Genomic DNA, 55,404 nt, shown 5'->3' on the forward strand with positions numbered 1-55,404 from the left:
CGTCCCGAGCCGTATAAAGGCAAGGGCATCCGCTACAAGGGCGAGTATGTCTTCCGCAAGGAAGGCAAGAAGAAGTAAGGGGCGCATGATATGGCACTGAAAAAGCAAGAGCTGTTCCAGAAGCGCCGCCTGCGCGTTCGGAACAAACTGCGGAAAACGGCCGATGGCCGCCCGCGTCTGTCGGTTCACCGTTCGTCCAAGAACATCTCGGTGCAGGTCATCGACGATGCCAAGGGCGTGACGCTGGCTTCGGCCAGCTCGCTGGAAAAGGATCTGGGCGTTGTTGGCAAGAACAACGTCGAAGCTGCCGCCAAAATAGGCGCAGCCATCGCCGAGCGCGCCAAGCAGGCGGGCGTCGAGAACGTTGTGTTCGACCGCGGTGGTTTCCTGTTCCACGGGAAAATCAAGGCTTTGGCCGACGCAGCGCGTGAAGGCGGGCTGAAGTTCTGATTTCTGCGGGTGGCGTTCGCGCCCCCCCGATGATCCGGGGGATGTCTGCTTTGTCGGGCATTCCACCATGGATCGGCTAAAACGGCGCCGCGCGCGCCACTTTTGAAAAGGATGCCTTATGGCAGAACGTGAAAACCGCCGGGATCGCCGCGACGACCGTCGCGAGCGCGAGGAAACCCCGGAATTCGCCGATCGTCTGGTCGCGATCAACCGTGTGTCGAAAACCGTCAAGGGTGGTAAGCGCTTTGGCTTTGCTGCCTTGGTTGTGGTTGGCGATCAGCGCGGCCGCGTCGGCTTTGGTAAAGGTAAAGCCAAAGAAGTGCCGGAAGCAATCCGCAAGGCCACCGAACAGGCGAAACGCAGCCTGGTTCGCGTGCCGCTGCGCGATGGCCGCACCCTGCACCACGACATGGAAGGCCGTCATGGCGCTGGTAAGGTCGTGATGCGCACCGCCGTTCCGGGGACCGGGATCATTGCCGGTGGTCCGATGCGCGCCGTGTTCGAAATGCTGGGTGTTCAGGACGTTGTGGCGAAATCGCTGGGGTCGCAGAACCCCTACAACATGATCCGCGCCACCATCGACGGTCTGACCAAGGAAGCCAGCCCCCGTTCGGTCGCGCAGCGTCGCGGCAAGAAGGTGGCCGACATCCTGCCCTCGGACAAGCCCGCCGAAGCGGTCGAAGCGTAAGGAGAGGCAAGAATGGCTAAAACCATCGTCGTCAAGCAGATCGGCTCGCCGATCCGCCGCCCCGCCATCCAGCGCGCTACGCTGAAAGGTCTGGGCCTGAACAAGATGCACCGCACGCGCGAGCTGGAAGATACCCCTGCGATCCGCGGCATGGTGAACTCGATCCCGCATCTGGCGGTCATCATCGAAGAAAAAGAATAAGAAACCGGCCGGGTAAACCCGGCCTTTTCTATAACGACGAAAGGCTGCCCACAGATCGTGGGTGGCCTTTTTTCTGTTCTGCGTTGGATGCCGACCGGGGGCAGTGCAGTGGGCGGCGCGGAATGTCCCTGCTGGGCGGTGGCCCGCGCCTTTAGCGCCCCCTGATCCGTGGGTCCATCGCATCGCGCAGACCGTCACCGATATAGTTCACGCACAGTACGGTCATGGAGATCAGAATACCCGGCAGGATCACGCGTGCGGGATACATCTGCATCTGATCCACTGCGTCGTTCAGCAGCCGTCCCCATGTCGGGAAATCCGGCGGAAACCCGAGGCCAAGGAAGGACAGCGCCGATTCCGTGATGATCGCCGTGGCGATTCCCAGCGTCGCGGCGACCATGATCGGCGACAGCACGTTGGGCAGGATATGGCGGCGGATCATCGCGACGGGCGAGGTGCCGATGGATCGGGCGGCCAGAATGAACTCGCGCTCTTTCAGGGCCAGCACCTCACCGCGCACGATGCGGGCTGATTGCATCCAGCTTGTCGCGCCGATGGCCGCAACGATCAGCAGGAAAATCCCCATGGCGGAACCGAAACTCTTGGACAGCGGTTCGCGGAACAGCGTCACCATCAGCAGCAGCAAGGGCAGCAGCGGCAGGGCAAGGAACAGTTCGGTCGTCCGCATCAGCGGCGCGTCAAGGCGGCGGAAATAGCCCGACAGCACCCCGATCAGCGACCCCAGCGTGATCGCCAGAACCATCGCCGTCAGCCCGACGGCGATGGACACCCGCCCGCCGAACATCAGCCGCGCCAGCATGTCGCGGCCCAGCTGGTCTGTCCCCAGCGGATGCGCCGCCGAAAAGCCGGAATTGCGGGCGCGGATGTCCACATAGGTGGGGTCGATGGTCCAGATATACGGCCCGATCGACACGAACAGCAGAATGCCGATGAACAGCGCCAGCGCGATCATCGCGCCCCGGCTGCGACGGAACTGCCGCCAGACGTCGCGCCACTGGCTGCGGGTTTCCGACGCGGCGGCCACCGGCGCATCCGGCGGCAGGGCGCTGGTCGCGGCGGCATTGGTGGCGCTGGCCAGCGCGGTTTCCTGCGCCTCGGTCGGCGCGCTGCGAGGGGCGTCAGTCATAGCGGATCCGCGGGTCAAGCACGCCATACAGAATATCGGCGATCAGGGTAAAGGTCACGATCAGGATCGCAAAGATGAAGGTCAGCGTCATTACCATCGGAATGTCGTTGGCGTGAATCGACATAATCAGCAACTGGCCCAGCCCGTTCACCTTGAACACCTGCTCGGTGATGATGGCGCCGCCGAACACGGCGGGCAGGCCAAGCGCGATCACCGTCACCACCGGGATCAGGCTGTTGCGCAGCACATGTTTCAGCACCACCCGCCATTCCGACAGACCCTTGGCGCGGGCGGTGCGGACGTAATCCTGGCTGAGATTGTTCAGCATCGAGGCGCGCATATAGCGGCTGATCTGCGCCGCGTTATACAGCGCCAGCACCGTCACCGGCATCACCATCTGCCGCACCTGCACGACGAAACTGTTCCAGTCGGTGACGCGATGGGTGGTGTCATAGATCATCGGGAACCATTGCAGGTTCACCGCGAACACCACGATCAGCACCACCCCGGTGAAAAAGGTCGGCATCGAAAAGCCGACCATCGACACGAATGTGCCGATCTGGTCGAACCACGAATATTGCCGATAGGCCGAGATGATCCCGATGGGAATCGCGATCAGCACCCCGATCAGATAGGACATGCCCACCACGGTCAGCGTTTGCGGCAGGCGTTGCGCGATTACGTCGAACACCGGGCTGCGCGATTGAAAGCTGATGATCCGCTGTTCACCCGCTGCAAATGCGGTGCCGGTCAGCTGGTCGATCCAGTGCAGCGGCTCGACCCAGAAAAACTGCCGCAGCCACAGCAGGTAACGCACATACCACGGATCGTTCAGCCCCAGTGCCGCGATCATCCGGGCGCGCACCTCGGGCGGGACGGTCAGGGGGATGTCGCCCAGGGGGCTGCCCGGCGACGCCTCCAGCAGCAGAAAGATCACCAGCGAGATGAACAGCAAGGTCGGAATCGCCAGCAAGGCGCGACGGATAGCAAAGTTTAGCATGTCACGTGCCCCGCATCATTCGCTGCGGTTCCAGTCCTGAATATTCCACAGATCGCTTTCCCATGCGTTTGGCTGCACCCCGGTCAGGCTGTTGACATGACCCGAGACCATGCCGCGATAGACCAGCGGGATCAGGATGTTGCTGTCTTTCGTCGGCATATCGTTCAGCATTTTCACCAGCGCCGCGCGTTCGCCCGCATTGGCGGTCTGACGCAGCTTGGCCACGCCCTCGTCATAGGCGGCTTCGCAAAAGCGGGCGAAATTGTTGCCCTGCCACTGATTGTCCGGGCTGGGGATGCGGGCGCAGGTCAGGTTGCCCATGAACGCCTCGGGGTCGGGGTTGTCAAAGCTGTTGGTATACATCTGCACATCGGCGAACAGTTTCTGGATCGTGTCCGGGCTGGCCGGATCGCCGCCAAAGAACACGCTGCCATCGACCACCTTCAGATCGGTTTCCACGCCGATCTCGCGCCACCATTGCTTGACCAGCGCCTGAATATCCTGCCGCACCTGACTGGCCGAGGATTGGAACAGCAGATGCAGCCGAACGCCGTCCTTTTGCCGGATACCATCGGCGCCCGGCGTCCACCCGGCCTGATCCAGCAACGCATTGGCGCCCGCGATGTCCTGCGCCAGACAGGCCGTGTTATCAGACACATAGGCCGCAGGGGCCGGCACGATATTGCAGGTTGCCCGGCCCGCCAGGCCATAGCCGATTTCCACCAGCAATTCCCGGTCAATCGCCATCGACAGTGCGGCGCGCACCGCCGGATCGGTCAGGAATGGATGCGGATGCGCCAAGGTCGAGCGTTCCGCCCCCAGATCAGCCGAAGGGTCGGTCTGGTTCAGTTCAATCCGTTCAACCATGGTGCCAAAGCTGGCAAAGGTCTGGCCGCGCCCGGCCTGTTCCATCTGCGCCAGCACTTCGGGGGCCAGCATCAGGTTCCAGCCGAAATCATATTCGCCGGTTTCCAGCACGGCGCGCGCCGCGCCTGCCGGATCGCCGCCGCCCTTGACGATGACGCGGCCAAAGCGGGGCAGGGCGGTGTCGCGGTAATGCGGGTTCACCTCGAAGGTGGCCACGTCATTGGGGCGGAAATCCGTCACCACAAAGGGACCAGTGCCGATGGGGGCAAAGTTCTGCGCCGTGCAGGCCGCGCCCGCCGGGCCAAGGCAACTGGCGAACTGCGCCGCCTGCAACACCGGCACGCGCGATCCGACAAAGGCCTGATAGGGCGCGAATTTCGGGCTGTCGAAATGGATGGTCACGGTCAGATCATCCACCACCTCAACGCGGTTAATGCCCTGAAACCGCGCGGCGACGGCACAGCCGAACCCTTCGGCCATGCAATAATCGGCAGTGAATTTCACATCCTGGGCCGTGACCGGGCTGCCGTCGGACCAGACCAGCCCCGGCTTCAGCCGCCAGGTGATCGCGCTGTGATCGGGCGCGATACCGCCATTGTCCAGTGTCGGCACTTCGGCGGCAAGGCGGGGGAACAGATTGCCCTCGCCGTCGATACCGGCCAGCGGCTCCAGCGCAAGCGAGGCCGGGTCCACATCCTTGCCCGAGGTGGACAGGTAAGGGTTCAGTGTCGATGCGGCCTGCCAATAGATGATCCGCAGATCCCCGGCATCGCCACGATCCGCAAGGGCAGGGACGGCGGGGATCAGGCACAGCGTGGACAAAAGGACGGACAGGCGACGCATGTGGAAACCTTTCTGAAATCGGGGTGAACCGGCCCCGCAGGGCCGGTTCGCTGTCAGCAGGGGCGGATCATTCCTTGATCCGATACCAGTCGGCGATGTTCCACAGCTCGGTATCCCAGGCGTTCAGCTCCACGCCGCCCAAGGTGTTCAGATAGGCCGAGGCCGTGCCGCGATAGACCAGCGGGATAACGGTAAAGCTGTCTTTCGTCAGCATGTCGTTCATCTGCCGGCCCAGGGCGGCGCGTTCGTCTGCGTCGGTGATCTGGGTCATCTGCGCGACCATTGCATCATAGGCCGGATCGCAGAAGCGGTTGATGTTTTCGCCCTGCCACTGGTTCGCGGGGCTGGGGGCCTGATCGCAGGTGTATTTCGCCAGATAGGGTTCCGGGTTGCCGCCCTCGAAGTTGTTGGCATACATCTGCACGTCGGCGTAGAATTTCTGGAACGTGTCCGGGCTGCCCGGATCGCTGCCAAAGAAGACCGAGGCATCGACGACCTTCAGTTCGGTATCAACACCGATTTCCGACCACCACTGTTTAATCAGCGCCTGAAAATCCTGCCGCACGGCGTTGACCGAGGTCTGGAACAGCAGGTGCAGCTTGACCCCATCCTTTTCGCGGATGCCGTCGCTGCCGACCGTCCAGCCCGCTTCGTCCAGCAGCGCCTTGGCGCCCTCGATGTCCTGCGCGACGCAGCCGGTGTTGTCGGATGCCCATGCCTCGGGGGCGGGGACCAGGTTGCAGGTGATCTGACCAGCGGGACCATAGCCGATTTCCACCAGCATTTCCCGGTCGATCGCCTTGGACAGCGCCTCGCGCACGCGCTGATCCGACAGGATCGGGTGCGGATGCGCGCGGGTCGAGCGTTCGCCCTCGGGCAGCGAGGATGACGGGTCGGTCAGGTTGATTTCCAGCCGCTCCAGCAGGCTGCCAAAGGCCGCATCGACCTTGCCCCGGCCCGCGCCCTCCATGCTGGCCAGCACATCGGGGGCCAGCATCGTGTTCCACGCATAGTCAAACTCGCCCGATTCCAGAACCGCGCGCGCCGCCGAAGCCGCATCATTGCCGCCTTTCATTACCAGCGTGGCAAAGGCAGGCTTGGCTGGGTCGCGGTATTCGGGGTTCGCCTCGAACGAGATCACGTCATTGGTACGGAAATCGGTGACGCGAAACGGGCCGGTGCCGGTGGGCTTGAAGTTCTGGTCGGTGCAGGTGGGGGCCGCCGCGCCGATGCAGTTTTCGAACTGCGCCTTCTGGATGATCGGCGACTGACCGGCGACAAAGGCGGAAAACGGATCGGGGCGCGGCGCGGTGAATGTGACCTTGACGGTCAGCGGGTCCACCGCCTCGACGTTGGCGATGCCTTCGAATTTCGACAGCTGCGCGCAGCCGCCCGCCGGGTCCATGCAATATTGCGCGGTAAAGACCACATCATCGGCGGTAAAGTCGGAGCCGTCCGACCATTTGATCCCCTCTTTCAGCTTCCATGTGACGGTGGTCAGGTCTTCCGAGATGCCGCCGTTGTCCAGCGTCGGAATTTCGGCGGCCAGACGCGGCACCAGTTCGCCCGCAGGGGTAAAGCTGGCCAGCGGTTCCAGCGTCATGCTGGCGGCGATGATTTCCTTGGTGCCGCCCGACAGATAGGGGTTCATCGTCGAGGGCGCCTGCCACATGATGATGTTCACCTGACCATCGCTGCCGCGTTCGGCCATGGCCGCAGGTGCCAGCACCAGCGTGGCCGCCGCGCCCATCAGGGCTGTTTTCAGTGTCATGAGAGCCTTACCTCCTGTTGGATGACCGGAAACGGGCAGGGAACAGGCGCGGGGGCCGAAGGCACTGTCGCAGCATGATCTTGGTGGTTCCCCGTCCGTTTGTTCGCGCCGCCTCTTTGATCGGGCGGAATGGGGACAGTTTCCGGTCCATCGCCCCCCTTGGCAAGAGGATTATTGCGTCCCGCGAATGCCGGGGGCGCTTCGCCCCCCGGACCCCCAGAGGATATTTAAGGACAGAAGATGCGGGTTTGAGGCTATGGCCGGTGCGGGCGGCAGAGAAAATTCAGCCCTTCGAAACCGCAATCCTGCTGAAAGCCAGAGCGGAAATAATCAGCACCTGCCCAGTTTTGCCACAGTGTCGGGGCGACCTGCATGGCTGTGCCGGGCTGCCAGTCGGCGGGCGTGTCGGCGGTGCCGCCATCTTGTAGCGTGGCGGTGGCGGGGAAGGGGAACAGGGTGCGGCCTTTGCCCTGCTGCGCCGCCGCATCATCGGCGGATGCGATCAGGCTGTCTGGGGCGGTGCCGTTTTCCACCCAATCCATCAGCGGCGACATCACGTCGATGCTGGTCAGGTCTTGCCCGCCGCTGCAATGGCCCATGCCGGGGATCAGGAACAGGCGCAGCGTCCCGTCGGCCTTGTCGCCCAGCACGGCTTGTGCCGCCTGCACCCAGGCGACCGAATTGGCGGCCGAGATATGTGGATCGGCCAGCCCGTGCCAGACGATCAGCTTGCCGCCCCGGTCGGCAAAGGCGGAAATATCGGGATTCGTCGCGTCATAGATGCCATGCATCGGGCGCATTTTTTCCAGCTGATCGGTGGTGAAGGTGAAATCCGCCAGCGTCCAGTCGGGGTCAAACGGCGTCACATAGGCCATGCCGGGGATCATGTCTGATGCGGCCTGCGGCGACATGGCAAAGCGCCCGGACGTGGGGGCCGAGGTCACGATCTGGTCCATTGCCGGGGCGTCACCCTGCGCCTGTTGCAGCCCGCCCGGCGGCGGGCCGGCCACGGCCACCCCGGCCCAGTTCAGTTCCGACCCCGGTAGCAATGCGCCCACGACCAGCCGCTGATCGCCATCATAGGGGCCGCGATACAGATCTGCCGCCGCCCGTGCGGCCGTTTCCGACAGCCCGTTCCCGGCCAGTGTCAGCGGGTCGAAATCGCAGCCGAACGGGTCAGAGATCAGCCCGTCCGCCGTGCCGTCACGCGCATCGCAGGCATCCAGCGCGGCCTGATGCAGCACCGGCAGATCATCCGTCGTCAGCCGCGCGTCATCGGACAAAGGCTGCACCACATGCGCGTTCCAGCCATGCGCCATGCTGTTCTGCACCAGAAAGTTCAGGGCCGCCGCCCCTGCCGCGATTCCGTCGAAATCGTCGGGATAGCGTTGCGCCTCCATCAGCGCCTCGCGCCCGCCGTCGGAACAGCCGCTGAAATAGGAAAACTGCGGCGCCTGCCCATAATAGGCGGTGATGATCCGCTTGGCGATCACGCTGGTCACATGCACGCCGCGATAGCCGAAATCGACGCGCAGCTGCATATCGCTGGCCGCCCACAGCCCGCCCGAGGTATCATGCCCCATATCGGTCGAGGCCATCGCGAATTCGCCATTCACAATCGCCGGACAGTCGCGCTGTGGCGATTCGATACCAAGCCGCCCACACAGCCCCCCGCAGCCGGTTTGCAAATAACGCTGCGTCCAGCCGCTGACCGGCATCTGCACCCGAAAGGTGACACGCGGCGAGATCACGCCCTCGACCACGCACATCGTATGACCATCGACCTGCGTTTCAGTGGCGCTGGTGATGGTCGTCGGCGCTTTGAGCGTGCTGAAATTCTGCTGCGCCAGTGCCGCGCAATCCATCGCTGGCGCGATGACGGGCAGGTCTGCCCCCGCCGCCAGCAGCGGCCCCGGCAGTGCCAGCATCGCAATCATCGCAAGAATCCGCATCATCCGCCCCATCAAGCCGCTTTGACATCCGCGCCAACCTCATTACCCTGCCGCATAACACGGCTTCGGTAAATAAAAAGGAAACCGCAGATGCTGGACGGTAAACCCCTCGTTTCCATCAACAATCTGCGGGTCGAGTTTCAGACCAACGATGGTGTCGTTGTCGGCGTCAACGACATTTCCTTCGACATCAAGCCGGGCGAATGCGTCTGTGTCGTGGGCGAATCGGGGTCGGGCAAGTCGGTGTCCTCGCTGGCGCTGATGCGGCTGGTCGAGTTCGGCGGGGGCGAGATTGCGGGCGGCAAGCTGATGTTCGACCGGGGCGACGGTGCGCCCATCGACATCGCCAAACAGGGCAGCGCCACCATGCGCGACATTCGCGGCAACCAGATCGGCATGATCTTTCAGGAACCGATGACCGCGCTGAACCCCGTTTTCACCGTCGGCGACCAACTGGCCGAGGGGTTGATCGTCCATCGCGGCCTGTCGCGCGCACAGGCCCGCGCCCGCGCGCTGGACATTCTGCGCGAGGTCCGTATCCCCGAACCCGAGCGTCGCCTTGACCAATACCCGCATGAGCTGTCGGGCGGGATGCGGCAGCGTGTTGTCATCGCCATGGCCATGGCCTGCGAGCCGCGTCTCTTGATCTGCGACGAGCCGACCACTGCGCTGGATGTGACGATTCAGGCCGAAATCCTTGCCCTGATCGACCGCCTGAAACGCGACAACAACATGGCGGTGCTGTTCATCACCCATGACATGGCGGTGGTGGCGCAGATGGCCGACCGCGTGGTGGTGATGTTCCGCGGCAACAAGGTCGAGGAAGGCCCCGTCGCGCAAATCTTTGAAAATCCACGCCAGGATTACACGAAAATGCTGCTGGCCGCTGTCCCCCGTCTGGGCGAGATGACCGGCAAACCCGCGCCCGAGCGGATGCGACTGATGCGCGACGGCACGGCGGCCACGCCCGCGCCGATCATCGTCGCCGACCCCAGACCCTTGCTGACGGTCGAAAACCTGACCACCCGTTTCGCGGTCAAGGGCGGTATTTTGCGCCGCACCGTCGCCTATGTTCACGCGGTCGAGGACGTGTCCTTTACCATCAACGGCGGCGAAACCCTGTCTCTGGTCGGTGAATCGGGGTCGGGCAAATCGACGGCGGGGCGGTCGATCCTGCGGCTGGTCGAGCCGGAATCGGGCCGCATCGACCTGAACGGCACCGACGTCCGCGCCCTTGGCAGCGGGGCGTTGCGCCGCGCCCGCCGCGACATGCAGATGATCTTTCAAGACCCCTTCGCCAGCCTCGATCCGCATATGAAGCTGTTCGATCAAGTCGCTGAACCCATGCGCAATTTCGGCATCGGCACGCGCAGCGAACGCGAGGATCGCATCGCCGCCCTGTTCGACCGCGTGGAACTGCCCCGCCACTTCATGCGCCGCTATCCGCACGAGATGTCCGGCGGCCAGCGCCAACGCATCGCCATCGCCCGCGCCCTCGCCCTGAACCCGAAACTCATTATCGCCGACGAGGCCGTGTCGGCGCTGGACGTGTCGGTGCAGGCCCAAGTGCTGAACCTGCTGATGGAACTGCAACAAGACCTCGGCATCTCGATGCTGTTCATTAGCCACGACATGGCCGTAGTCGAACGCGTCAGCCATCACGTCGCCGTGATGTATCTGGGCCGCATCGTCGAAATCGGCACCCGCCAGCAGGTCTTTGAAAACCCGCAGCACAGCTACACCCGCCAATTGATGAGCGCCGTCCCCGTCGCCGACCCGCGCCAGAAAAAGATCAGCGAAGACCTGAATTTCCGCCCGATCCCGTCTCCGATTCACCCGGTGGATTATGTCGCGCCAAAGTCGGTGTATCGCGAGGCGGCACCGGGCCATAAGGTGCTGGTGGAGCCGGTGACGCATGGGTGATCGCGCTACGGGTTCAGAGTATCGGGATTGTCGAGAGTTTCTTCTTGCTCTGAGGTTTCCTCGTGTGTCGCGCCTGTTTCCTGACTAGCTGCTCGCGCTTTCTCGCCTTCGAAATGGGCTAAAATTTTTTCTTTATGGTTCAGATAACTTTCAGGCGGCTCAGGTTTTTCGCAATTGTCATCAAGGGGTAGTGCGATGTCATCTGTGCCAACTAGACTACAATAGTCGTTCAGGTAGTCTAAGAGCGACTGATGGTCGGTGTTGTTCGCATTGCCATTCAGTAGCTGACGTTCCCGCCGTCTGACCTCTTTAGCGGGTAAATGATCCATCGTGTCAATAAACAGCTTTGGATACGGTTCGCCATGATTGACACCTTTTAGCTCTTCTGGCTTTTCGAATCTTATATCATGAGCAAAGCCAAGTCGTCCCCTGTTATTCAAAATCAGCCGTGCCGCTTGCACGCTAAGTAAAAATTTTTCAGGCGTCGCTTTGGATGCGACTCGAAACCCGGTGTCAATAGCTTTGCCAAGAAAGTCGTAATTGAAAGGTTCCATGTCTGCCGCGCATTCTAGTTCCTCTGTTGCAGAGGTGAATGCTTCCTGATTACCACGCCTTAGATGAACGGCCCTGTTTGGTTCCGGGAAGGCTGCAAGCCAAGCTGCCCCTTTGAGATTCAGGCTTAGCCCCTGATCGGAGAGTTCCTTTCGATATGCGTGCAAAGTCTCTATAAAAGATGAAAGCGCCGTCGCAGCCGATTTCTGACTGGTTACTCGGCCACAAAACACGAGTTCATCTCCGACAGCTTTCCAAAGCTCTGGGCAAGAATCATTTTCTGTTGCGGCTGTTCTGCATTGCAGGTAGCAGCTATTGAACCTTTCGGGAAAGCTGTCGTAAAACTTTTGAAACACCCTAACCCACTTTGGGGTTGGGTCGTCCTTTGTGTCTTGGCCAGTATCGGAATTTTTGAAAGCAGTTGAACCGCTCAGGTCAACGGATAGAAATATCCGAACTCTATATTCCGCCGGTGTGCCTCGTAATTCTTCTTTTTCGATTTTAGAGACCAAGGCTCTCTGCTCGTATCTTTGCCGCGGCTTCCGTTACGCCAAAAAATTGCCCTACTGTGCTGCGGTCGCTTTTGTAGAATTCGCTGAATTCTTTTTTTGGCATAAGAAGTGCTGCGGCGAACCAATTTGCTTCCCATTCGCAGCGGACCAAATCTTTATTATCTTTGTCAACCCATCTGGTTGCTCTCATGCCTTTGCCCGGATTTGCTTTTTTAACTTTCGGCCAATGCAGCAGCCTGTGCCCCAGTTCATGGGCTATGGTGAAATTATCACGCAGCGCGCCGGTATACGACGATAGCCTTATCTTAAAAGAACCATCAGGCTCAACGATAATGGCATCAGTCTGGTCATCGTCTAAAAAGTCGATGTACTCGATTGTCCCTCGGTTTTTTCTGACGACATCGGCCAGTTGGAAGCCATTTTTCAGTCCTACTCTCTGGCGCTGCTCTTCTGCAAACTGCCAAATTGCAGACTTACTGGCCCGTGACGGGATTGGAAGACTGTAATCTGGACGATTGGACATGATTGTAACTCTGGCATCCTGCGTGGCGAACGAAATCGAGATGCTTGAACATTATTGCACGAGACTCCGGTGCGGTATTTTACTGTCGCCCGATTGGTGGTTGCCGTCAAGTCAGATCGCTAAATGTAGTTACCAGCCCAAAAATCACCCCCGCTCCACCCTCCCCCTCGCCATCCGCACCCGCCCCTCAGCCTTGAACCGCCCCATCTCACTGCTCTCATCCCCCAGCGGGACGCCCGCACCGCTGCCGCTCCACGCCATATCCTCGCGCATACCGGCCTCGACCATCTCGCGCGGCCCATCGGCCCACCATGGGCGCTGGCCGTCGTAATCCATCGGGTCGTCCTCGGTCCGGCGCAGATAGTCCATCGTCTCGGCGCCGTCGATCAGCCCGGCCAGCCGCGCGTGCATCCAGACCGACAGCACCCGGTTGACCCGAGGTTGCCAGTTCGTGCCCATTGACTGAAAGAATTTCACGATGTCCTCGTCCAGCCGGATGGTCACGCGGCGGGTTTTGCCGGTGCCCTTGTCGCGCGCGATCTCGTGCCATCCGGCGGGGATGCGCATCTGCGACAGCAGGGTGTTGTGCAGATCCCATTCCAGCATCCGCATCGCATCGGCCATATAGTGATAGTTCTGCCGCCGCGCGGCCTCGGCCCTGGTGATCGCCATGATCTGCCCCCTTGATCTGATGGCGGCATCCTGACCGGGCGCGGTTAACGCCCTGTTAACCACGCGGGCGATACGGGCGGTGCACAGCCTGTGTACAGGTTGTGCACAACTGGTGCACCGGCTGTGCAGCGAAAAACCCGGCAATTGCTGGTCTTTACAGCACCTCCGTTGCGCTGCCCGGCCAAAGCAACGCGCGCCCCGTTGCGCAACACCCGCCCGCTGCCCTAATCTCGCCTCAAAGGAGTCCCACCATGCCACCCAAAAACCGCTTCGCCGAATTGCTGCCCGAGATCACCGCCTGGCGCCGCGACTTTCACGAACACCCGGAACTGCTCTATGATGTCCACCGCACCGCCGCCCGCGTGGCCGAGCTGCTGCGCGAGTTCGGCTGCGACGAGGTGACCGAGGGCATCGGCCAGACCGGCGTGGTCGGGGTGATCCGGGGCCGCACCGATACCAGAGGCCGCGTGATCGGGCTGCGCGCCGATATGGACGCGCTGCCGATCATCGAACAGACCGGCCTTGACTATGCCTCGAAAACCCCCGGCAAGATGCACGCCTGCGGCCATGACGGCCACACCGCCATGCTGCTGGGCGCGGCCAAGTATCTGGCCGAGACCAGAAATTTCGACGGCACCGCCATCGTCATCTTCCAGCCGGCCGAGGAAGGCGGGGCAGGGGGCGACGCGATGATCCAGGATGGGCTGACCGATCGCTGGGGCATTCAGGAATATTACGGCATGCACAACATGCCCGGCATTCCGGTGGGCAGTTTTGCGATCCGCGAAGGTGGGATCATGGCCGCCGCCGACCAGTTCGACATCGTGGTGACGGGCAAGGGCGGCCACGCCGCCAAGCCGCAAGAGGTGATCGACACCGTTCTGGTGACCGCCCATATCATCACCGCGCTGCAATCCATCGTGTCGCGCAATATCGACCCGCTGAAAAACGGCGTGGTCTCGGCCTGCGTGGTCACGACGGATTCGACGGCGCATAACGTCATCCCGCAGGTGGTCAAGATCAAAGGCACCGCCCGCAGCCTTGACCCGGATGTGCGCGATCAGCTGGAAGAGGGCATCACCCGCGTCGCCGTCAACACCGCCGCTGCCTTTGGCGCCACCGCCGCCGTTACCTATGAGCGCGGCTATCCGGTCACGCGCAATCACCCGTCCGAAACCGGCTATGCCATTGATGTCGCACGCGCAATATCGCCCGATGTGAACACCGATGTGGCCCCGATGATGGGCGGCGAGGATTTCAGCTATATGCTGGAATCGCGCCCCGGCGCCTATATCTTCGTCGGCAATGGCGACACGGCGATGGTCCACCATCCGGCCTATAATTTCAGCGACGAGGCGATCCCCTTTGGCTCAAGCTGGTATGCCGGTATGGTCGAATCGCGGATGCCCGCCGCATGATCGGTCTGGTGCTGGCGGGGCTGGTCGCGGCGCTGCATCTTTACATCATGTGGCTGGAAATGTTCCGCTGGCAGGCCCCGCGCACCCGTGCCGCATTTGGCGGGCTGGATGCGGATTTCGCAGCCAGAACGCGGGTGATGGCGGGCAATCAGGGGCTGTATAACGGCTTTCTGGCAGCAGGGCTGATCTGGGGCCTTTGGCGCGGCGATCAGGGCGTAATACTGTTCTTTCTGGCCTGTGTTGCGGTCGCTGGCCTCTATGGCGCGGCTACCGTCAGCCGCCGTATCCTGATGGTGCAGACGGTGCCCGCCGCGCTGGCTATGGCTGCGGTTCTGGCTGGGGTCTGATGAAGCCATTCCTGATCCTGCAACTCCGCCCCGAAGACGAGGCGGCGGATGAGGAATTCGCCGCCATCCTGCGCCGGGGCCGGTTGCGCGCCGATCAGATCCGCCGTATCCGGCTGGACCGCGACAGCCTGCCCGCCGCGCTGCATCTGGCTGATTACGCAGGCATTATCGTCGGCGGCGGTCCGGGCTGTGTCTCTGACCCGCCCGATCAGAAAACCCCGACCGAGGCCCGGATCGAGGCGGCGATCCTGTCGCTGATGCCACAGGTGATCGCGGCGGACTTTCCCTTTCTGGGTTGCTGCTACGGCATCGGCATCCTTGGCCGGGCACTGAACGCGCCGGTTGGCAAATCGCGTTACGGCGAAGCTGTCGGCGCCGTCATCGTCCGCCAGACCGATCAGGCCGCCGCCGACCCGCTGCTGACCGGCCTGCCACATGAATTCCCGGCCCTCGTCGGCCATAAAGAGGCGCTGGAGCAACTGCCGGCCAACACGGCGCATCTGCTGGCGGGTGATGCCTGCCCATTCCAGATGATCCGCCATCGGCACAACATCTATGCCACGCAGTTCCACCCGGAATCCGATGGCAACAGCTTTGCGCTGCGCATCCGCATCTATCGCAACAAAGGCTATTTCCCGCCCGACGCGGCTGACGCGCTGACTGCCGCTGTTGCCGGTGTCCAGACTGAAATATCAGGGAAAATCCTTGCGAACTTTGCCGCCCGCTACGGCTGACAGCTATCTTTGGTCTGCAAATATCCCACGCGATAAGGCGGATCAGAAAAAGGTCCAGCGGAGCTTTTTCCCGACGAATTGGGTGTGCCCCCCTTATCGCGGTGCCGCCGCGCGCCGCAGCCGGTCATTGATCGCCGCGCCCAAACCATGATCCGGCACCGGCGCAACCGCGATCGGCTGGCCCAGATCATCGGCGCGGCGCAGCACATCGAACAGGCGCGCCGCAGCCTCGGTCAGATCGCCAGTGGGCGACAGGCTAAGCGGGCCGTCGCTGCCAAAGCCGATGTATTGCTCGCCCGCCCGCGGCGCGTCGGCGTTCAGCCGCACAGCCGCTTGCGGGGCGTAATGGCTGGCCAGTTGTCCCGGTGCCCGCGGGCTGTCCGGGTCAGGCCCGCGCCGCAGGGGGGCGGCCAGAACCGCCTCAATCGCCTCGGTCGCGATGCCGCCGGGGCGCATCAGCACCGGCTGTGCGCCATCCCAGCCGATGATCGTCGATTCCACGCCCACCGGGCATGGCCCGCCGTCCAGCACCGCCGCGATCCGCCCGCCCAGCCCGGCGCGGCTGTCCAGCACATGATCCGCCGTCGTCGGGCTGACCCGCCCCGAAGCATTGGCCGAAGGTGCGGCCAAAGGCCCGCCAAAGGCGCGCAGCACCGCCTGCGCCACCGGATGGGTCGGCACCCGCACCGCCGCCGTGGTCAACCCCGCTGTCACCAGGGACGCCACCCCCGCCTCGGCGCGTAGCGGTGCCACCAGCGTCAGCGCGCCGGGCCAAAAGGCCGCCGCCAACGCCTCGGCCTCATCCGGCAGATCGACCAGCGCCCGCGCCGCCGTCAGATCGGCCACATGCAGAATCAGCGGGTTGAACGCGGGTCGCCCCTTGGCCGCATAAACGGCGGCCACCGCCGCGCCATTCCGGGCATCGGCCGCCAGCCCGTAAACCGTTTCGGTCGGGATCGCCACGGGCCAGCCCGCCGCCAGCAGCCGTGCGGCGGTGGCAATGCCCTGTGGGTCGTCTGTCAGGCGCTGTGTCTGCATCGGTGACGTAGAGTTCCGGTCTGTAGGGGCTTGCGAAGTCAAGGGATATGCGAAAACGATCAGATAAGCGTGCGGGCAATCTTTGCCAAGCCGCGCCTGATATAAAGGGGGGAATCATGGCCTATCGCGCTCCGGTCGAACAAATTGCGTTTATCCTGAATCATGTGGTGCCGTTCGGGCGGCTGGCCGACACCGAGCGCTATGCCGAGGCGACGCCCGAAACTGTCAACGCCATCTTGTCCGAGGCAGGCAAGCTGACCAGCAATGTCATCGCGCCGCTGAACCGCGCGGGCGATCTGACCCCGGCACGGCTGGAAAACGGTGTGCTGCGGTCTTCGCCCGGCTATGCCGACGGGTTCCGCGCCATTGCCGAAGGCGGCTGGGTCGGGCTGTCGGCTGATCCCGAATATGGCGGCATGGGTCTGCCGCAGGCGCTGAACACGGCGGTGGCGGATATGATGTCGGGCGCCTGCCTTGCGCTGCAACTGAACCCCTTGCTGACGCAAGGCCAGATCGAGGCGCTGGAACATCATGCCAGCGACGAGATCAAGGCCCTGTATCTGCCGCGCCTGACCAGCGGCGACTGGTCGGGCAGCATGAACCTGACCGAACCACAAGCGGGCAGCGATGTCGGTGCGCTGACAACCCGCGCGGAACCGGCGGGCGACGGCACCTATCGCGTGACCGGACAAAAGATCTTTATCACCTGGGGCGACAGCGATGTGACCGCCAATGTCTGCCATCTGGTGCTGGCTCGCCTGCCCGATGCCGCGCCCGGCACTCGTGGCATCAGTCTGTTCATGGTGCCGAAATTCATCCCTGATGAAAACGGCGATCCGGGCGCCCGCAACAGCCTGCATGTCGTCTCGCTGGAACACAAGCTGGGCATCCATGGCAGCCCGACGTGCGTGATGTCCTTTGACGGCGCCAAAGGCTGGCTGGTGGGCGAGGAACACAAGGGTATGGCCGCCATGTTCACCATGATGAACGCTGCCCGTCTGGGGGTTGGCACGCAAGGCGTCGGCGTGGCCGAGGCGGCGCTGCAACAGGCCGTCGCCTATGCGCAGGACCGCAACCAGATGGGGCCGATCATCGGCCATCCCGATGTGCGCCGGATGCTGGCCACCGCGCGGGCCGAGGTGTTTGCCGCCCGCGCCCTCTGTCTGGCCTGCGCCACGGCGATTGATATGGCCCGCGCCACCGGCGACGACGATTGGGCCGCCCGCGCCGCCTTTCTGACGCCGATTGCCAAGGCTTACGGCACCGATGTCGGTTGCCGCGTGGCCGATGCCGGTGTGCAGGTCCACGGCGGCATGGGCTATATCGAGGAAACCGGCGCCGCCCAATATCTGCGCGATGTGCGGATCACGCCGATCTACGAAGGCACCAACGGCATTCAGGCGATGGACCTTGTGGGCCGCAAGCTGGCCGATGGCGGCGATGCAGCACTGCGCCTGCTGGACGAGGCGGGGGATGACGCCCGCAAGGCACATGCGATCTGCCCCGAAATGGCCGATCTGGTCTGGCAGGCGACCGAGGCGCTGCGCGAGGGCACGCAGGCCATGCTCGATTCGGGCATGTCCGACCGCTTTGCCGGGGCGGTGCCCTATCTGCACGCCTTTGCGCGGGTGCTGGGAGCGATTTACCATATCCGGGCGGCTGGAAAGGGCGGCGAGGCCGAACGCAAGCTGGCCCGCGTCTATATCACCCGCATCTTGCCCCGGATGTATGCCGATCTGGCCGAGGCGCGGGCGGGTGTCGCCGATCTGGACGCCATCCCCGACGCGGCACTGGCCGGGGCTGCCTCGGCGTGAGCCTGCCCCAAGGTCGCGAACCGGCGGGCATCAGCCATCCGTGGCCCGACCCGCCCGCGCCAGGGCAGGCAGTGCAAATTGCCGATGGCGTGCTGTGGTTGCGCCTGCCGCTGCCGATGGCGCTGGACCATGTCAACGTCTTTGCCTTTGCCGATGATGTGGCGGAAGGTGGCGGCTGGACGGTGATCGACACCGGCTTTGACACCCGCCGCAGCCGCGCCATCTGGGAAACGGCGCTGGCTGGTCCTCTGGCCGGACGGCCTGTCACGCGGATCATCGCCACGCATCATCACCCCGACCACATCGGCCTTGCCGGATGGTTCATGGCGCAGGGGTCTGATCTGTGGACCAGCCGCACGGCGTGGCTGATGGCGCGGATGCTGGTGCTGGATGAACAGGGCAGCCCGCCCCCCGAAACGCTGACCTTCTGGCGACGTGCCGGGATGCCGGCTGCGCTGTTGGCCGAACGCGCCGGGCAGCGCCCGTTCAACTTTGCCGATACCGTCCATCCTCTGCCGCTTGGCTATACCCGCCTGACCGAAGGGCAGAGGGTCCGCTTTGGCGGGCGCGACTGGCGGGTGACGATGGGCGATGGCCATGCGCCCGAACATGTCACGCTATGGTCGCTGTCGGATGATCTGGTGATCGGCGGCGATCAGTTGCTGCCCGGTATCTCGCCCAACCTTGGCGTCTATCCGACCGAGCCGCAGGCCGATCCGGTCGGCGACTGGCTGGCCGCCTGCCACCGCCTGTCAGCCTTGGCGCGGCCCGGCCATCTGGTGTTGCCGGGGCACAAGCTGCCCTTTGCCGGCCTGCCGCTGCGGCTGACGCAGATGGTGCAGAACCACGAACGCGCGCTGGATCGTCTGGCCAGCGCGCTGGCCGAACGGCCCCGCAGCGCTGCTGAATGTTTCCCGGCACTTTACCGGCGCGAGATCGGGGCGGGGGAATACGGTCTGGCCCTGGTCGAAGCCGTGGCCCATCTGAACCGGCTGGCCGTCACCGGACGGGCACAGCCCGTCGGCGAAAGGGATGGTGCCGTGCTGTGGGGCGTGACATGAGGTTGCGCATCCGCTATCCCGAAACCAGCCAACATCCGGAGGAACAGGCATGGCCCAAGATGACGTGACGACTCATACGATCGGCGAAATGGACATCCGCGAACAGCAGCGCACTTTTAACGGATTTCTCCGTTTCTGCGTCTGGACGACGGTGGTGACGGCGGTCGTGCTGATCTTTCTGGCGCTGGCGAACGCCTGATCCGGTCAGATGCAGCGTCGTTTCTTTCTGGCCGCGGGCCTGCCGTTTCTTGTTGCCGCTTGTGGTGCCGAACCGATCTGGGCGCCCGATGATCGCGTGCGGGCTGCCCGTTATACCTCGGATGAGCCGCCGTCGATTACCCTGTTCACCGTCATCGGCATTCCGCGCGGCGAAGGTGGCCATTCCGCGCTGATGATTAACGGCAGCCAGCGGGTGATCTTTGACCCGGCAGGCAGCTGGCAGCATCCGAATATCCCCGAGCGTAACGATGTGCTGTATGGGATTACGCCGAACTTCAAGAACTTCTACATAGATTACCACGCCCGCAGCACCTATTGGGTGGCCGAAGATACAGTGTTCGTCAGCCGCGAGGTGGCGGATATGGCCATTGCGCGGGCCGAACGGCAGGGCGCGGTGAACAAGGCGTTCTGTGCCGTGGCCAGCGGGCAGGTGCTGCGCGATACACCCGGCTTTGCCGCCGCGCCGACCGGCTTTGCTCCGCTCAAGCTGCGGGAATGGTTCCTGACGCTGCCGGGGGTGCAGTCGAAACGCCATTATGACGGCGATCCGGCGAATAACCATGATGTGCTGATTCAGCAGCGCGACGGCAATTTTACCGGCTATCGCGCGCGGTTTCAGACCCAGTAAACCATCAGCGCCAGCGTGGCCGCGCCCGCAAGGATCGCGGCCAGCACGTTGCGCGTCAGAATGCCAACCGCCACCGTCACGATGGCGGCGGTCAGGCGCGCCGGGTCGGTCTGGCCATCGGTTGCGGCAGGCCAGACGACCAGCGGCGCCGACAGCGCGGGCAGCACGGCAACCGGTGTGAACCGCAGCAGCCGCAGCACCATCGGCGGCATACTGCGCCGCCCCAAAGCGCCCAGAAACGAAAACCGTAACAGAAACGTGCCCATGCCGGTGACAAGGATGACGGCCCATATGGTCAGATCGCTCATCCCGCGCGCCTTTCGGTTCGAATGTCCACCCATGCGCCCGCCGCCATGCCCATCGGCGCGGCGATCAGCAGGCCAAGCCCGTTGGGCAGACCGGCGAACGCCAGCCCCGCGATCACCGCGACAGTGCAGGCGGCCAGTTGCGCAGGCGTGCGCAGCATTGGCGCGATCATCGCCAGAAAGGTGATCGGCACCGCGAAATCCAGCGGGATGCTGGCCGGGATCGCCCGCCCGATGGTGGCGCCGATCCATGTGAACACCATCCACGGCAGGCACATGACCAGCGCGGTGCCAAAGAAATAACTCAGCCTTTGCGGCAGGCTTAGCCTTGGGTGCAGTTCGTAATGCTGGATCGACAGGGCATAGGTCTGGTCAATCAGCAGATAGGCGACCGCCATACGCTCGCGCACGGTGGCCGCGCCCAGCCAGGGCACCATGGATGCGGAATACATCGCCATCCGCAGGTTCACCGCCAAAGCCGAGACGATCACCAGAATCGCCGGGACGTGATCCGATAACAGTTGCACGGCGGTAAACTGCGACGCGCCCGCCAGCACCAGCACCGAAAAGCCCATGGTTTGCGCCAGATCCATTCCCGCATCGGTGGCGACAACGCCGAACAGCAGTGCAAAGGGCAGGATCACCAGCAAAAACGGCGACGATTGCACCGCCCCGTGCCAGAACGCCTGCGCAGGGCTGCGCGCAAGGGCGCGCGCGGCGGCAGGGGGCAGGGCTGGCGCGTTAGGTTCGGGCCGGGGTTCTGGGGTGGGCATGGTTCGGATCGCGTGTTGTTTCGTGCTTGTTTCCACGGCTTTGTCGCGCGCACAAGGGGATATGCGTGTTCTGTCCCCGATCCCTGATCCGCTTTTGCCTCGGGCCGCCCGGTTGTGGTGGGGGGCCTTTGGCCGCACGGCGCGGCCTTTGGGCGATATGGGGCAGGCGGTGGCGGCGCGCGGCGTGGTGGCGATGGATAATCGCGGGCAGGTGGTCGGCGTGATGGGGCTGCGCGATGCGTCGGGCGGGTTCTTTGATCTGCCGCCCGGATGGCTTGACTGGCTGTATCGGCCAGGGCCAGCGACGGATGATCTGGTGGTTGACGGGATCGTTGTCTGCGCAGACAGCCGCCGTGCCGGGGTTGGCCGGGCTTTGGTTGCGGCGGCTCTGGCCCATGCGCAGGCGCTCGGGCGGCCCGGCCTGCGGGCCGAGGTTCTGGCCCGAAACCGGGTGGCGGTCGGGTTCTGGTCGGCGGTCGGGTTTGAACTGGTCGGGCGCGGGCGCGCGGGCTGGATCTGGAACGGCCCGGCCCTGTATCTGCGGCGTGGTGTTCAGAATGACGGTTGCGGCCAAAGGGGCGTATTGGGGCAAACGGGAAGCCGGGGCCTTGGGCCATGAAAAAACCCCCGCCGGATAGGTCGGGGGTTGATCCATATGCCGCCCGCTGCGTAGGCCGACGGTGCCGCGCCTTACAGGCCGCGGGCAACCCGGTCGATATCACCGCGGCACAGCCCGATGTCATCCAGTTCGTGGTCGGACAGACGGTTCAGGGCGTTGCGGGTAAGGCGCGCATCGTTCCAGGCCGAGAACGCCGCGACGAGACGGGTCAAGCCGAAACCAAAAGGACGCGCACCGGCCTGTGCGCGGTTCGTGTCAAACGCAGCCATTTTTTCACCTGTTCAAAAAATGCCCGGTTATCGGGCGGTTTACATGATGCCCTGCATATAGAGCGGGCGGAGTTCAAAAGATACGCCCGCGACCGCATGACAGCTATGCGATTGTGGCATAAACGGTTAATTTGACATATTTTTTCCGTCAACCCATGCGCAAGAAAATAACCTCGGACCTTGCGTTAAAGGTTATTTCCAGTCGCCAACTGCGGCTTGCCACAGTGTTATCGCTGCAACTGCCGCTGTGTCGGCACGCAGAATGCGCGGGCCAAGGCTGATCCGGTTAACGAAGGGCAGGATGCGCAGGCGCTCACGTTCGGCCGGGGAAAAGCCGCCTTCGGGACCAATCAGCACCGCCCAAGGCCCCGAGGGCAGGCCCGACAGCGATTCGGCAGGCCCGGCGGCGGCCTCATCGGCCCACAGGATACGCCGCGATGTGTCCCACCCGGCCAGCAGGCGGGACAGAGGTTGCAGATCGGCCACCTGCGGCACAAAGGTGCCGCCGCATTGCTCTGCGGCCTCGATGGCATGGGCTTGCAGCCGGTCTTGCCGGATGCGTTCGGAATTGGTGAATTCGGTTTGCACCGGCAGGATGCGCGCCGCGCCCAGTTCCGCCGCCTTTTCCACGATAAAATCCGTGCGCGCCTTTTTGATTGGCGCGAACATCAGCCACAGATCGGGCGCATCACGCTGAGGCGCGGTCTGGTGCAAGATCTCGATCATGGCGCTGCGCTTGCCTGCCTGCGTGATCCTGGCCAGCCATTCGCCATCGCGGCCATTGAACACCGCGATTTCGGCCCCCGGCCCCAGCCGCATCACGCCGCACAGATAATGGGCCTGATCCGCATTGAGATCGGCGGCTTGTCCCCCGGCTAGCGGGTGATCTATGAACAGTCTGATCTTTGCCATGACAGGCCGCAGGTTATGCAAGCCCCGCAGAAAACGCCAGATCGCGTCGTGGACGCGCCCGAAGATAACTGGGTGGACCGGCTGGCCCCGCCCGCATGGCGGCCATGGCTGCGGCTGTCGCGCGCGGATCGGCCTATCGGGACGTGGCTGCTGTTGCTGCCCTGCTGGTGGGGTGTCGGGCTGGCAATGATTGCGGATGTGCCGATGTGGCGGGATCTGTGGATTGCGCTGGCCTGTGGCATCGGCGCGGTGGTGATGCGCGGGGCGGGCTGCACCTGGAACGACATCACCGACCGCGATTTCGATGCGCAGGTCGCGCGCACCCGGTCGCGGCCGATTCCGTCGGGGCAGGTGACGGTGCGCGGCGCGGTGATCTGGATGGCGGTGCAGGCGCTGGTCGGGTTGGCGGTGCTGCTGACGCTGGGCTGGGCGGCGATCTGGCTGGGCGTGGCCTCGCTGGCGCTGGTGGCGATCTATCCTTTTGCCAAGCGGTTTACCTGGTGGCCGCAGGTGTTTCTGGGGCTGGCGTTTAACTGGGGCGTGCTGCTGGCCTGGGCGGCGCATATGGGCGGCGTCGGCTGGTCGCCGGTGCTGGCCTATGCGGGCGGGATCGCCTGGACGATCTTTTACGACACCATCTATGCCCATCAGGATACCGAGGATGACGCCCTGATCGGCGTCAAATCCACCGCCCGTCTGTTTGGGGATGACAGTCCGCGCTGGATCGCGCTGTTCGGCGGGCTGGCTGTGTTGTTGCTGGCGCTGGCGATCGCGGCGGCGGGGGGCGGGCTGCTGGCCTGGGTCGGGCTGGCCGGGTTCGCGCTGCATCTGGCGTGGCAGTGGCGGGTGTTCCGCCCCGACAGCCCGGCGGTCTGCCTGCGGCTGTTTCGTGCCAACCGCGACGCCGGGCTGATCCTTGCGCTGTTTCTTGCCGTTGACGCAATCGTTTGATTGCGTGCCCGCCGAGGGGGAATTAAGCGGGAACGATCCCTGAACAACTGCAAGGCACACTGATGGCCAACCGCATGACAACCGCCCTTGTGACCGTCCTTGCCCTGACTGGCGCGGGCGCGGCCTGCTGGGTGGGGGCCGGGGCGGCGGCTGATTTTATCGAAAACCGTTCGCGTCAGGATGTGCGGCTGGCGCTGCGAACCGGCGGGCATGACTGGGCGCAGGTGGAAACCGACGGCCTGCGCGTGCGGCTGACCGGCACCGCCCCGTCCGAGGTGCAGCGGTTCCGCGCCATGGCCGATGCCTCGACGGCGGTTGATACCAGCCGGATCATCGACGACATGACCGTGGCCAGCATCGCAACCCTGAACCCGCCCGATTTCGAGGTCGAGCTGTTGCGCAATGATGAGGGGATTTCACTGATCGGGCTGGTTCCGGCGGGCACCGACCGCGCGACGCTGGTGCGCAACCTGCGCAATGGCACCGGCGCGGCCAATGTGGCCGACCTGCTGGAAGGGGCGGATTACCCCGTGCCGGACGGCTGGCAGGTGGCGCTGGATTACGGGTTGCGGGTGGCGCAGATGGCCCCTCGGTCCAAGATTTCGATCAGCGCCGGGCATGTGGCGGTCACGGCGCTGACCGACAGTGCCGATGACAAGGCCCGGCTGGAAGCAGCGCTGAACCGGACGCGGCCCGCCTCGGTGACGCTGAGCACCGATATTTCCGCGCCCCGGCCCGTCATTGCGCCCTTTGTGCTGCGCTTTGTGCTGGATGATGACGGCGCGCGGTTCGATGCCTGTTCCGCCGACAGTCAGGCGGTGCGTGACCGTATCCTTGCCGCCGCCGTTCGGGCCGGTGTGGCGCAGGGGGCGGATTGCACCATCGGCCTTGGCGCGCCGTCCCCCGAATGGGATCGCGCGGCGGTGGCGGCCATCGGTGCGGTGGCGGCCATTGGCGGCGGCACCGTCACCATGTCCGATACCGATATGGCGCTGCTGGTGCCCGCCTCGGTCGGGGCCGCGCAATATGATGAAACGGTGGGGCGGCTGGAATCGGCCCTGCCGCGCGGCTTTTCCCTGACCGCCGAACACGAACGCCCCGAGGCCGCCCAGCTTGGCCCTGCCGAATTTTCCGCCAGCGTGGGTCATGACGGCACCGCCTCCCTGCGTGGGCGGATCACAGATGACCGGATGCGCGACGCTGTGGACAGCTTTGCCGGGGCGCGCTTTGCTCGGGTGGATTCCAGCCTGCGCGTCGATCCCGATGTGCCCGGCGGCTGGACCGTGCGCGTCATTGCCGGGCTAGAGGCAATGGCCCCGCTGAAGACCGGCTCGGTCACGGTGACGCCCGATATGATCCGTATCAGCGGCGTGTCGGGCGATCAGCAGGCATCAGACCGGGCGGCGGCGGTGCTGGCCGACCGTCTGGGCGCGGGGGCGCATTACGAAATGTCGGTGCGCTATGACCGGCGACTGGATGCGTCGCTGGGGCTGCCGGACGGGTCGGAATGTGTGGCGCAGATGAATACCATCATGGCCGAATCGGCCATCGGGTTTGAGCCGAACAAATCGGTTATCGCGGGCGATCCGGCCCCGACCCTGGCCGGGCTGTCCTCGGTGATGGAAAACTGCGCCGACTTTCGTATCGAGATTGGCGGCCACACTGATTCCCAAGGCTCGGATGCGTGGAATGCCGAACTGTCGCGCAACCGGGCGCAGGCGGTGCTGGCCGCCATGGCGGGGGCGGGGATGGACACCGACAACATGACCGTGCGCGGTTATGGCGAAAGCCAGCCGATTGCGACCAATGAAACCGACGAAGGACGCGAGGCGAATCGCCGCATCGAATTCCGTCTGCTGTCCGAACTGCCGGTGACGCAGGGCACCCTGCCTGCGCCGCATGTCACCAGCGGTGTGACCGGCGAGGCACCGCAAGTCGCCGATGCCCCGGTGGACGCGGATGCTGCCGCTGTCTTGGCCCCCGGTCTGATTGGCCCGACCTTGCCCGATGGCATGGCACCTGATGACGATGCCTCGACCCGATCGCCGCTTGCGGCGGCACTGGGCACGCCCGCGTCTGACGCTGTGGCCGCGGAAAACGACCTGCCGACCATCCCGCCTGCGGTTGTGGGCGTGCCGGAAAGCGTTGGTCCGCTGTCGGATGGGCTGGACCTTGGGCAAGAATCCGCTACGGTTCCTGTGCAGACACCGGACGACACAACCCCCCGGCCTCAGCCCCGCCCCGGCGGTGACGGTTGACCGGAACAGACGGCGCAAAAGCATGAACCGCAGCGAATTCATCACTGTCACCGCGATCATCCTGTTCGCCGCCTTCGTGCTGGGGTGGTTCGCAAGCTGGCTGATCCACCGGCTGACCCGCCCCACCCGTGCGGATATGTCGGAACTGGACAAGATGGCCCAACAACTGCACGACGCCGAAGAGGAACGCGCTGCCGCCGTCGCCGAACTGGAGGCGCGCGAATCCGACCTGACCCGCCGCCTGCTGGAGACCGAGGCCGAATTACGTGCCGCCATGGATGGCCTGCGCGAAAGCCGCACCGAGGTCGAGGAATTGCGCCATTATATCGAGGCCAAACTGGCCCGCCGCAGGGCTGGCGAGTGATCGCGCGCACCGCTCTGCTGGCCGCTCTGGCCGCTGCGCCTGCCTTGGCTAATGACAGCGAGGCGGGCCTGTCGGCAGGCGGTCTGGTGTTCGAATTGCGTCAGAACGACCAGATCGAGATGGTCAGCGAGGATCTGTATATCTCGGTTGACCGGGTGCGGGTGGATTACCAGTTCGTCAATCATGGCGATCAGGATGCCACCATCACTGTTGCTTTCCCGATGCCGGATCTGCGGTTGGATCTCGGTGTGCCGCTGGCCTATTACAATAACGATACGCCGGGTCAGGCCCCGCTGTCTTTTCATGTCACGGTCGATGGCCAGCCCGTCGCAACCGCGCATCAGGAACGTGCCACGCTGAACGGGCGCGATGTGACGGATCAGGTTCTGGCCGCTGGCCTGCCGTTGAACCCGTTTTTTGCCGCCCATAGTGATAGGGAACCCGCCACGCTGACCTCTGCCCAACAGGGGCTGATGCAGGATGGCTGGCCGGAATGGACCTATGAAAGCCTGTTTCACTGGCAACAGACATTTCCGGCTGGCAAGACCATTGCCGTCTCGCACGAATACCGCCCGATGGCGGGCGGTGCGCTGATCGCGCCGGACGAGATTGATGCCAGCCAACCCTATTGGGCGCAATTCTGCCCCGAGGCAGATTTCATTGCCGGGGCAAACCGGCTGATGCGGCGTGGCGATGCGGGTTTTGTTGTCGCGCGCATGGTCGGCTATATCCTGACGACAGGCGGCAACTGGCGCGGTCCGATCACCGATTTTCGGCTGACCGTGGAAAAGCCGGCTGCGAATACGCTGGTATCCTTTTGCGCCAGTGGCGTTACGAAAACCTCGCCCACCACATTCGAGGTGCGGCGCAAGGATTTCACCCCTGACGCCGACCTGAACATCCTGTGGATCATTCCGCCGGGCGGTTAAGCACCCCGCGCCCCGCGGCAATACCCATGCGGCGCGATCACTGGCACCTTTGTTCTCAAACGCGCGTCATCACCAGCGCCGACCAGTCACCCGCATCCTCGCGCCGGGGATCGCCAAAGCCTGCGGCGGTATAGGCCGCGATCACCTCATCGGCCTGCGTGGTCAGGATACCCGACAACACCACCTTGCCACCCACTGCCACGCTGGCCGCCATGTCGGGGGCCAGTTCGATCAGCGGCTGTTTCAGGATATTGGCCAGCACCAGATCATAGGGAGCGCCATCGCGCAGGGCAGGGGCGTCAAAGCCCGCTGCCTCAAGGCAGATCACCCGACCGTCCAGCCCATTGGCGCGGACATTCGCGGCCGCCGTATCGACCGCCACCGGATCAATGTCGCTGGCCAGAACCGGCGGGGCATCGGGCCACAGCCGCGCCGCCGCCATCGCCAGAACGGCGGTGCCGCAGCCGATGTCGGCCATACGGGCGGGTGCGAACCCCGTCACCGCCAGCCGGTCCAGCGCCAGCAGACAGCCCTTGGTCGTGGCGTGATGGCCGGTGCCAAAGGCCATCGCCGCCTCGATACACAGCGCCTCGGCCTCCGGCGGCACTTTGTCGGCGTCATGCGCGCCATGAACGAAAAACCGCCCGGCCACGACAGGCGCTAACTCGCGCCGGACATGGGCGACCCAATCCACTTCGGGCAGTTCCGACACCAGAAACGGCTGCGCGCCATGGGCGGCGGCCAACAGCGCAAGGCCCACCTCATCCGGGGTTTCGGTGAAATAGGCCCCGACCTCCCACCGATCCGAGCCGTCCTCGATCTCGAAAAAGCCGGTGCCCATCGGTTCGGGCTGCAACGCCTCGCAGGCTTCAGCCAGAGCTTCGGCATCGTCGCGATTGGTGGTCTGGGTCAGGGCGGTCCAGGTGGGCATCTCTTACTCCGGTTGCGGCATGGATGCGGCTATCCCGGTGCCACGCAGGCCGCAATACCCATCGGGAACCTTGTGCAGATATTGCTGATGATCCTCCTCGGGGGCCAGCCAGAAGGGGGCCTCGTCGATGATCTGCGTGGTGATCTCGCCAAAGCCCTGCAAGGCCAGCCGGTTGCCGTAATCGGCGCGCGATGCCTCGGCCAAAGTCCGTTGCGTGGGCGAAAACACCATGATGAGGCTGCGATACTGATCGCCGACGTCATTGCCCTGCCGGTTGCCCTGTGTCGGATTATGGTTTTCCCAGAACATCTTCAGCAGATGATCGTAGCTGATGCGGGAACTGTCAAAGATCACCCGCACCACCTCGGCATGGCCGGTGCCACCGGCGCAGACCTGCCTGTAGGTCGGGTTTTCGGTATGGCCGCCGGCAAAACCCACCTCGGTCAGCCAGACGCCTTCTTGTTGCCAGAACAATCGTTCGACACCCCAGTAACAGCCCATGCCGAAAACCGCCTGATCCAGCCCCTTGGGCACCGGCACGCCCAACGGACGCTTGAAAATCGCATGTTCCATCGCAAACCCTTTCCTGTCGATGCAAGACAACCCGCATCCCCCCGGCAAGGGTTCCGCATCGCGGCCTGTCTTTCGTTTCTAAATATCCTCGGGGGTCCGGGGGTGAAACCCCCGGTCAGCCGCGCGGATGGGCGCTGCGATAGATTTCCAGCAGATGCGCGTCATCCACGCCCGTATAAACCTGTGTGGTGGACAGCCGCGCATGGCCCAGCAGTTCCTGTATTGCCCGCAGATCGCCGCCATGGGCCAGCAGATGGGTGGCAAAGGAGTGGCGCAGGGCATGGGGCGTCGCACTGGCCGGCAGCCCAAGGCTGGCACGGGCCTGCGCCATGGTGCGGGCGATCAGGCCGGGGTTCAGCCGCCCGCCGCGTGCGCCGCGAAACAGCGCCTCGCCGCGCGCCATGGGCCAGGGGCACAGCCGCAGGTATTCGGCCACCGCTGCCTTGGCCGCAGGCAGCACCGGCACCTGCCGTTCGCGCCCGCCCTTACCGCGGATCAGCAGCGCATCACTCAAAGGGGCATCCTCACCGTTCAGGGCCAGAGCCTCGGAAATCCGCAACCCGCAGCCATAGAGCAGCGTCAGCACCGCAGCATCGCGGGCGGCGATCCATGGCGTGTCATGGCTGATGCCAGCCATATCCAGCACCTCGCGCGCCTGGGGTTCGGCCAGCGGGCGAGGCAGGCTGCGGGCGTATTTCGGGCTGCGCGCCGACAGGGCGGGCGACAGGTCAACCGCCTCGCGATCCGACAGCCAGCGCAAAAAGCTGCGCACCGCCGATTGCCGCCGCGCCAGCGACCGCGCCCCCAAACCGCGCGCCCGTTCGGCGGCGGCAAAGGCGCGCATATCGGTCTGCGCCAGCCCGGCCAGCGTGCCGGGCAGCGCGGCTGTGCCGTGATAACCGCCCAGAAACGCCAGAAACGCCGTCACATCCGCACGATAAGCACGCAGCGAGTGGTCCGAGCGCCCGCGCGCCGCTCCTTCTGCCAGCAGCCAGCGGTCCAGCGCATCCGACATGGCCGGGGCAAGCGCCAGCTGTGGCGCGCCGGTCATCTGTTCAGCCAGCCGATCAAAACCAGCCGGAACACCTGTGCAAAGAACCGCAGCAGGTCAGTGCCCTGCGCGGGGGTAAAGCGCGCGGGATCGGCGCTGCCCATCACCAGCAGGGCCGAGGGCTGGCCGGGGCCAAGATCCAGCGGGATCAGCGCCTCGGATGCGACAGCGATGCCGTTGTGCAACGGATCGGCCACCGGATCGGCGCGGCGCAGCACGATGTCATCGCCGCGTGGTGCCCGGCGGCCTGCGGTCAGCATCTGCCCGATGGCGCCGGGCGGCAGCGAGATGGCGCCGGGCAGCCCCGGCCATGTGCCTTCGACCGCCAGCCCCATGGTATCGACACGCAGAACCGGCGCGACATCGGTCTGTAACCCGGCGATGAAACCGGCGATGTCCATCGGCTCCAGCAGGGCCAGAACGGCGCGGTGCACCACGGCGGTGCCGGACTGGTTGTCCCATGCGGCGGCGATGACGGTTTCATGCGCCGCCTCCAGCCGGTCCAGCCGCGATTCCAGTGCTGCCATCGCGCGGCCGCGAATGTCGATGACATTCTCGCCAATATCAGCATCCCGCGCGGCGATCAGCGCCCGCATCACCTCGCGGTCATCCAGCAAAGCTGCCGGATCAGCCAGCAGCTTTTCGCGGGTTTCCGGGTCCAGCCCCGCCATCAGCCGATCTTTTGCCCGGTCTTGGCCCAGTCGGCGTTAAACTGCGCCAGCCCCTTGTCGGTCAGCACGTGATTGGCCATCGCCTTGATGACATTGGGCGGCGCGGTGATGACATCGGCACCGATCAACGCGCAGTCGGTGATATGGTTCACCGACCGGATCGAGGCCGCCAGCACCTGCGTATCAAAACCATAGTTGTCATAGATTTCGCGGATCGACTGGATCAGTTCCAGCCCGTCCAGATTGACGTCATCCAGCCGCCCGATGAACGGGCTGATGAATGTCGCCCCCGCCTTGGCCGCCAGAATCGCCTGCGCGGCGGAAAAACACAGCGTCACGTTCACCATATGCCCGTCATCGGACAGGGTTTTGCAGGCGCGCAACCCGTCCCATGTCAGCGGCACCTTGACGGCGATGTTGGGGGCGATCTCGGCCAGCTTCTTGCCCTCGCGGATCATGTCCTCGGCCTTTTCGGCCACGACCTCGGCGGACACCGGGCCATCGACCATCTCGCAGATTTCGCGTGTGACTTCGATGATGTCGCGGCCCGATTTCAGGATCAGCGAGGGGTTGGTGGTGACGCCATCCACCATGCCCAGATCGTTCAGTTCGCGGATGGCATCCACATCGGCGGTATCGACAAAGAATTGCATCGCAGGCTCCCATTCTTGCGTTGGGTCTGTGATAGCGCAAGCCGCGCCCTGCCGAAAGAGCAGAACCAAGGGCGTCTTGCTGGCCCGAATACCCAAAAACCGTGCAGCCTGCACGGCGGCATTGTCGATCCGCGCCGGTCAAGCTACCACCACCGCATGAGCCAGCCAGCCTTTTTCCCCCAGGGTGCCCGTATCGCGGTGCTGACCGCCGAACCCGTCGGCGTGCTGGATTACCTTGCCCCCGAAACCGGGGTGCAGGCGGGACAGTTGGTGCTGTGTCCGCTGGGGCCGCGCCGGGTGATCGGGTTGGTCTGGGGTGCGGGGCAGGGCGGGTTTGACGCGGCCAGGCTACGCCCGCTGATCCGGGTGCTGGATGTGCCGCCCTTCACCCCGGCCTTTGCCGAATTTCTGGCCCGTGCCGCCGATTACACGCTGACGCCGCTGCCGCTGATGCTGCGTATGGCGCTGCGCGTGCCGGGGCTGGATCAGCCGCCTGCCGCCCGCCGGGTGATTGTGCCTGCGGGCGACCCGCCACCCCGGATGACCGAGGCGCGGGCGCGGGTGATGCAGGTCTTTGCTGACCACGCGGGCGCGCCGATGGCCCCGGCAGAACTGGCGCATCTGGCCGGGGTCGGCACCAGCGTCGTGCGGGGTCTGGTGGCGGCGGGCACGCTGGCCGAGATCGCCGCGCCGCGCGATCTGCCCTTTCCATTGCTGAACCCCTCGCTGCCCGGCAAGCCGCTGGCCCCCGATCAGGCGGCGGCTGCGGATGCCCTGCGCGCGGGCATCCGCGACGGCGGCTATGGCACCACGCTGCTGCGCGGCGTCACCGGATCAGGCAAGACCGAGGTTTACCTTGAGGCCGTGGCCGAGACCCTGCGCCAAGGTCGTCAGGCGCTGGTCCTCTTGCCCGAAATCGCCCTGTCGGCCGAATTCCTGAACCGGGTCGAGGCGCGTTTCGGTGCCCGCCCCGGCGAATGGCATTCCGGCATCACCTTATCCGAGCGGCGGCGGCTGTGGCATATGGCGGCCAGCGGGCAGGTGCAGATGGTCGTCGGCGCGCGGTCGTCGCTGTTCCTGCCGTTCCGCGACCTTGGTCTGATCGTCGTCGATGAGGAACATGATTCCAGCTATAAACAGGAAGATACCGTTTATTACAGCGCCCGCGATATGGCGGTGCTGCGGGCCAGCCTGTCGGGTGCGCAGGTGGTGCTGGCCTCGGCCACGCCGTCGCTGGAAAGCTGGGTCAACGCGGCGCAGGGCAAATATGCACGACTGGATTTGACCAACCGCTATGGCGATGCCGATCTGCCGGATATGGCCGCCATCGACCTGCGTGCGCAGGATATGACCGCCGGGCGCTGGATTTCGCCCGCGCTGGCGGCGGCGGTGGCAGAGCGGTTGGCGCGCGGCGAACAGTCGCTGCTGTTTCTGAACCGGCGCGGTTATGCGCCCGTTACCGTGTGCCGGGCCTGCGGCCAACAGATCGGCTGCGATCACTGCGATGCGCGGATGGTGGAACATCGCTTTCAGAACCGGCTTGTCTGCCACCAATGCGGGGAAACCCGACCCATCCCCACCGCCTGCCCCTCCTGCGGGGTCGAGGGGCGGATGGCCGCGCTTGGCCCCGGCGTCGAACGTCTGGCCGAGGAAGTCACCGCCACCTTCCCCGAGGCCCGGACCACGGTGCTGTCATCCGACCTGTTCCATTCGGCCCGCGCGCTGAAAGAAACCATCGCCCAGATCGGCAGCGGCGGCACCGACATCATCATCGGCACCCAGATCGTCGCCAAGGGGCATAACTTTCCCGACCTGACACTGGTGGGGGTGATCGACGCCGACCTTGGCCTGCAAGGGGCCGACCTGCGCGCCGCCGAACGATCTTTCCAACTGATGCGGCAGGTGGCGGGCCGCGCAGGCCGCCAGTCGGGCGACCGCCCCGGCGTCGCGCTGCTGCAAACGCATCAGCCCGATCACCCGGTGATCCGCGCCATCTTGTCAGGCGATGACGAAGCCTTCTGGAACGCCGAGGCCGCAGGCCGCCAAGCCGCCGGAATGCCGCCGTTCGGGCGCCTTGCCGGGATCATCCTGTCGCATCCCGATCTGGAAACCGTTGCCGCCTTCGCACAAAAACTGGCAGGCGCCGCCGCCCCGATCCACGCCGCCGGGGCCGAGCTATGGGGACCGGCCCCCGCCCCCATCGCCCGTATCCGTGGCCGCCACCGGATGCGGATACTGATCCGTGCTCCGCGTCAGGCCCCGCTGCAATCCGCCATCGCGGCATGGCTGGCCCCACACAAACCACCGACAAACCTGCGCCTGTCGATAGACATCGACCCGCAAAGCTTTCTTTAAGCGGCGTGGCAGGCACAGCCGCTCTGTCTTTCGTTTATAAATATCCTCCGGGGGTCCGGGGGTGGAAAACCCCCGGCCTTGGGGCGCGGCCTTAGTTGCGCAGCACTATACAGGTGCCGCCCGCCGCCTTCAGCCGGTTGCAAAACGCCCCCGCCTCGCCGCGCGACTGAAAGCCGACCTGCGCGGTGAACACTGGACGGCTGCCGCTGCGCAGCGGGCGACGGACAAAGCCGACCTGCTGCCCTCCAAGGATCGGGCGCAGCGTCCGGTTCAGCCGCTGCACCTGCTGCTGCGCCCCCGATTGCGTCGGATGCGAGGCGACCAGAACGCCCCACGGAAACACCCGCTGCGGCACGGTAAATTCACGCAGGCTGCGGTTTCCGGCCAGTTTCACACAGGCGTCGTGAAAAGGCAGCGTCTCGTCCAGCGCCAGCTTCAATGCGTCGTCGTCAGGCGGGTTGTCGCGCCAGGTCCAGGCGTTATGGCCGGTGATCGACTGCACGTAATCCTGCGTTTCATAGGGCAGCACGGTCATCTCATCAATGAACCGCTGCGCCCGGTTCTCGCCGCCGTTATAGGCGACGGCGGCCAGACCGACATTGCCGAACATGTCGGTCAGATAGCGCAGATACCACGCCGATTTCGCGATTGCCTGCGCCGGGTTGAAGGGATCGTCCAGCCGATACAGCCGCGCCGTGCCGGGCATGAACTGCGCGATCCCCTGCGCGCCCACGGGGCTGACGGCTGACGGCTCGAACCGGCTTTCCTTCCACAGCAGCCGGGCCAGAAAATTCGGGTCAAGCTGGTGATCGGCGGCGTTGCGCTCGATCATGGTGCAGACGTCCAGAACGTAATGCTCCAGTCGGATGCAGTCGCGACCATCGTCGGTGCAGCGGATCTTGTCGTGCAAAATCGGGGGCGGGCGGCCGTGGATCGCATCCACTGCCGGGCGGGCCTGCGCCGGGGCGGCCAGTATCAGGCAGGCGAACAACAGCGAAAGACAGCGGCGCAGCAAGACAACCCCCAAAAGGATACGTGCCGTCCATAACATCCACACCGGACCTTGGAAACCGCATCAAGGCGACATGGCATGGCACGGGGCCGGTTCAGGCACCCTTGCCCTTTTTGCCCTTGGCCGCCTGCTTTTCGGCCTTGCGGGCGGCCTGACGTTCGGCCTTGCGCGCGGCTTTTTCGGCCTCTTTTGCGGCTTTGCGTTCAGCCTTGCGGGCGGCTTTCTCTGCCTCTTTGGCGGCCTGTTTGTCGGCCTTGCGCTGCGCCTTGATCGCAGCTTTGTCCGGTTTTGGCGCTTTGGCTGGCTTATCGACGGCTGTGGGTGTGGTGGCTGCGATTGCTGTCGGGGCAGGTGCTACCGTGGCGAGGGGCACCGGGGCTGTGGCGGCAGCTGCCTTGGCCTTGGGAATGCGGCGCGGGCCGGTGCGTTTGTCCAGCGGCTGACCGTCCTTGTTGCGGGGGCTGCCGGTGCGTTTGGCCAGGTTGCGGGCCTTGGCGGCGGTGGCGGCCGGGGCTGCGCCGGCCGCCACCGCAGGTTTGCCGCCCGGCTTTTCCTTGCTTTGTTTGCTGCCATCGGGTTTCAGACCGCGCGCCCGACGTTCGTCGTTGCAGCGGCGCAGCGCGGCGTTCAGCAGGTCATAGCGGTTACGGTTTCCGGGGCCGCCCGGCTGGCCCGCATCCTTGCGCGCCGCGTCAAGTTCGGCGATCAGTTTCATCAGCGCGGCATCGACCATTTGCGTCAGATCCGAACCCCGGCTGCGGGTGGTCAATGCCCGATCCTTTTCCGACAAAAGCTTTTGTTCTGCCTTTGAATAGTTCGGCATGATGTGCCCCGCTGCACCGCTTGCGATCTGGCGCGACTGTGCGTCAGCCGCCCCGCGATTGCAATGTCAAAGCCCCGGCCAGATTGACCGGGGCCAGACGTTTTGTCTTGTTGCGGCAAATGCGCTGTCAGAAGCGCGACGGAACCGCGCTTTCGACCGGCGAGCCGACATAGGGGTTGACCGTGGCGCTGGCCTGCACCGGCGCGGTGGCCTGAACCGGGGCCTGCGGGGCGGGAACCATATAGCCCTGCGGGGTTTCGATCATCGGCCCTTCCAGGCGCAGGCTTTCGGCCTGGCTGCGCACCTTGACCGGGGCACCCAGCGGCAGTTCGTCATACAGGTCCATGATGTCCTGCTGGAACAGGCGGATGCAGCCCGCCGAGGTGGCCTTGCCGATGGACGAGGGGTCCATGGTGCCATGGATGCGATACATGGTATCGGTGCCGCCCTGATACAGATACAGCGCGCGCGCCCCAAGCGGGTTCTGCAAGCCGCCGGGCAGGCCGTGGCGAACGTTGTAATACAGTTCGGGTTCGGTGCGGACCATGTTGGCGGTGGGCGTCCAGCTGGGCCATGCGGCCTTGCGCCGGATCGTCGCGTCGCCCGAAAAGCCGCGACCCGCGCGGCCCACGGCGACGCCAAAGCGCATTGCCTGACCGTTGCCCAGAACGTGATACAGCACGCGTGCATAGGGGTCGACGACGATGGTATCCTTGGGTTCGGGGCCGTTATAGGGCACCTGCTGGCGCCGGTTGCGTTCGTTCAGATAGCCCTGACGCACGGCGGCGATTTCGATCGGTTCGCCTTTGGGGCCGACATCGGTGCGGGCCTGATACATCCACAATTCGGACGCGGGTGCAGCGGCGGGTTCGACCGAGCCGGTCGAGGGGTTGCGGCTTTCGGGCGTGCCGCAGGCAGCCAGACCCAGGGTCATGGCAAGGCAGAGGGGCGCGAGGCGCATCTTGTGTCTTCCTTGTATCGGCGGCGGACGGCGGCAGAACCGCCCGCGGCAATCATAGGTAGCGGAATATCGTGAAAACCGCATCGGCACCAGCCGCGCGGGATTCAAGCCGGTCCCCATCAGCATAATGCGGGGCATGATCGTCAACCCCTCGATTTCGTGAGGTGGTTAATTCGTTTTCAGCCTGTGGCCCGGCTGCATGTTTGTTTGCGGCGGAACTTTGCCGCCGGGTGGGCCGTTGGCCCGTTATCTGGGGCCGCGATGGGCGGCTTTTCAAAGGGGTAAGCACTATGACCACTCTTATCGTTGCACTGATTATCGGTGCCATCGCCGGCTGGCTGGCCGGTCAGATCGTCAAAGGCCACGGGCAGGGCGTGCTGATGAACATCGTCGTCGGTATCATTGGCGCGGTGATCGCCGGTTTCCTGTTCCCGGCTGTCGGCATCGGCAGTGTCGCATTGGGCGGTGTTCTGGGCGCGATCATCTTTTCGACCATCGGCGCGGTTATCCTGCTGCTGATCGTGCGGCTGGTGAACCGGGCCTGAATGTGGGCCTTGCCTTGTCTGGTCAAAGCCAGCCGGATCATCGTCCCGCCCCCCGTATATATCAGGGGGCGGGACTTTCCATCAGCCCACCACGTTGAAATCCGGCCCATAGGGATAGCCGGTGATATTTTCGTTGCCGTCCTCGGTGATGACCAGAATGTCATGTTCGCGGTATCCGCCCGCGCCCGGCCGGCCCGCAGCGATGGTCAGCATCGGCTCCATGCTGATGACCATGCCGGGGCGCAGCACGGTGTCGATATCTTCGCGCAGTTCCAGCCCGGCCTCGCGGCCATAGTAATGCGACAGCACGCCGAAGGAATGGCCATAGCCAAAGGTGCGGTATTGCAGCAGGTCGCGTTCGGCAAAGAAATCGTTGATCCTGGCCGTCACCTCGGCGCAGGAGGCGCCAGGTTTCAGCAGGCTCATCCCGTATTCATGTGCCGCCACATTCGCCTGCCAGATCGCCAGCGAGGCGTCATCGACGGTTTCCACGAACATGGTGCGTTCCAGCGCGGTGTAATAGCCGGAAATCATCGGGAAGGTGTTCAGCGACAGGATGTCACCGCGTTCCAGCATGCGTGAGGTGACGGGATTATGCGCGCCATCGGTGTTGATGCCGGACTGGAACCAGACCCACGTGTCGCGGTATTCGGCATCGGGGAACAGGCGCGCGATTTCCAGCTCCATCGCGTCGCGTCCTGCCATGGCCACGTCGATTTCGCGGGCACCGGCACGCACCGCGTCGCGGATCGCATAGCCGCCGACATCAGCCACCCCGGCACCGGCGCGAATCAGTGCGATTTCGGCGGGGGATTTCAGCATCCGCTGACGCATGGTGGCGGGGGCGATGTCGGTCAGTTGCGCGGGGTTCAGGGCGGCCTGCATCTGGGCGTGACGTTCGATGGTCAGGTGGTCGGCCTCGAACCCGATATGCTTGCCGGTGCCGGTGATCCCGGCCACCGTGCGCCAGAAATTATCGCGGCCCCAGTCGGTAAAGGTGATGTTGTCGCCGTGACAACGCCGCCATGGCTGGCCTGCGTCGATGCCTGCGCTGATGGTCACGCTGTCATCCGGCGTCACCACCAGCCCATAGGGGCGACCAAAGCTGCAATAGAGAAATCCGGAATAATAAGCGATGTTCTGCATCGAGGTCAGGACAACAGCCTGCACCCCGGCCTGATCCATCGCCGCACGCAGCCCGGCCAGCCGCGCGTCGTATTCATCTGCTGCAAAGGGCAGCGGTGCCTTGTGGCCATTGTGGAAACGATAGTTCTGCGGACGCTCCATCGCGGTCCCCCCGACATTCGGGGCCGCAAGGAAGCCCCGCAAGACTTCCCGGCGTGCAGGACAGATCGGCCAAGGATACGACGACGCCATCGCCGCGACCGTGCCTGACAGGATAGCGCGGGCCTGATGATGGTCAAGCCGCAAATCATGCTGCGCCGCAGCGGAATTGAGTCGCGTCAAATATCAGTTATTAACAACCCTCAGTTGACAAGACATATTGAACAAATACTTCAGGTTTCACGCTAACAAAATAAAAATCAAGCAAAAACAATGATGTGCTAGAAATCGCCCATAGTGGTTAACTTTCGCTTTCTGACCTCAAGTTAATTCGCTAAAATTGCGGCGCGAACGTCTTGTGTGCTATTTGAAGGAGTCTTCAATGTTCGATAATCTGAAAGCTGTGGCACTGGGTGCCGCCGCTGCCGTTACGCTGGCAGTGGCTGCTCCGCAGGCTCAGGCTGCTACCTATGACCTGGTTGATGGTGGTTCCTACACCGTCACCGGGTCCGACACCTATGCCGGTGTGATGGACCTGACGCTGGCTGGCCCGCTGGGCACGCTGACCGGCCCGAACAGCATCCGCGCCGACTTTACCGTCCTGACCTCGGGCAGCGCGCTCGCCGAGCTGGCGCTGACCAACTATGCTGCCAGCCTGTTCACGGGCCTGACGGCATCCTGGGTTGACACTGCCACTAACGCCCTGCTGTCCAGCACGGCGCTGACCGCGGGTAACAACGTTCTGTCCTCGACCTTCGGTCCCGGCTCGCTGGCCCAGACCCTGGTTCTGAGCTGGACCTCGCTGCGCGTTCCGACCACGGTTGCGCAGTCGGCGCTGAACCCGAACGTCACGTTTGACGTTGCCCCGGTCCCGCTGCCGGCCACTGGCCTGCTGCTGGTTGGCGCTGTCGGCGCGACCGCGATGCTGCGTCGTCGCAAAAAAGCCGAAGCTGCTGCCTGATTTCTGGCCGCAGTTTGGAAAAAGAACCCCGCAGAGCAATCTGCGGGGTTTCGTTTTGCAGGGATGCGTTTGGGCCGGGAAAATTCAATATAATAAAATTAAAAATATTTAATATCATATACTTGCATGAAACACCCCTTCCGTCTCACTGTTCGCTTTCCAAATGATTAATAGTTTATTAAGGTTGTATGCGGGCGCGATATGTTCGCTTAAGGAGGTTCCCATGTTTGAGAAATTGAAATTTTCTGCTTTGGCTGCTGCCACCGCCGTGACGCTGGCGGTTGCCTCGCCTGCGGCCCAGGCGGCGACCTGGACTATTGTTGATGGTGGTTCCTATACCGTCACCGAGTCGGGCGTCTATTCCGGCACTATGGATTTGTGGCTGGCTGGTGCGCCGGGCGCGTTGACTGGTCCCGGTCAGATCAGCGCCAATTTCACCGTCCTGACCTCGGGCAGCGGTGTGGGTGAACTGGCCCTGACCAATTATGGCGCTGGCCTGTTCACCGGGCTGACGGCTTCGTGGCTGGATACGGCCACCAATGCTGTGCTGGCCTCTGTTGGTCTTGGTGCGGGGAACAACTCGCTGTCCACGACCTTTGGCGGCGGCAGCCCGCTGACGCAGACCCTGCTGCTGAGCTGGGATTCGCTACTGGTGCCCACCACTGCGGCGCAGTCGCAACTGAACCCGGATGTCACTTTCGAAGTGGCGCCTATTCCGCTGCCCGCCACTGGCCTGCTGCTGCTGGGCGCTGTTGGCGCGACCGCAATGCTGCGCCGTCGCAAGGGTGAAAAAGCCGCCTGATTGGCGCGATTGCCGAACAAGACGCCCCGCAGAGAAATCTGCGGGGTTTTGTTTTGGCTGGTCACCCCCCCAAGATGCGCATTCGGGCAAACAGCAAGCCGGTGTGCGTCCAGGGCCCCCGCAGACCGTGCTGCGGAGGGGAGATCAGGCGTGCACGGGTTGCTGTGCTGGCGCAGGTGCCGTGCGGTTGCCGCGCAGATAGCGCGCATAGCCCAGATCATCGGCGCGGATGTCGGGTGCCCGGCCCGAGATCAGGTCGGCCAGAAGGCGGCCCGATCCGGCGGCCATGGTCCATCCCAAGGTGCCGTGCCCCGTGTTCAGGAACAGGTTGCCGATGGGGGTGGCGCCCACGATGGGGGTTCCATCCGGTGTCATCGGGCGCAGGCCGGTCCAGAAGGCGGCATTGCTCAGATCGCCCGCGCCGCCGAACATCTCGCCCACCGACAGTTCCAGCGTTTCGCGGCGGCGGGGGTTCAGGCTCAGGTCAAAGCCGGCGATTTCAGCCAGCCCGCCCACGCGGATGCGGTCGCCAAGGCGGGTGATCGCGACCTTGTAGGTTTCGTCCATCACAGTCGAAACCGGGGCGCGGTTTGCATCGGTAATGTCGATGGTCAGCGAATAGCCTTTCAGCGGATAGACCGGCAGTTTGATCCCCAGATGGCGGACCATTTGCGGCGAATAGCTGCCAAGCGCCAGCACATAGCGGTCGGCCATGATCCGGCCCTCGCCGGTGCGCACGGCGGTGATGCGCCCGCCCTCGGATTCCAGCGCCTGAATATCGACGCCCCAGCGAAAGGTCACACCCGCCGCCACGGCCATTTCTGCCAGGCGATTGGTGAATTTAAAGCAATCGCCGGTTTCATCCCCCGGCAGCCGCAGCCCGCCCGCGATCAGGTTGGCGGCGCCCGCCAGTCCCGGTTCGGCGGCAATGCAACCGGCGCGGTCCAGAACCTCGAACGGGACACCATCGGCGGCCAGCACTTCGATGTCCTTGGCGGCGGCATCGACCTGTTTCTGACTGCGGAACACTTGCAGCGTGCCTTGCGTCCGCTCGTCATAGGAAATACCGGTTTCCGCGCGCAGTTCGCCCAGACAATCGCGGCTGTATTCCGCCAGCCGGACCATACGGCTTTTGTTGATCTGATAGGCCGAGGTGGTGCAGTTCGCCAGCATCTGCATCATCCAGCCGATCCGTTGCCGGTCCAGTTTCGGTTGCAGGACCAGCGGTGCGTGGCGCTGAAACATCCATTTCAGCGCCTTCATCGGCACACCCGGCGCGGCCCAGGGCGAGGAATAGCCCGGCGACACCTCGCCTGCGTTGGCAAAGCTGGTTTCCAGCGCCGGGCCGGTCTGGCGGTCGATGACGGTGACATCGTGGCCCGCGCGGGCCAGATACCAGGCCGAGGTGACGCCGATGACACCGGCGCCCAGAATGACGATCTTCATGGCGTTACCTTCCCTGTTATTTCTGAAAGGATAGCCGGATCGTCTGAAATGAAATCCCCAAGTTGCCGGGGGATTCGCCCATTTTTCGAAGAATATTTCCCTGTTTGACCTATGTGTCGAAAGATTCTGCGGCAGGTGACATTTGAGCAAAATATATCTATTATTCTGGGGGATCAGTTGCGCGAATCTTGTGCGGCCCAAGAGCGTTGCAGCCCGCCGCGCTGCGGCCTAACGTCGCGCCATGACCGAACATGCCTCTGCCTTTGCACCGCTGCGCTATCCCGCCTTTCGCAACCTGTGGGGGGCGACGCTGATTTCCAACTTTGGCGGCATGGTGCAGGCGGTGGGGGCGGCGTGGCTGATGACGCAACTGACCGACAGCGCCACGATGATCGCGCTGGTCCAGGCGTCGAACACCTTGCCGATCATGGCGTTGGCGTTGGTATCGGGCGCGCTGGCCGACATCTTTGACCGGCGGCGGCTGCTGTTGTTGGCGCAGGGGTTCATGGCGGTTGTGTCCGTGCTGTTGGCGGTGGTCGCGTGGCACGGCGGGGTTACGCCATGGATGCTGCTGGGCTTTACCTTTCTGATCGGGGCGGGGCAGGCGGTCTATAACCCGCCATGGCAGGCGTCGCAGGGCGATCTGGTGCCACGGCGGGATCTGCCTGCGGCGGTGTCGCTGAACTCGGTCGGGTTTAATCTGATGCGCAGCGTTGGTCCGGCGGCGGGCGGTTTTATCACCGCCGCCTTTGGTGCGCCGGTGGCCTTTGTCATCAACGCGCTCAGCTATCTGCCGCTGATCGGGGCGCTGATCCGCTGGCGTCCGCAAGCCGCGCCGCGCACCATGACGCCCGAGCCGTTCTTTGCCGCCGTGGGTGCCGGGCTGCGTTATGTCGCGCTGTCACCAAATCTGATGCGAGTGATTGCACGCGGGGCGCTGTTCGGTTTTGCGGCCATTGCGGTGCTGGCGCTGCTGCCGCTGGTCGCCGCCCGCCACCCCGAGGGCGGCTCGCTGCTGCTGGGGGCACTGCTGGGCTGTTATGGCATGGGAGCGATTGGTGGTGCGCTGCTGAACCCGCGCATCCGGGCGCGGTTCAACAATGAAAAGATCGTCCGCACTGCCTTTGCCGGTTTTGCGCTGGCCGCCGCTACGCTGGCGCTGACCGATTCCGTCTGGGCACATGCTGCCGCGATGCTGCCCGCCGGGGCGTCATGGGTGCTGGCGCTGTCATTGTTCAATGTCACCGTGCAGCTGTCCACGCCGCGCTGGGTCGTGGCCCGTGCGCTGGCGCTGTATCAGACGGCGGTGTTCGGCGGCATGGCGGCAGGCGCCTGGGTCTGGGGCATGACGGCGGGTGTCTATGGCATCGAAACCGCATTCCTGTCGGCGGCGGGGTTGCTGGCGCTGGGGGCGCTGATCGGGTTCTGGTTCACCGCGCCCGAATTTGGCGCTGTCGATCTGGACCCGGTGAACCGCTTTCAGGAACCGCAGCTCAGCCTTGATCTGCGGGGCCGGTCGGGGCCGATCATGGTGATGGTCGATTACCAGATCGACCAGTCCGACGTGCCGGAATTCCTGCGCCTGATGCGTCAGCGCCGCGCCATCCGCCGCCGTGACGGGGCGCGCAACTGGGCCTTGCTGCGCGATCTGGAAAACCCGGCCATGTGGTCGGAAAGCTATCACATCGCCACATGGGACGAATACGTCCGCCACAACCTGCGCCGCACGAAAACCGACAATCAGGTGACCGAGGCGCTGCGCGTCCTGCATCGCGGCGAGGGTGCCCCGCATGTCCACCGCATGATCGAGCGTCACAACGTCACCCCCGCCGATGACATCCCCCTGCGTGGCAAGATAGAAATTCCGCACTGAGGATGCGTTTTGCCCGCGCGCGCGTGGGGTGTTCGTGTCTTGTGCTGCTGTTTACCGGATATTAAGTGGCACTCGGGTATGGTCCCTCTGTGCAGGGGGCTGCGACCATCCAGAGGCTGACATGGCAGAATATACCGTTTTTTATATTCCTTTATCCGAGCTGAGCATCACCAACCCGACTGGTCCCTTCGGGGGTAGTAGCGGCAAGCTGTTCCCCGATGCCGACATTGCCAACAGTCTTGCCGCCAATGCTGTCAACCGCGGGCGGTTCGTCTGGGGCGGGCAGGGGGGCTATGCGCTTCGGGTCTCGGACGATGACGGTAACTTCAACGATGATAGTGACAGCGGTCAACGCATCGCCACCTCGGCCGAGGGCTTTCCGGCTGGCACCCCGGTCGAGCTGCAATACGGCTATATCATGGATGGCAGCGACGGGTCAGAACTCACGATCTATACGGTCGCTTTCAACAACCTCAACGGTGGCAACCAGACCGTTTATGGTATCGTCGCCAACAAGGAAATCGTGCCGGGTGTCACCTATACCGTGCGCCCCTCCGGCTATTACCACATCGTCAACCCGTCTTACGATTCCATCTACTGCTTTACCGCTGGTGTGATGATCGACACGCCGCAGGGGCCGGTGCGGGTCGAAAGCCTGAATGTGGGCGATCTGGTGCTGACCCGCGATCACGGCGCGCAGCCGCTGCGCTGGATCGGGCGACGCAGGCTGGGGGGTGCCGAACTGGCGGCCGCGCCGAATCTGCGCCCGATCCGTATTGCCGCCGGGGCGATTGCGCCGGGGGTGCCGGACGCTGATCTGGTCGTTTCGCCCCAGCATCGGGTGTTGGTGCGGTCGCAAATCGCGCAGCGGATGTTCGGCACGAACGAAGTGCTGGTGGCCGCCAAACAGCTTTGTGCACTGGATGGCATCGACTGCGCCGATGATTTGCCCGAGGTCGAGTATATCCACCTGCTGTTCGATCGGCACGAGGTGGTGATTTCCAACGGCGCGGAAACGGAATCGCTGTATACCGGGGCCGAGGCGATGCGGGCGGTTGGCCCGGCGGCGCAGGCCGAGATATTTACGCTGTTTCCCGAACTGCGTCACCGCGACGATGCGCTGCCTGCCGCGCGGGTTCTGGTTCCGGGCCGCATGGGCCGCAAGCTGGCCAGCCGTCACGCGCAGAATCGCCGACCGCTGATCTGTGCCTAGCATATTGGCCTGCTGATCCATGGTCGGGTGGGGCAGGGTAAAACTGCCCGGCCCCGCCTTGGCCGGGGCGTTTGAACCGCTGTATGAATCCGCTTGGGCCACGTTGGTCTTTGCGGCTTCGCGCCTATCCGTGCCAAGCCGCGACGGTTTTCAGCACCGAAAAGCCATACAGCGCCTCGAACCCTTTTTCGCGGCCATGCCCCGACAGGCCGCTGCCGCCAAAGGGCAGTTCCACTCCGCCGCCTGCGCCGTAATTGTTCAGAAACACCTGACCCGAGCGGACCGCCCGTGCCAGCCGCATCGCCCGGCCGCCGTTTTCCGTCCAGACCCCGGCGACCAGCCCGTAATCGGTGCCATTGGCGATCTGCACCGCCTCGGTTTCGTCGTCAAAGGGGATGACGACCTGCACCGGACCAAAGATTTCCTCTTGCGCCAAGGGGTGATCGGGTCTGGCTCCGATCAGCAGGGTGGGGGGCACATAGAACCCGCCTTCGGCTGCGCCATCGACCACACGGCCCCGCGCGGCCACCGTCAGATCGCCGCCGCGTTCCAGATAGCCCGTCACCACCTTGCGCTGGCGGGCGGAAATCAGTGGGCCGACATCGTAATCATCGACGGCAGGCCCGACCCGCAATGCGCCATAGGCCTCGGCCATGCGTGCCACCACGGCGTCATAAACCCCGCGCTGCACCAGAATGCGGCTGGCGGCGGAACAGGTCTGCCCGGCATTCTGCACCCCGGCATTGACCAGAAACGGCAAGGCGCGGTCCAGATCAGCGTCATCGAACACGATCTGCGGCGACTTGCCGCCCAGTTCCAGCGTCACCGGCACGATATTCTGCGCCGCCGTCTGCTGGATCAGCCGCCCCACCCCGACCGAGCCGGTAAAGGACAGGTGCCGCACCCCCGGATGTGCCGACAGCGCCGCGCCCGCCTCTGCGCCCAGACCCGGCACAATATTCAGCGCGCCGGGCGGCAAACCCGCATCGACAGCAATGCGGCCAAAGGCCAGCGCGGTCAGGCTGGCATCCTCGGCCGGTTTCAGCACCGCCGCATTGCCCATGGCCAGGGCCGCCCCGACCGACCGGCCAATGATCTGCATCGGATAGTTCCACGGGATGATATGGCCCGTCACCCCATGCGGCTCGCGCAGCGTGTAAACGGTATAGCCGTTCTGATAGGGGATCGTCTCGCCCATCAGCTTGTCGGCGGCACCGCCGTAAAACTCGCAGTAACGGGCCAGCGCGATGGCGTCGGCGCGCGCCTGCCGCAAGGGCTTGCCCACGTCCAGCGCCTCAAGCTGTGCCAGTTCCTCGGCCCGCTGCGCGACCAGAACGCCGATGCGAGTCAGCACGCGGCCGCGTTCCGCAGCCGTCATGGCCCCCCATTCGCCCGACAGCGCGCTTTGCGCCGCCGCCACCGCCGCATCCACCTGAAGCGCGCCGCAGTGGACGATCTGGCCCATCGTTTCGCCGGTTGAGGGGTTGACCACCGGCAGATGCGCCCCGGCGTCCAGCCATCGCCCGCCGATCAGATATTGCGCCGTGTCAAACCATGCCTTGTCCATTGCCCGCTTCCTGTTTGTCAAAATACGCATCCAGCCATGCCGTCACGTGTGACCGTTCATCGGGTCATCCGCCCAGCCATCGGGAATCCGGGGCACGGCCGCCATCAGGGTCTGCGTAACCTGATGCTGTGGCGCATCCATCACCGCCCCGGTATCGCCCGATTCCACGATACGCCCGGCGTCCATCACCAGCACGCGGTCGGTGATGCCGCGGACCACCGACAGGTCATGGCTGATGAACAGGTAGGACAGCCCGTGATGGGCGCGCAGATCGGCCAGCAGATCCAGCACCTTGGCCCGCACCTGCACATCCAGCGCGGACACTGCCTCGTCCAGCACGATCAGCCTTGGTCGAATAATCAGTGCGCGGGCAATCGCGATCCGCTGCCGCTGGCCGCCGCTGAATTCGTGGATGTATTTGCGCCCGTCCGAGGCCGACAGCCCGACCGATTCCAGCGCCGCGCCCACCTGCCGCCGCCAGTCGTCGGGGCGGCCCACCAGATGAAATGGCTCGGCCACCAGCCGGTCCACCCGCCAGCGCGGGTTAAAGCTGCCGAACGGGTCCTGGAACACCACCTGCACCCGTGCCCGGACCGCTGCCGGCATCTTGGCCCGCACCTCGTCCCCGCCCAGCCAGATGTGCCCCTCGGCCAGCGGGTCCAGCCCAAGGATCGCCCGTGTCAGCGTCGACTTCCCGCAGCCCGATCCGCCGACCAGCCCGACGCTTTCCCCCGCCGCAATCGTCAGGCTGACCCCATCCACGGCCCGCAGCCCGCCATAGTCGCGGACCGCATCCTGAACCCGCAGCACCGGCGGGCCGTCCAGCGCCGCCACACGCACAGGCACATGGCGCGAGGCGGCGAACAGCGCCCGCGTATAGGGGTGGCTTTGGGTGCGAAACAGCGCCTCGGTCTCGCCTTCCTCGACGATCTGCCCGGCCTGCATGACAGCGACCTGATCGGCCATACCCGCCACCACCGCCAGATCATGCGTCACCAGCAGCAGCGCCATCCCCTCATCCCGCACCAGCCCGCGCAACAGGTCCAATATCTGCGCCTGCGTCGTCACGTCCAGCGCCGTCGTCGGCTCATCCGCGATCAGCAGGTCGGGGCGTTCCGCGATGGCGAGGGCAATCGCCACCCGCTGCCGCTGCCCGCCGGACAGCTGATGCGGGTAAAGGTCCAGCGGAAAACGCGGCGCCGTTAAACCCACCCGATCCAGCCTTTCGCGCGCCCGCGCCATCGCCGCCGCACGGTCCAGCCCATGCAGCCGCGCCGCCTCGGCCACCTGATCGCCGATGGTCATCAGCGGGTTCAGCGCCGTCATCGGTTCCTGAAAGATCATCCCGATGCGCCGCCCGCGCACCCGGCACATCTCGCGTTCCGGCAGGATCAGCAGATCCCGCCCGTCCAGCGCGACACGGCCCGATACCGCCGCCCCATGCGGCAACAGCCCCATGATCGCCAGCGCCGTCATCGACTTGCCCGAGCCGCTTTCGCCGACCAGCCCGGTGATCGTCCCCGGCGCAAGCGTCAGGTCCACATCGCGCAGCACATCCGCCCCGCCGATGCTGATGGCCAGATCGGAAACCTCGATCATCGCATCACCCGCAGCCTTGGGTCCAGCCAGTCGCGCAAGCCGTCGCCCAGCAAATTCAGTCCCAGAACCGTCAGCACGATGCACAATCCGGGGATCACCGCGACATGCGGGGCCAGCGTCACCATCGTCTGCGCCTCGGCCAGCATCCGGCCCCAGCTTGGGATGGGCGGCTGCGCGCCAAGGCCGACGTAAGACAGCCCGGCCTCGGCCAATATCCCCAGCGAAAACTGGATCGTCCCCTGCACGATCAACAGGTTGGCGATATTGGGCAGGATATGTTCGACGCTGATGCGCACCCCGCCCTTGCCCGCGACCTCGGCGGCGCGGATGTAATCCAGCACCCAGATCGGCAAAGCTCCGCCGCGTGTCACCCGCGCAAAGACCGGGATGTTGAATATGCCGATGGCGATGATGGCGTTTATTGCGCTTGGTCCCAGAGCGGCGGCCAGCAGGATGGCGATGACCAGCGCCGGAAAGGCAAAGATCAGGTCGTTGCCCCGCATCACCACTTCATCGACCCAGCCGCCGCGATGCGCCGCGGCGATCAGGCCCAGCGGCACACCCGCGCCCATGCCGATGCCCACCGCCACCACCGCCACCGCGATGGATGTGCGCGCGCCGACCATCACCATCGACAGGATGTCGCGGCCCAGATGGTCGGTGCCAAAGGGATGTGCGACCGATGGCGGTTGCAGCCGCGCCGCGATGTTCAGCGTCACCACATCGCCCGGCGTCCAGATCAGCGACACCGCCGCCGCCACCAGCGCCAGCCCGGTCAGCAGGCCGCCAAGGATCAGTCCCCATCTCATCGTGCGCGCAGCCTCGGGTCCACGGCGGCATAGGCCAGATCGACGACGAACGTGACCAAAATCACCGCCGCCACCATCACCAGCACTGCCGATTGCACCACGATCAGATCGCGCTGTGTGATCGCCTGAAAGATCAACCGCCCAAGGCCGGGCAGGTAGAACACGTTCTCGATGATGATCGCGCCTGCCAGCAGAAAGGAAAACTGCATCCCCATGATCGTCAGCACCGGGATCAGCGCATTGCGCAGCCCGTGGCGGCGCAGGGTCTGGCCGCGCGTCAGCCCCTTGGCCCGCGCCGTGCGGATGTAATCCTGCCCCAGCGTCTCGATCAGGGCCGACCGCAGCACGCGCGCCAGAATCGCCGCCTGTGGCAGCGCCAGTGCCACGGCGGGCAGGATCAGCGATTTCAGCGCAGCGGCGGGATTGCCCCAGCCCGGAAAGCCACCGGCGGGCAGCAGCCGCAGGTTCACCGCGAACAGCAGCACCAGCAGCATGGCGAACCAGAAATTCGGCAGCGCGATACCCAGTTGCGTCGCGCCGATGACCGCCGCATCGCCCGCCCGGCCCCGGCGGCTGGCCGCATACATCCCGGCGGGAAAGGCGATCACCACCGCCAGCAGCAGCGCCATCAGTGCCAGCGGCAGCGACACCTGCACCCGGTCGGCAATCAGCCCGGCCACCGGGGTTTTATAGGTAAAGCTCTGCCCCAGATCGCCGGTCAGCACCCCACCCAGCCAAGCGGCATAGCGCACCGGCCAGGGCTGATCCAACCCCATCTGCGCCCGCAGCGCGGCCAGCGTTTCGGGCTGCGCGCCGGTGCCCAGCATAAAGCTGGCCGGATCGCCCGGCACCAGCGCCACGACCGAAAAGATCAGGGCTGAAGCCACCAGCAGGCTCAGCCCCAACGAGATCAGACGCCGGATCAGGTATCGCAACATGGGCCGACGCTAACGCGCGACATCCCGGCGGTAAAGCGGGGCCGGGCGCAGAAATGCCGTTTCCCGGTCGGGCCGCGTGAATTGACCTGCGGCGCGTCGCGCGCTTGAATGCGGCATGACCATGCGCAGCACCGCCGCCCATCCCGCCACCGGCTCTGGCCTGACGGGCACCCGTATCCGCGAACGACGGCTGTCGCTGTCGCGGCGGCAGGCGGATGTGGCGCGGGCGGCGGGGATCTCGGCGGCGTATCTGAACCTGATCGAACATAACCGCCGCCCCGTCAGCCCCGATCTGATCGCGCGGCTGGCGCAGGCGCTGGACGTGCCGCCCGAGGAATTGGCCTCGGGCCGCGAGGAAGCCCGCATCGCCGCCCTGCGTGAAGCCGCCGCCCGCCAGCCCGCCACCCCCGCTGAAGTCGATCAGGCGGCGGAATTTCTGGCGCGCTTTCCCGGTTGGGCCGCCGTGCTGACCGGCCTGTCGCAGCGCGCGGGCGTGATGGAGCGGCGATTGATCCATATGTCCGACCGCATGTCGCATGACCCCTATCTGCCCGCCGCGCTACACGAGGTGCTGTCGGCGGTGACATCGCTGCGGGCGTCGGCCTCGATTCTGGCCGAGGGGGGCGATCTGCCCGATGAGTGGGGCGCCCGTTTCCGCGCCAACCTGCAAGAGGACAGCAACCGTCTGTCGGCCACCGTGCAGGCCGTCGCCGCGCATCTGGACACCTTCGAGGCCGAAGGGGCCACGTTCACCCCCACCGAGGAGGTCGAGGCATGGATGGCCGCCGGAATGCCGCCGGTGGGCGACAGCGCCGATCTGGCATCCGATGCCGCCCGCGCCATGGCCCGCGCGCATCTGGCCGATCAGGGGCGCGACCGCGAGGCGCTGCCGGATGCCGCAGTGATCGCGGCGCTGGACGATGGGGCCGACCTGCCCGCGCTGGCGGTGGCGCTGGATTGCCCGCCCGATCTGGTTATGCGGCGGCTGGTGGCCTTGCGTCCGCCCGGCTTTGCGCAGGCGGGGCTGCTGGTGTGCGACGGGGCGGGGGCGCTGGTGCTGCGCCGCCCGCCGCCGGGGTTTCCGCTGGCCCGGCTGGGCGATCATTGCGCGGTGCTGCCGATCTATCAGGCGCTGGCGCAGCCGCATGTCATCCTCCGCGTTATCGTTGACACGCCCGAAGGGCAGCGGTTCGATACCTATTCCTATGCCCGGCGCAGTCAGCCCCACGGGCTGGACGGCCCGGTTCTGACCCGTGCGCAGATGCTGATTCTGCCTGTGTCCGCCGCCGTGCCCGCCGGCCCTGTCATCGGCATTGGACCGACGTGTCGCATTTGCCCGCGCGGGACATGCCCGGCCCGGCGCGAACCGTCGATTCTGGCCCCGATCTGACCGTGCGGCGCAACCCGCGCTTTGACAGGCCGCATCACCACGCGCATAGTAAAACGCGGAGGAAGCAGGAGGATAGCAGCGTGCCGCAGGCCATCGACATCCTGCTGGTCGAGGATGACACCAATATCGCCGTCGCCCTGACCTTTATCCTGTCGCGCGCGGGCTGGCGAGTGCGGCAGCATGATGACGGCGAAGGCGCGAATGATCTGCTGCGCGCGACCCGGCCGCGGCTGGTCATTCTGGACCTGATGTTGCCCGGTCTGTCGGGGGCCGAGGTGCTGGCCCGGCTGCGCGCCGATCCTGACCCGGATCTGGCGGCGACGCGGGTGCTGATGCTGACGGCGCGCGGCCAGCCGGAAAACAATGCGCCGGGTGCCGACGCCTATCTGGCCAAGCCCTTTGCCAATGACGAACTGCGCGATCTGGTCGGCAGCCTGCTGGGCGAACAGGGGGGGACGCGTGATGCCTGACGGCCCGTTGTTCCTTGAAAACGCCGCCTATCGCCGCCGCCGCCTGCGCGATGCCGCCCGTGTCTTGCCGGTGCTGGCCTTTCTGGCGGTGATGCTGCCGGTCTGGCTGATCCCGGACAGCGCCAGTTTCGCGGGTGGCACCATCTGGTTCTTTGTGCTGTGGGCCGGGTTGGTCGTGGCCATCGCCCTGCTGCATCGTGCGCTGATCCGGGCCGACCGCGCCGTGCAAGAGGGCGAGGCCGCGCGCGCCGGGATCAGGCCCGATGACGTGTAAGCGGCGATATATGGTGGCGCGCCATGCCGTTTGAGGCGCTGGTTCTGACCTGTTTGGCCTATGCCGCGCTGATGTTCGGTGTGGCCTTTGGCGCCGACCGCGCGGCTCAAAGCGGGCGGGTGCGCTGGCTGGATCATCCGCTGGTCTATACGCTGTCGCTGTCGGTTTATTGCAGTGCGTGGACGTTTTATGGCGCGGTCGGCTATGCCACCCGCTCGGGTCTGGAATTCGCCACCATCTATCTTGGCCCGACCATTGTGTTCGCGGGGGCGTGGTGGGGGTTGCGGCGGCTGGTGCGGGTGGCGCGCACGCATCATGTCACCTCGATCGCTGACCTGATTTCGGCCCGGTTCGGCAAGTCGAACCCGCTGGCGGCGATGGTGACATTGCTGGCGGTGGTCGCCGCCACGCCCTATGTCGCGCTGCAATTGCAGTCCGTCACCCTGTCATTTGCCGCCTTTACCACCGATCAGACGACCGAACCGGGGCTGACCGCGCTGTGGCTGGCGGTCGGGCTGGCGCTGTTCACCATCCTGTTCGGCACCCGCCATCTGGACGCCGACGAACGGCATCACGGCGTTGTCACCGCCATCGCGCTGGAAGCGGTGGTCAAGCTGCTGGCCTTTCTGGCGTTGGGCGTGTTCGTCGTCTGGGGGCTGGCGGATGGTCCGGGCGACATCGTGGCCCGGCTGGCCGCCGCTCGCGATGATCCTGCCACGCTGCAGGGCTGGCTGCTGCGCCCCGACCGCTGGACCGCGCTGATTATCGTGTCGGGCGCTGCTATCGTGACCCTGCCGCGCATGTTTCAGGTCATGGTGGTCGAGGCCGCCGATGAAAACCGGATGAGCATGGCGGGCTGGGCCTTTCCGGCCTATTTGCTGGCGATGTCGCTGTTCGTCATGCCGATTGCGCTGGTCGGGCGCGACCTGCTGCCGCCGGGGTCGAACCCCGATCTGTATGTGCTGACCCTGCCCGCGTCGCAGGGCAATGACTGGCTGGCGTTGCTGGTGTTTCTGGGCGGCTTTTCGGCGGCGACCTCGATGGTGGTGGTCTGCGTCATCGCGCTGGCGACGATGATTTCCAACCACTGGCTGGTGCCGCTGTGGCTGGGCCTGCGGCGTCAGGGCGGGACCGGAGCGCAGGATCTGCGCGCCTTCGTGCTGAACGCCCGGCGGATCGCGATCATCGGTATGATGGTCGCGGGCTGGGCCTATCATCAGGCCTCGGGCGGGCTGGCGGCACTGGCGGCGATGGGGCTGGTGGCCTTTACCGGCATGGCGCAGGTGCTGCCTGCGATGGTTGGCGGTCTGTTGTGGCGCGGGGCCAGTCGGCTGGGGGCCTATGCGGGCATCGGGCTGGGGTCGCTGCTGTGGCTGGTTCTGGTTTTCCTGCCCTCGATCGGCCTGTTGCCGCACCCCGTTTGGCCCGAAGGGGTGGATGCGCTGGCGGGCAGCATTTTCGTGTCGATGTCGCTGAATACACTGGTATTTGTGGCCATCTCGCTGGCGGTGATCCCCGGCCCGGTGGAACGGATGCAGGCGCTGTCCTTTGTTCACGCGGTGGAACCCGCCTCGCCTTATGCCGCCGCCCGCACCGGCGGGGCCGAGCCTTTGCTGGCGCTGGCCCGCGATGTCTGGGGCGCTGACCCCGCGCTGCGCTTTTTCCAGACCGAAGCGGCGGCGCAGGGCAAATCCGGCTTTTTGCCCGATCTGACCGCGCGTTTCCTGACCCGGCTGGAACGGCGTCTGGCCGGGTCGGTCGGCGCGGCCACCGCCCATGCGATGATCGACCGCGTGGCGGGGGGCAGCGCGCTGTCGGTTGCCGATCTGATGCAGGTGGCAGGCGAAGCCCGCCGCGCGCAAGAGGAAACCCGCAGGCTGGAAATCGCCAGTGCCGAACTGGAACGCACCGCGGGCCAGCTGCGCGAGGCGAACGAAAAGCTGACTGCGCTGTCGGTGCAAAAGGATGCTTTTCTGGGCCAGATCAGCCACGAATTACGCACGCCCATGACCTCGATCCGGGCGTTTTCGGATATTCTGAAATCCGATGATCTGCCCGACGCCGACCGCGTGCGCTTTGCGGGGATCATCCATACCGAGGCGGCGCGTCTGACCCGGCTGCTGGATGATCTGCTGGATCTGTCAGTGCTGGAGGCCGGGCGCGCCACGCTGACCGTTTCGGTCAGCAACCTGCACGACCTGATCGAACGCGCCGTCGCGGCCGCATCCGCCACCCGGCCCGAGCGCAGCTTTGCGATAGACCGGCAGCCTTTGGCGGAACATATGGCTGTTATCACCGATGCCGACCGGCTGTTGCAGGTGGTCATCAATGTCATCTCGAACGCGCGGAAGTATTGCGATGCCGAACGCCCTGTGCTGACGATCCGTGCCCGCAAGCCGCAGGGGCAGGGGCCAGAGATCGACATTATCGACAACGGTTCCGGTATTGAGACCGACCGGCAGGGGCTGATCTTTGAAAAATTCGCGCGGCTGAACGATCCGGCGCGGGCAGGCGGCGCGGGGCTGGGGCTGGCCATCTGCCGCGAGATCATGGAGGCTTTGGGCGGCAGTATCGACTATTTGCCGGGGCAGGGCGGGGCGGCGTTCCGCATCAGTCTGCCGGATCGCCCCCTGGTACGCCGGTCCGATCCCGATTCCGATACAGGGAACGGGGACGGGTAACCAATTCTAAACCTCTTTCTGAAAGATTGCCCGCAGATGACAGATTCGGGCGGGCCATGGCAGACGATTCGACAGCAGGGGATGATGTGACGCAGGGGGCAATCCTGCGGCGGCTTTTGCGGGGGCGTAACGTGTCACGCGTTGATGCCGGGCAGGCACCGGGAATGCCGCAGAACATCCCGCAAACGCCCGCGCGTGGGGCCGCTGTGGCTTTGGGTCGCGCCGCCGAGGAATTGTATAACTTGCCCGCCCGCGCCGTTTCCGTGGTGACGGGGGCGCAAACGTTGGCCGAATTGTCCGAACTGCTGCCTGAACCGGCTCTGCTGGCTGTGGTGGCCGGGCCAGGCGATGTGGTCGGTGTCGTGGCGATGGACCCGGCCTGCTATACGGCGCTGATCGAGGTGCAGGCCCTTGGCCGCCTGACCACCCGTCCGGTCGAAACCCGCCGCCCGACCCGCAGCGATGCGCTGATCTGCGCTGATTTCGTCAATCGTCTGCTGGCCGAGTTGCAGACAGAAATCGGTGCGCTGGATGGTTACGAAAGCTATCGCGGCTTTGCCTATGCCAGCCATCTAGATGACCCGCGCCCGCTGATGTTGATGCTTGAGGATACCGGCTATCGCACGCTTAGCATGTCCGTGACCTTTGGTGCCTCTGATGCCCGGCGTGAGGGGCGGATTTTCGTGGCCCTGCCGCAACAGCGCCCGGCAGGTGCCTTGCCCGCGCCGCAGCCCGTCTTGCGCGCCGGAACTGCCGCGCAGACCAAGGTGGACGGGGCGGCA

54 protein-coding genes (1 of these 54 only partly in view) are annotated in these 55,404 nt (G+C 64.8%); 27 read left to right on the top strand and 27 right to left on the bottom strand.

What is annotated here, in order from left to right; all coding sequences use genetic code 11:
* Positions 1-90 precede the first annotated feature (90 nt).
* The 3 genes from rplR to rpmD all read left to right on the top strand — a co-directional run bounded on the left by rplR (position 91) and on the right by rpmD (position 1,339).
* Positions 91-450, top strand: coding sequence for a 50S ribosomal protein L18 (gene rplR / locus Q4G22_RS11615; protein WP_303360820.1), 360 nt, complete (start codon positions 91-93; stop codon positions 448-450).
* Between the two features lie 118 nt (positions 451-568).
* A complete protein-coding gene (gene rpsE, locus Q4G22_RS11620) occupies positions 569-1,138 on the top strand; it encodes a 30S ribosomal protein S5 (protein WP_303360821.1) in 570 nt (189 codons plus the stop codon).
* 12 nt (positions 1,139-1,150) lie between these two features.
* Positions 1,151-1,339: a 50S ribosomal protein L30 gene (gene rpmD / locus Q4G22_RS11625; RefSeq protein WP_303360822.1), complete on the top strand. Its 189-nt coding sequence runs from the start codon at positions 1,151-1,153 to the stop codon at positions 1,337-1,339.
* Between the two features lie 151 nt (positions 1,340-1,490).
* Here the strand turns inward: rpmD and Q4G22_RS11630 are convergent, their stop codons facing one another.
* The 5 genes from Q4G22_RS11630 to Q4G22_RS11650 form a co-directional block, all read right to left on the bottom strand.
* Positions 1,491-2,486, bottom strand: a complete 996-nt coding sequence (locus Q4G22_RS11630; RefSeq protein ID WP_303386068.1) for an ABC transporter permease — start codon at positions 2,484-2,486, stop codon at positions 1,491-1,493.
* The gene (locus tag Q4G22_RS11635; protein ID WP_303360824.1) at positions 2,479-3,486 is read right to left on the bottom strand and encodes an ABC transporter permease; all 1,008 of its coding nucleotides are present in this window, start codon (positions 3,484-3,486) and stop codon (positions 2,479-2,481) included. Before Q4G22_RS11635 ends, Q4G22_RS11630 begins: the two co-directional genes overlap by 8 nt.
* A gap of 15 nt (positions 3,487-3,501) precedes the next feature.
* Complete coding sequence (locus Q4G22_RS11640; RefSeq protein WP_303386069.1) at positions 3,502-5,196, bottom strand: peptide ABC transporter substrate-binding protein; 1,695 nt, start codon at positions 5,194-5,196, stop codon at positions 3,502-3,504.
* A gap of 67 nt (positions 5,197-5,263) precedes the next feature.
* Positions 5,264-6,967, bottom strand: coding sequence for a peptide ABC transporter substrate-binding protein (locus Q4G22_RS11645; RefSeq protein ID WP_303386070.1), 1,704 nt, complete (start codon positions 6,965-6,967; stop codon positions 5,264-5,266).
* A gap of 254 nt (positions 6,968-7,221) precedes the next feature.
* On the bottom strand, positions 7,222-8,919 hold the full coding sequence (locus Q4G22_RS11650; protein ID WP_303386071.1) for a tannase/feruloyl esterase family alpha/beta hydrolase: 1,698 nt from the start codon (positions 8,917-8,919) through the stop codon (positions 7,222-7,224).
* A 90-nt stretch (positions 8,920-9,009) separates the two neighbouring features.
* Between Q4G22_RS11650 and Q4G22_RS11655 the strand changes: the two genes are divergently transcribed.
* Positions 9,010-10,842, top strand: coding sequence for an ABC transporter ATP-binding protein (locus Q4G22_RS11655; protein WP_303386072.1), 1,833 nt, complete (start codon positions 9,010-9,012; stop codon positions 10,840-10,842).
* A 5-nt stretch (positions 10,843-10,847) separates the two neighbouring features.
* On the opposite strand, the gene Q4G22_RS11660 is transcribed toward Q4G22_RS11655, so the two are convergent.
* The 3 genes from Q4G22_RS11660 to Q4G22_RS11670 all read right to left on the bottom strand — a co-directional run bounded on the left by Q4G22_RS11660 (position 10,848) and on the right by Q4G22_RS11670 (position 13,101).
* On the bottom strand, positions 10,848-11,906 hold the full coding sequence (locus tag Q4G22_RS11660) for a hypothetical protein (protein WP_303386073.1): 1,059 nt from the start codon (positions 11,904-11,906) through the stop codon (positions 10,848-10,850).
* On the bottom strand, positions 11,896-12,429 hold the full coding sequence (locus tag Q4G22_RS11665) for an ImmA/IrrE family metallo-endopeptidase (RefSeq protein WP_303386074.1): 534 nt from the start codon (positions 12,427-12,429) through the stop codon (positions 11,896-11,898). The genes Q4G22_RS11660 and Q4G22_RS11665 overlap by 11 nt, the downstream gene beginning before the upstream one ends.
* A gap of 144 nt (positions 12,430-12,573) precedes the next feature.
* Positions 12,574-13,101 (bottom strand): BrnA antitoxin family protein, encoded by a 528-nt coding sequence (locus Q4G22_RS11670; RefSeq protein ID WP_303386075.1) that lies wholly within the window; start codon positions 13,099-13,101, stop codon positions 12,574-12,576.
* Between the two features lie 251 nt (positions 13,102-13,352).
* Here Q4G22_RS11670 and Q4G22_RS11675 point away from each other — a divergent pair, with 251 nt between their 5' ends.
* The 3 genes from Q4G22_RS11675 to Q4G22_RS11685 are packed head-to-tail and all read left to right on the top strand — an operon-like array spanning position 13,353 to position 15,600.
* Positions 13,353-14,519, top strand: a complete 1,167-nt coding sequence (locus tag Q4G22_RS11675) for a M20 aminoacylase family protein (RefSeq protein ID WP_303386076.1) — start codon at positions 13,353-13,355, stop codon at positions 14,517-14,519.
* Positions 14,516-14,866: a DUF1304 domain-containing protein gene (locus Q4G22_RS11680; RefSeq protein ID WP_303386077.1), complete on the top strand. Its 351-nt coding sequence runs from the start codon at positions 14,516-14,518 to the stop codon at positions 14,864-14,866. The genes Q4G22_RS11675 and Q4G22_RS11680 overlap by 4 nt, the downstream gene beginning before the upstream one ends.
* Positions 14,866-15,600 carry a glutamine amidotransferase gene (locus Q4G22_RS11685; RefSeq protein ID WP_303386078.1) on the top strand — a complete coding sequence of 245 codons (735 nt, stop codon included), beginning with the start codon at positions 14,866-14,868 and terminating at the stop codon, positions 15,598-15,600. Before Q4G22_RS11680 ends, Q4G22_RS11685 begins: the two co-directional genes overlap by 1 nt.
* Before the next feature lie 93 nt (positions 15,601-15,693).
* Here Q4G22_RS11685 and Q4G22_RS11690 read toward each other — a convergent pair whose 3' ends face one another.
* Complete coding sequence (locus Q4G22_RS11690) at positions 15,694-16,638, bottom strand: L-threonylcarbamoyladenylate synthase (RefSeq protein ID WP_303386079.1); 945 nt, start codon at positions 16,636-16,638, stop codon at positions 15,694-15,696.
* Positions 16,639-16,754: 116 nt separating this feature from the next.
* Here Q4G22_RS11690 and Q4G22_RS11695 point away from each other — a divergent pair, with 116 nt between their 5' ends.
* Genes Q4G22_RS11695 through Q4G22_RS11710 form a run of 4 tightly spaced genes read left to right on the top strand, consistent with a single transcriptional unit; the run spans position 16,755 to position 20,360 of the window.
* Complete coding sequence (locus tag Q4G22_RS11695) at positions 16,755-18,452, top strand: acyl-CoA dehydrogenase (RefSeq protein WP_303386080.1); 1,698 nt, start codon at positions 16,755-16,757, stop codon at positions 18,450-18,452.
* A complete protein-coding gene (locus tag Q4G22_RS11700; RefSeq protein ID WP_303386081.1) occupies positions 18,449-19,513 on the top strand; it encodes an MBL fold metallo-hydrolase in 1,065 nt (354 codons plus the stop codon). The genes Q4G22_RS11695 and Q4G22_RS11700 overlap by 4 nt, the downstream gene beginning before the upstream one ends.
* 49 nt (positions 19,514-19,562) lie before the next feature.
* Positions 19,563-19,712 (top strand): aa3-type cytochrome c oxidase subunit IV, encoded by a 150-nt coding sequence (locus Q4G22_RS11705; RefSeq protein WP_303386082.1) that lies wholly within the window; start codon positions 19,563-19,565, stop codon positions 19,710-19,712.
* Between the two features lie 9 nt (positions 19,713-19,721).
* Positions 19,722-20,360, top strand: a complete 639-nt coding sequence (locus tag Q4G22_RS11710; RefSeq protein WP_303386083.1) for a hypothetical protein — start codon at positions 19,722-19,724, stop codon at positions 20,358-20,360.
* Here the strand turns inward: Q4G22_RS11710 and Q4G22_RS11715 are convergent.
* Entirely contained in the window at positions 20,348-20,668 is a 321-nt protein-coding gene (locus tag Q4G22_RS11715; RefSeq protein WP_303386084.1) for an AzlD domain-containing protein, read from the bottom strand. The two genes, Q4G22_RS11710 and Q4G22_RS11715, sit on opposite strands and share 13 nt — an antisense overlap.
* Complete coding sequence (locus Q4G22_RS11720) at positions 20,665-21,438, bottom strand: AzlC family ABC transporter permease (RefSeq protein ID WP_303386085.1); 774 nt, start codon at positions 21,436-21,438, stop codon at positions 20,665-20,667. Before Q4G22_RS11720 ends, Q4G22_RS11715 begins: the two co-directional genes overlap by 4 nt.
* Before the next feature lie 61 nt (positions 21,439-21,499).
* Between Q4G22_RS11720 and Q4G22_RS11725 the strand changes: the two genes are divergently transcribed.
* Positions 21,500-22,057 carry a GNAT family N-acetyltransferase gene (locus Q4G22_RS11725; protein ID WP_303386086.1) on the top strand — a complete coding sequence of 186 codons (558 nt, stop codon included), beginning with the start codon at positions 21,500-21,502 and terminating at the stop codon, positions 22,055-22,057.
* A 71-nt stretch (positions 22,058-22,128) separates the two neighbouring features.
* On the opposite strand, the gene Q4G22_RS11730 is transcribed toward Q4G22_RS11725, so the two are convergent.
* A complete protein-coding gene (locus Q4G22_RS11730) occupies positions 22,129-22,326 on the bottom strand; it encodes a DUF1127 domain-containing protein (RefSeq protein ID WP_303386087.1) in 198 nt (65 codons plus the stop codon).
* Between the two features lie 192 nt (positions 22,327-22,518).
* A complete protein-coding gene (locus tag Q4G22_RS11735; protein ID WP_303386088.1) occupies positions 22,519-23,238 on the bottom strand; it encodes a 16S rRNA (uracil(1498)-N(3))-methyltransferase in 720 nt (239 codons plus the stop codon).
* A gap of 15 nt (positions 23,239-23,253) precedes the next feature.
* Between Q4G22_RS11735 and ubiA the strand changes: the two genes are divergently transcribed.
* The 4 genes from ubiA (at position 23,254) to Q4G22_RS11755 (ending at position 27,740) form a co-directional block, all read left to right on the top strand.
* Positions 23,254-24,189, top strand: coding sequence for a 4-hydroxybenzoate octaprenyltransferase (gene ubiA, locus Q4G22_RS11740; RefSeq protein ID WP_303386089.1), 936 nt, complete (start codon positions 23,254-23,256; stop codon positions 24,187-24,189).
* Positions 24,190-24,251: 62 nt separating this feature from the next.
* Positions 24,252-26,447, top strand: a complete 2,196-nt coding sequence (locus Q4G22_RS11745) for an OmpA family protein (protein WP_303386090.1) — start codon at positions 24,252-24,254, stop codon at positions 26,445-26,447.
* A gap of 22 nt (positions 26,448-26,469) precedes the next feature.
* Entirely contained in the window at positions 26,470-26,811 is a 342-nt protein-coding gene (locus tag Q4G22_RS11750; RefSeq protein ID WP_303386091.1) for a hypothetical protein, read from the top strand.
* Positions 26,808-27,740, top strand: coding sequence for a DUF4424 family protein (locus Q4G22_RS11755; protein ID WP_303386092.1), 933 nt, complete (start codon positions 26,808-26,810; stop codon positions 27,738-27,740). Before Q4G22_RS11750 ends, Q4G22_RS11755 begins: the two co-directional genes overlap by 4 nt.
* A gap of 55 nt (positions 27,741-27,795) precedes the next feature.
* On the opposite strand, the gene Q4G22_RS11760 is transcribed toward Q4G22_RS11755, so the two are convergent.
* The 5 genes from Q4G22_RS11760 to fsa all read right to left on the bottom strand — a co-directional run bounded on the left by Q4G22_RS11760 (position 27,796) and on the right by fsa (position 31,619).
* Complete coding sequence (locus tag Q4G22_RS11760; RefSeq protein WP_303386093.1) at positions 27,796-28,671, bottom strand: 50S ribosomal protein L11 methyltransferase; 876 nt, start codon at positions 28,669-28,671, stop codon at positions 27,796-27,798.
* 3 nt (positions 28,672-28,674) lie between these two features.
* Complete coding sequence (msrA, locus tag Q4G22_RS11765) at positions 28,675-29,244, bottom strand: peptide-methionine (S)-S-oxide reductase MsrA (protein WP_303386094.1); 570 nt, start codon at positions 29,242-29,244, stop codon at positions 28,675-28,677.
* 115 nt (positions 29,245-29,359) lie between these two features.
* Entirely contained in the window at positions 29,360-30,295 is a 936-nt protein-coding gene (locus tag Q4G22_RS11770; RefSeq protein ID WP_303386095.1) for a tyrosine recombinase XerC, read from the bottom strand.
* Positions 30,292-30,966, bottom strand: coding sequence for a DUF484 family protein (locus Q4G22_RS11775; protein WP_303386096.1), 675 nt, complete (start codon positions 30,964-30,966; stop codon positions 30,292-30,294). Before Q4G22_RS11775 ends, Q4G22_RS11770 begins: the two co-directional genes overlap by 4 nt.
* On the bottom strand, positions 30,966-31,619 hold the full coding sequence (gene fsa / locus Q4G22_RS11780) for a fructose-6-phosphate aldolase (RefSeq protein WP_303360852.1): 654 nt from the start codon (positions 31,617-31,619) through the stop codon (positions 30,966-30,968). The genes Q4G22_RS11775 and fsa overlap by 1 nt, the downstream gene beginning before the upstream one ends.
* Before the next feature lie 156 nt (positions 31,620-31,775).
* Between fsa and Q4G22_RS11785 the strand changes: the two genes are divergently transcribed.
* The gene (locus Q4G22_RS11785; protein ID WP_303386097.1) at positions 31,776-33,974 is read left to right on the top strand and encodes a primosomal protein N'; all 2,199 of its coding nucleotides are present in this window, start codon (positions 31,776-31,778) and stop codon (positions 33,972-33,974) included.
* A 91-nt stretch (positions 33,975-34,065) separates the two neighbouring features.
* Here the strand turns inward: Q4G22_RS11785 and Q4G22_RS11790 are convergent, their stop codons facing one another.
* The 3 genes from Q4G22_RS11790 to Q4G22_RS11800 all read right to left on the bottom strand — a co-directional run bounded on the left by Q4G22_RS11790 (position 34,066) and on the right by Q4G22_RS11800 (position 36,770).
* Positions 34,066-35,025, bottom strand: coding sequence for a lytic transglycosylase domain-containing protein (locus tag Q4G22_RS11790; RefSeq protein ID WP_303386098.1), 960 nt, complete (start codon positions 35,023-35,025; stop codon positions 34,066-34,068).
* Between the two features lie 55 nt (positions 35,026-35,080).
* Complete coding sequence (locus tag Q4G22_RS11795; RefSeq protein ID WP_303386099.1) at positions 35,081-35,809, bottom strand: hypothetical protein; 729 nt, start codon at positions 35,807-35,809, stop codon at positions 35,081-35,083.
* A 127-nt stretch (positions 35,810-35,936) separates the two neighbouring features.
* Positions 35,937-36,770 (bottom strand): L,D-transpeptidase, encoded by an 834-nt coding sequence (locus tag Q4G22_RS11800; protein ID WP_303386100.1) that lies wholly within the window; start codon positions 36,768-36,770, stop codon positions 35,937-35,939.
* Positions 36,771-37,060: 290 nt separating this feature from the next.
* Here Q4G22_RS11800 and Q4G22_RS11805 point away from each other — a divergent pair, with 290 nt between their 5' ends.
* The gene (locus Q4G22_RS11805; protein WP_303386101.1) at positions 37,061-37,315 is read left to right on the top strand and encodes a GlsB/YeaQ/YmgE family stress response membrane protein; all 255 of its coding nucleotides are present in this window, start codon (positions 37,061-37,063) and stop codon (positions 37,313-37,315) included.
* Between the two features lie 81 nt (positions 37,316-37,396).
* On the opposite strand, the gene Q4G22_RS11810 is transcribed toward Q4G22_RS11805, so the two are convergent.
* Positions 37,397-38,602, bottom strand: a complete 1,206-nt coding sequence (locus Q4G22_RS11810) for an aminopeptidase P family protein (protein ID WP_303386102.1) — start codon at positions 38,600-38,602, stop codon at positions 37,397-37,399.
* Between the two features lie 379 nt (positions 38,603-38,981).
* Here Q4G22_RS11810 and Q4G22_RS11815 point away from each other — a divergent pair, with 379 nt between their 5' ends.
* Together Q4G22_RS11815 and Q4G22_RS11820 are read left to right on the top strand one after the other, a co-directional pair.
* A complete protein-coding gene (locus tag Q4G22_RS11815) occupies positions 38,982-39,560 on the top strand; it encodes a VPLPA-CTERM sorting domain-containing protein (protein WP_303386103.1) in 579 nt (192 codons plus the stop codon).
* A gap of 223 nt (positions 39,561-39,783) precedes the next feature.
* Complete coding sequence (locus Q4G22_RS11820; RefSeq protein ID WP_303386104.1) at positions 39,784-40,362, top strand: VPLPA-CTERM sorting domain-containing protein; 579 nt, start codon at positions 39,784-39,786, stop codon at positions 40,360-40,362.
* Between the two features lie 144 nt (positions 40,363-40,506).
* Here Q4G22_RS11820 and Q4G22_RS11825 read toward each other — a convergent pair whose 3' ends face one another.
* Positions 40,507-41,808, bottom strand: coding sequence for a D-amino acid dehydrogenase (locus Q4G22_RS11825; RefSeq protein WP_303386105.1), 1,302 nt, complete (start codon positions 41,806-41,808; stop codon positions 40,507-40,509).
* Positions 41,809-42,049: 241 nt separating this feature from the next.
* Here Q4G22_RS11825 and Q4G22_RS11830 point away from each other — a divergent pair, with 241 nt between their 5' ends.
* Entirely contained in the window at positions 42,050-43,681 is a 1,632-nt protein-coding gene (locus tag Q4G22_RS11830; protein ID WP_303386106.1) for an MFS transporter, read from the top strand.
* A gap of 121 nt (positions 43,682-43,802) precedes the next feature.
* Positions 43,803-44,894, top strand: a complete 1,092-nt coding sequence (locus Q4G22_RS11835) for a Hint domain-containing protein (RefSeq protein WP_303386107.1) — start codon at positions 43,803-43,805, stop codon at positions 44,892-44,894.
* Positions 44,895-45,018: 124 nt separating this feature from the next.
* On the opposite strand, the gene Q4G22_RS11840 is transcribed toward Q4G22_RS11835, so the two are convergent.
* The 4 genes from Q4G22_RS11840 to Q4G22_RS11855 are packed head-to-tail and all read right to left on the bottom strand — an operon-like array spanning position 45,019 to position 49,807.
* Positions 45,019-46,461: an aldehyde dehydrogenase family protein gene (locus tag Q4G22_RS11840; RefSeq protein WP_303386108.1), complete on the bottom strand. Its 1,443-nt coding sequence runs from the start codon at positions 46,459-46,461 to the stop codon at positions 45,019-45,021.
* Positions 46,462-46,503: 42 nt separating this feature from the next.
* Positions 46,504-48,060 carry an ABC transporter ATP-binding protein gene (locus Q4G22_RS11845; protein ID WP_303386109.1) on the bottom strand — a complete coding sequence of 519 codons (1,557 nt, stop codon included), beginning with the start codon at positions 48,058-48,060 and terminating at the stop codon, positions 46,504-46,506.
* Positions 48,057-48,869 carry an ABC transporter permease gene (locus tag Q4G22_RS11850; protein ID WP_303386110.1) on the bottom strand — a complete coding sequence of 271 codons (813 nt, stop codon included), beginning with the start codon at positions 48,867-48,869 and terminating at the stop codon, positions 48,057-48,059. The genes Q4G22_RS11845 and Q4G22_RS11850 overlap by 4 nt, the downstream gene beginning before the upstream one ends.
* Entirely contained in the window at positions 48,866-49,807 is a 942-nt protein-coding gene (locus Q4G22_RS11855; protein ID WP_303386111.1) for an ABC transporter permease, read from the bottom strand. The genes Q4G22_RS11850 and Q4G22_RS11855 overlap by 4 nt, the downstream gene beginning before the upstream one ends.
* Positions 49,808-49,922: 115 nt before the next feature.
* Between Q4G22_RS11855 and Q4G22_RS11860 the strand changes: the two genes are divergently transcribed.
* From Q4G22_RS11860 to Q4G22_RS11880, 5 genes are all read left to right on the top strand, one after another.
* On the top strand, positions 49,923-51,197 hold the full coding sequence (locus Q4G22_RS11860; RefSeq protein ID WP_303386112.1) for a short-chain fatty acyl-CoA regulator family protein: 1,275 nt from the start codon (positions 49,923-49,925) through the stop codon (positions 51,195-51,197).
* An 80-nt stretch (positions 51,198-51,277) separates the two neighbouring features.
* Positions 51,278-51,667 (top strand): response regulator transcription factor, encoded by a 390-nt coding sequence (locus tag Q4G22_RS11865; RefSeq protein WP_303386113.1) that lies wholly within the window; start codon positions 51,278-51,280, stop codon positions 51,665-51,667.
* Positions 51,660-51,941 carry a hypothetical protein gene (locus Q4G22_RS11870; RefSeq protein WP_303386114.1) on the top strand — a complete coding sequence of 94 codons (282 nt, stop codon included), beginning with the start codon at positions 51,660-51,662 and terminating at the stop codon, positions 51,939-51,941. The genes Q4G22_RS11865 and Q4G22_RS11870 overlap by 8 nt, the downstream gene beginning before the upstream one ends.
* A gap of 23 nt (positions 51,942-51,964) precedes the next feature.
* Positions 51,965-54,622 carry an ATP-binding protein gene (locus Q4G22_RS11875; protein ID WP_303386115.1) on the top strand — a complete coding sequence of 886 codons (2,658 nt, stop codon included), beginning with the start codon at positions 51,965-51,967 and terminating at the stop codon, positions 54,620-54,622.
* Between the two features lie 56 nt (positions 54,623-54,678).
* Positions 54,679-55,404 carry the 5' portion of a flagellar motor switch protein FliM gene (locus Q4G22_RS11880; protein WP_303386116.1) on the top strand. 399 nt of this gene lie beyond the right edge of the window, so 726 of the gene's 1,125 nt are visible here — the first part of the coding sequence; it begins with the start codon at positions 54,679-54,681; its stop codon lies beyond the right edge, outside the window.

Source organism: Paracoccus sp. (in: a-proteobacteria), assembly GCF_030538655.1.
In the GTDB taxonomy this organism is placed as follows: Bacteria; Pseudomonadota; Alphaproteobacteria; order Rhodobacterales; family Rhodobacteraceae; genus Paracoccus.

Excerpts from the sequence above, each read along its gene's own strand:
- rplR (WP_303360820.1), top strand. The coding sequence starts at position 91 with ATGGCACTGAAAAAGCAAGAGCTGTTCCAGAAGCGCCGCCTGCGCGTT.
- rpsE (WP_303360821.1), top strand. The coding sequence starts at position 569 with ATGGCAGAACGTGAAAACCGCCGGGATCGCCGCGACGACCGTCGCGAG.
- rpmD (WP_303360822.1), top strand. The coding sequence starts at position 1,151 with ATGGCTAAAACCATCGTCGTCAAGCAGATCGGCTCGCCGATCCGCCGC.
- Q4G22_RS11630 (WP_303386068.1), bottom strand. The coding sequence starts at position 2,486 with ATGACTGACGCCCCTCGCAGCGCGCCGACCGAGGCGCAGGAAACCGCG.
- Q4G22_RS11635 (WP_303360824.1), bottom strand. The coding sequence starts at position 3,486 with ATGCTAAACTTTGCTATCCGTCGCGCCTTGCTGGCGATTCCGACCTTG.
- Q4G22_RS11640 (WP_303386069.1), bottom strand. The coding sequence starts at position 5,196 with ATGCGTCGCCTGTCCGTCCTTTTGTCCACGCTGTGCCTGATCCCCGCC.
- Q4G22_RS11645 (WP_303386070.1), bottom strand. The coding sequence starts at position 6,967 with ATGACACTGAAAACAGCCCTGATGGGCGCGGCGGCCACGCTGGTGCTG.
- Q4G22_RS11650 (WP_303386071.1), bottom strand. The coding sequence starts at position 8,919 with ATGCGGATTCTTGCGATGATTGCGATGCTGGCACTGCCGGGGCCGCTG.
- Q4G22_RS11655 (WP_303386072.1), top strand. The coding sequence starts at position 9,010 with ATGCTGGACGGTAAACCCCTCGTTTCCATCAACAATCTGCGGGTCGAG.
- Q4G22_RS11665 (WP_303386074.1), bottom strand. The coding sequence starts at position 12,429 with ATGTCCAATCGTCCAGATTACAGTCTTCCAATCCCGTCACGGGCCAGT.
- Q4G22_RS11670 (WP_303386075.1), bottom strand. The coding sequence starts at position 13,101 with ATGGCGATCACCAGGGCCGAGGCCGCGCGGCGGCAGAACTATCACTAT.
- Q4G22_RS11675 (WP_303386076.1), top strand. The coding sequence starts at position 13,353 with ATGCCACCCAAAAACCGCTTCGCCGAATTGCTGCCCGAGATCACCGCC.
- Q4G22_RS11680 (WP_303386077.1), top strand. The coding sequence starts at position 14,516 with ATGATCGGTCTGGTGCTGGCGGGGCTGGTCGCGGCGCTGCATCTTTAC.
- Q4G22_RS11685 (WP_303386078.1), top strand. The coding sequence starts at position 14,866 with ATGAAGCCATTCCTGATCCTGCAACTCCGCCCCGAAGACGAGGCGGCG.
- Q4G22_RS11690 (WP_303386079.1), bottom strand. The coding sequence starts at position 16,638 with ATGCAGACACAGCGCCTGACAGACGACCCACAGGGCATTGCCACCGCC.
- Q4G22_RS11695 (WP_303386080.1), top strand. The coding sequence starts at position 16,755 with ATGGCCTATCGCGCTCCGGTCGAACAAATTGCGTTTATCCTGAATCAT.
- Q4G22_RS11705 (WP_303386082.1), top strand. The coding sequence starts at position 19,563 with ATGGCCCAAGATGACGTGACGACTCATACGATCGGCGAAATGGACATC.
- Q4G22_RS11710 (WP_303386083.1), top strand. The coding sequence starts at position 19,722 with ATGCAGCGTCGTTTCTTTCTGGCCGCGGGCCTGCCGTTTCTTGTTGCC.
- Q4G22_RS11715 (WP_303386084.1), bottom strand. The coding sequence starts at position 20,668 with ATGAGCGATCTGACCATATGGGCCGTCATCCTTGTCACCGGCATGGGC.
- Q4G22_RS11720 (WP_303386085.1), bottom strand. The coding sequence starts at position 21,438 with ATGCCCACCCCAGAACCCCGGCCCGAACCTAACGCGCCAGCCCTGCCC.
- Q4G22_RS11725 (WP_303386086.1), top strand. The coding sequence starts at position 21,500 with ATGCGTGTTCTGTCCCCGATCCCTGATCCGCTTTTGCCTCGGGCCGCC.
- Q4G22_RS11730 (WP_303386087.1), bottom strand. The coding sequence starts at position 22,326 with ATGGCTGCGTTTGACACGAACCGCGCACAGGCCGGTGCGCGTCCTTTT.
- Q4G22_RS11735 (WP_303386088.1), bottom strand. The coding sequence starts at position 23,238 with ATGGCAAAGATCAGACTGTTCATAGATCACCCGCTAGCCGGGGGACAA.
- ubiA (WP_303386089.1), top strand. The coding sequence starts at position 23,254 with ATGCAAGCCCCGCAGAAAACGCCAGATCGCGTCGTGGACGCGCCCGAA.
- Q4G22_RS11745 (WP_303386090.1), top strand. The coding sequence starts at position 24,252 with ATGGCCAACCGCATGACAACCGCCCTTGTGACCGTCCTTGCCCTGACT.
- Q4G22_RS11750 (WP_303386091.1), top strand. The coding sequence starts at position 26,470 with ATGAACCGCAGCGAATTCATCACTGTCACCGCGATCATCCTGTTCGCC.
- Q4G22_RS11760 (WP_303386093.1), bottom strand. The coding sequence starts at position 28,671 with ATGCCCACCTGGACCGCCCTGACCCAGACCACCAATCGCGACGATGCC.
- msrA (WP_303386094.1), bottom strand. The coding sequence starts at position 29,244 with ATGGAACATGCGATTTTCAAGCGTCCGTTGGGCGTGCCGGTGCCCAAG.
- Q4G22_RS11770 (WP_303386095.1), bottom strand. The coding sequence starts at position 30,295 with ATGACCGGCGCGCCACAGCTGGCGCTTGCCCCGGCCATGTCGGATGCG.
- Q4G22_RS11775 (WP_303386096.1), bottom strand. The coding sequence starts at position 30,966 with ATGGCGGGGCTGGACCCGGAAACCCGCGAAAAGCTGCTGGCTGATCCG.
- fsa (WP_303360852.1), bottom strand. The coding sequence starts at position 31,619 with ATGCAATTCTTTGTCGATACCGCCGATGTGGATGCCATCCGCGAACTG.
- Q4G22_RS11785 (WP_303386097.1), top strand. The coding sequence starts at position 31,776 with ATGAGCCAGCCAGCCTTTTTCCCCCAGGGTGCCCGTATCGCGGTGCTG.
- Q4G22_RS11790 (WP_303386098.1), bottom strand. The coding sequence starts at position 35,025 with ATGTTATGGACGGCACGTATCCTTTTGGGGGTTGTCTTGCTGCGCCGC.
- Q4G22_RS11795 (WP_303386099.1), bottom strand. The coding sequence starts at position 35,809 with ATGCCGAACTATTCAAAGGCAGAACAAAAGCTTTTGTCGGAAAAGGAT.
- Q4G22_RS11800 (WP_303386100.1), bottom strand. The coding sequence starts at position 36,770 with ATGCGCCTCGCGCCCCTCTGCCTTGCCATGACCCTGGGTCTGGCTGCC.
- Q4G22_RS11805 (WP_303386101.1), top strand. The coding sequence starts at position 37,061 with ATGACCACTCTTATCGTTGCACTGATTATCGGTGCCATCGCCGGCTGG.
- Q4G22_RS11810 (WP_303386102.1), bottom strand. The coding sequence starts at position 38,602 with ATGGAGCGTCCGCAGAACTATCGTTTCCACAATGGCCACAAGGCACCG.
- Q4G22_RS11815 (WP_303386103.1), top strand. The coding sequence starts at position 38,982 with ATGTTCGATAATCTGAAAGCTGTGGCACTGGGTGCCGCCGCTGCCGTT.
- Q4G22_RS11820 (WP_303386104.1), top strand. The coding sequence starts at position 39,784 with ATGTTTGAGAAATTGAAATTTTCTGCTTTGGCTGCTGCCACCGCCGTG.
- Q4G22_RS11825 (WP_303386105.1), bottom strand. The coding sequence starts at position 41,808 with ATGAAGATCGTCATTCTGGGCGCCGGTGTCATCGGCGTCACCTCGGCC.
- Q4G22_RS11830 (WP_303386106.1), top strand. The coding sequence starts at position 42,050 with ATGACCGAACATGCCTCTGCCTTTGCACCGCTGCGCTATCCCGCCTTT.
- Q4G22_RS11835 (WP_303386107.1), top strand. The coding sequence starts at position 43,803 with ATGGCAGAATATACCGTTTTTTATATTCCTTTATCCGAGCTGAGCATC.
- Q4G22_RS11840 (WP_303386108.1), bottom strand. The coding sequence starts at position 46,461 with ATGGACAAGGCATGGTTTGACACGGCGCAATATCTGATCGGCGGGCGA.
- Q4G22_RS11845 (WP_303386109.1), bottom strand. The coding sequence starts at position 48,060 with ATGATCGAGGTTTCCGATCTGGCCATCAGCATCGGCGGGGCGGATGTG.
- Q4G22_RS11850 (WP_303386110.1), bottom strand. The coding sequence starts at position 48,869 with ATGAGATGGGGACTGATCCTTGGCGGCCTGCTGACCGGGCTGGCGCTG.
- Q4G22_RS11855 (WP_303386111.1), bottom strand. The coding sequence starts at position 49,807 with ATGTTGCGATACCTGATCCGGCGTCTGATCTCGTTGGGGCTGAGCCTG.
- Q4G22_RS11860 (WP_303386112.1), top strand. The coding sequence starts at position 49,923 with ATGACCATGCGCAGCACCGCCGCCCATCCCGCCACCGGCTCTGGCCTG.
- Q4G22_RS11870 (WP_303386114.1), top strand. The coding sequence starts at position 51,660 with ATGCCTGACGGCCCGTTGTTCCTTGAAAACGCCGCCTATCGCCGCCGC.
- Q4G22_RS11875 (WP_303386115.1), top strand. The coding sequence starts at position 51,965 with ATGCCGTTTGAGGCGCTGGTTCTGACCTGTTTGGCCTATGCCGCGCTG.